The following is a 57,671-nucleotide window of genomic DNA, read 5'->3' on the forward strand; positions in this document are numbered from 1 at the left end:
TGTAAATTAGAGACTAGCAAAAGTTTAAAAATAATTTTATTAAATTAGTTAGCGTGTTACACGTTGAAATATAATTATAATGTTTTTTTGTGGGAAAGTAATTTGTTGGTAATGAATAAGGATTTATAATCGATTCCTATATTCCATGTTTTATGAAAAAAATGAGCTTGTCTCTACAAATTCAATGTGATTGTAAAAACAAGCTCTTCATATATAGCCACACTACAATGTATAATTTCAGAATTAACTTACGGATACCTCATTAAGGTGAACTAAATTCAATATCATCGGGAATTTCAAACACCGCATCGGGAATGATTTCTCCTACATTATGAATGGAGACTTGTAATTCTCCACTAGAAAATGGAATTTTGTGTTCTCCTGCTCCGTACTGTTCTGCCCATCCCCCTGTTTCTATGGCAACTTCTAAAATTCCAATATCTTCTGGTCTCACATTCTCTATTTTAGACCAAACAAGCTCCATGTCAGCATCTAGTTCTTCCATATATAAAGTCTGATCGTCGTAACGGTATATCTGGTTCAGAATCTTCTCCCCTGATATTTCGGTCATTTGGCGAAAGTATGGTGCACTGTCAAGATTTTTTGCCCAAATGTAAATATTCTGGTTTTCTTCATGGATAACCATTTCAAAATTTTGTGCATAATTTTCTACGTCCTGTGTTAACTCTGGTGGTTCTTTTATCGTTCGATTGTCAAAATACGCAATCGTTCCCGTCATTAGCACCAAAGGCATTGCAAACATTATGGCTATACCAATTACTGCAGCTATCTGGATAATACCATTCTTTTGTTTGCGTCCTCTCCGATGGAGTACAGTCTTAGTAAAGGCGCACGCCTGAAGTAAAACGACAAAAATAGCCATCCCAAGAAAAACATATAAGAACCAAATTGGAGGATACGCCCGCCAGTTAGGAGGCGAATATTGAAAGAAATAAAAAAGATACAATACACCGCGAATCATAACAATATAGAAAATAACATGTACTAATGTGGTGTGAAGCCACTTCCACGCAGATGCTCCGAGTAACTTTACTGCTCCGTCAAAAGAAGTAACGACAAGTAAGATGATCATAGGAGCTATTATAAGTCCCATCATGTTCATTATGCCAACTTCTGGTCTAAAGAGAATATATCCACCTACGTCTTCCATATATTCAAATCCAAATAATCTTGCCACATCCCAGCGCGCCCAACGGTCCCATATAGCGTAACCATGTCCGAAAGATAACACAGCAAACCATATACCCAATTCACGCCTCCAAGAATACAATCGTTTAATAGGGGGCCATAGTGTGGCAGCTGGTGAAATGATCAGGGTAAGGAAAAGAAGAACAAATGCCGCATGTGCCCATGCCCTCCAAAATGGATGATCAGCTCCCCAATCTGGGAATAAAGCAGGAACAACCCCCCATGCTGAATAAGATAGATAAAACAAATAAACCAATATAGCGGAAAATACCGCTACGCCTAGATGTCGAATAAAAATTAACCTTCTGCTTTCTATTCCATATATCATAATACATCTCCTATACTTTTTGAGGCTATAAAAGTCTGACAAATCAGCTATACACATATTTTGAAAACGCAATTTTTGTAAGGATCTTAAATATCAAGATGCGGATATTAGCTAGTATTCGTTCTTGTTTGCTTTATATCTTTTTAGCTATTCCTCTCCCTAAGGTAGTCATCACAAAAATCTAAGTTTCCTTGATTTCGCCTCTAGATTTTATATTCTAACCACATATTATAAATAAATTTTGTAGAAAGTTTGTAGAACGACACGTTTGTGTCTCCTTGATGAAAAATTATTAAGTGTTTTGTTAGTGGAATTGGAAAAAGGATATAACATATGAAAGAGAAGAATTCGATAAACCATCTGTTCTTTGATAGCTAAAAAGAGAAAATCTATTCATCGAATGTTCATAAAAAATTGTTATACTTAACTGTAGATTATAATTTGGAGGTTACCTAAATGAAAAAGTTTTCATCAGACACTAAAATTGATAAGGATATGGAAAATTCCGGCTCTGATTCTAACCATAGAACACCAACCTGGGTTAAGGTAATAGGAATCATTGTGATCCTCATAGCTGTACTAGTTATCATAATGATCTTCACAGGCGATCATGGACCAGGTCGCCATTTAGCGTCCGGAGGTAGTTATTAATGATTATGGTACCATGGTTTCGCAAATTAACACTCACGATACATATTACATCTACAGTTGGCTGGTTGGGAGCGGTATTTGGATACATAGCTCTCGTAATAGCTGCATTGACAACGCAAGATGTTCAAACGGGGCGAGTTGCGTGGAGTGCTATGGAGATTATTGGATGGTATGTCATTGTCCCATTAGCACTCGTTTCTTTTCTAACTGGGCTTGTCATGTCACTCGGGACCGCCTGGGGCTTATTTAGGCATTATTGGATTCTCTTTAAACTTCTTCTTACCATAGTTGCAACTGTTGTTTTGCTTTTAAATATGCCGACAGTTAGTTATCTAGCGAATATCACCCATCAGACTGGTGCTTTTAACTTTGATGGTCTGTGGGGCCAACTTCTTCATGCTGGGGGTGGATTAGTGGTGTTGTTTTTAACTATTATCTTGTCAGTATATAAGCCACAAGGAATGACGCGATATGGGAAAAGTAGGCAAAGTAAATTACGTAAAAACTATTAACAGTAAATGTCAGCTTATTTAGAGTACCTTATTTAGACATAAACTAACCGAAGAAAGTTTCCGGATTAGTAGGGATAACACAGATACAATTGAAGGTGTTTGATTAAGTTTTGTTTTTTCATAAAGAGTTTATTATTTTTTATATCTTTCATAGTTTCAACACATTTTAATCCTATGATAAATATGAACAATTAAAATATTAATTCTAAGGAGGAGTTTCATAGTGGATTTAAATCGTCCGAAGATAGCTAAAAACATCACAGAGTTAATCGGTAGAACACCCTTAGTTAGACTCAACGAAATTAGTGACAGCACATGTACTGAAGTTTTAGCAAAGCTGGAGTACTTTAATCCATTGTCTAGTGTCAAGGACCGGATCGGATTTGCGATGATAAGTGTTGCCGAAGAACAAGGTTTCATTAATAAAGAGACAGTCATAATTGAGCCAACCAGTGGGAATACGGGAATTGCACTAGCATATGTATGTGCAGCCAAAGGTTATCAGTGTACCCTCGTTATGCCTGAAACGATGAGTATTGAACGTCGTAATATTCTTAAAGCCCTAGGGGCAGAGTTAGTTTTAACAGAGGGAGCAAAAGGAATGAAAGGTGCAATTGAAAAAGCTAACGAACTAGTTGAAAGTACACCAAATGCGTATATGCCACAACAGTTTGATAATCCGGCTAATCCAGAAATCCATAGAAAAACCACGGCCGAAGAAATTTGGGCTGATACTGAAGGAGAGGTTGATATCCTAATTAGCGGGATTGGTACCGGTGGGACGATCACTGGTGTCTCAGAAGTACTAAAAAAACGAAAATCATCTTTCCTTTCTGTAGCCGTTGAACCACTTGCATCTCCTGTCTTATCTGGAGGAAATCCGGGGCCTCATAAAATACAAGGAATAGGTGCTGGTTTTGTTCCAAAGGTGTTAAATGTTGATAGCTATGATGAAGTTATTCAGATTAGTAATGAGGAGGCTTTTGAAGCTGCGCGTAAGCTTGCGAGGGAAGAAGGTATCTTAGTTGGAATTTCCTCCGGTGCAGCTCTTCATGCAGCTTCTGTACTAGGTAAACGCCCTGAAAACAAGGGCAAAACTATGGTTGTTATTTTACCTGATACGGGAGAAAGATATTTATCTACTGCATTATTTCAGGAAAAAGAGTAAAATTCATTACGAATATATACGTTCAAGTCGACTCTGGTTCCAAAAAGGACTAGGGTTGTCTTTTTTATAATTCATATCGTGTTATTTATCATAATGGTTTTTATAAGAAACAATGAGTATTATTGCTAAAAATGAAGAACACGATTTAACCACAAGAAAATAATAAAAAGGATTTTAAAAGATGAGTTAATGAAATCAGCAATTTAACAGAAACACTATATTAAAAAGAAAATAAGTATTCCCTAATAAATTTAAATTCACGTTTTCTTCAAATTTATTGTCTACAATTAAGATAAAGACCAATTCGTACAAAGCAGTAATAATAATCTGAAATGCAAAATACCGACCTTTTTATTTGTTTAATCTCTGAACTAGTGATAGGAATGATAGGATTTTCCTAAATTTCCTGAAGTCCAATAAAAATGGTAAATTAATATATAAAAGTTTGCCGGAAATGTTAGAACTCCTTTATTTCTCTATTTAGCAAATCAACTCGACAAATTATTGTGTGCCCTAATTGTCATTATAAGTAGTTCAATAGATAGTGGAGTCCAGAAATCAGCTAACAGTTGAAAGTTGAAAGTTGAAAACTCCTCAAAAAGAAAAAGCAGGAGGTAAATAGTGTTAAACCGTCTTGTGCATTTATTATTTATATTTATTGGAGGAACGTTAGGTTATTTATTCATTCCAGAAATTAGTAATGTTTTAAGAGAAATACCTTTATGGTTGATAAATCCTTATGTAGGTACAGCTTTTGGAGTAATTATTTTCTATTATACGACATTTGGGCTGACTCATTATATTGTCAATTTATTGAAGCTAATGGAGGAATCCATAATTAAAGCACCAGTAACGGATGTGATATTTGGTACGATGGGATTGATTCTCGGACTTATCGTTGCGTATTTAATTGGAATTCCTATTAGTGCCATTCAAATTCCTGTTGTAAGTACAATTTCACCAATTTTTGTAACGATTTTTATTGGCTACTTAGGTTATCAGATTGGATTTAAGAAACGTCATGAGTTAAATAATTTATTTTCTATAACAAGACACTTCAGTAAAGACAAGAAGAAAGCGGAAGAAGGAGCACATAAGAAAAACAGAATAGAAATGAAAATTCTCGATACGAGCGTGATTATTGACGGTAGAATTGCAGATATTTGTGAGGCGGGTTTTATAGAAGGGACATTAGTTATTCCAGATTTTGTGTTAGGAGAACTACAACATATTGCAGACTCGTCTGATAAATTAAAACGAATTCGTGGTCAGCGCGGTTTAGATATTCTTAATAAAATACGAAACAATTTACATGCTAATGTTGAAATTGAAATCTATGAAGGCAAATTTCCAGATATACAAGAGGTGGATAGTAAGCTAGTAAAGTTAGCAAAAGTTTTACCAGGTGTCGTCATTACAAATGATTTTAATTTAAATAAAGTATGCGAACTCCAAGGTATTAAGGTTCTGAACATTAATGATTTGGCAAATGCAATGAAACCTATTGTCCTACCCGGTGAAAAACTTAAGGTACAAATTATAAAGCACGGAAAAGAATATCATCAAGGTATTGCCTATCTTAATGATGGGACAATGATCGTAGTTGATGATGGCCAAGAACATATAGGCAGAATGTAATTGTTGTTGTTTCGAAGGCATTACAAACAAGTACAGGGCGATTGATTTTTGCAAAGCCTATTTGCAGTTAAATTAAACAGGTCCAAACAGGTGCAAACACCTATTTTCAACTCAGTCATTTTGTAGATATGAAATAAAGACGTAATGTTTTAAAAAAAGTTCTAGCGCTTATAAAATACTTCTAGTGGTTTACTAGTGCAATGGTAGAATAATGACCATCCTTTGAGGATATCTCATAGGCTTTTAGATTGTGAAATGTTACACTTAAATTAAATGAGCAGGACAGTGGTGCGTGTTTCTACCATAAATGGAGAATGATCGCATTACTCTGAGATACAAAAGCTTATATACAAACATAAAAATAAACATTGAAAAAGCTTAAAGTCTGAATGAATATAAATGTAAAAGGATATAAAAATCTGTACAAGATATCAAGTATCAAATGCTAACGAAAAATGTACATACGTTTTTTGTCTCTAAATTAAAACAAATAACGTATGTACATTGTAATTCTAAGACATAAAATTTTGTACTAGTAGAACAGTTTATGGAGGGAGAAGGAACCGTTTTGATTGGTAATTACAATTAAAGATTTTGGTACATAAATTCATGTCTTTACTGTACGTACTTTTTGGCTTTGAACATATAACAACAAATCTAAATTCTATATGTAGCTATCACCTTCAATTTATTACGTAAAATGTTGTTTTTACGTAATGAAATTTAAAGGATTTAAAACTTATTTATAGAATTACTTAAAATGAGGTGATTATATGGCAATAAATTCACAGCAACAAAATCATTATATAAAAATGCAGCAGTTACTTAAGGATTTGCCATGGTACGTAGGAGAGTTTATTGATCACAGGAGAAGAAAACTTTCTTCGAGTTCTCTGATGAATTACTGTCATGATTTTAAGATCTTCTTTAATTGGATTATATCTGAATCTATTTATCAAGGTAATATCAAAGAGGTCCCATTAGAAGTAATGGAGAAATTAACTGTACAACAAATGGAAAGTTTTCTAGGCTTCTTAGAATATGTATTGGAAAACAAAGAAATTACAGTCAACCGTAAACTTTCAGCCTTAAAATCATTATTCAATTATCTACAAAATATAGCTGAAACGCCTGATTTAAAGCCATATATTAGCAGGAATGTTATGGCCAAAATAGATTTTAATGTAATGAAAGACAGCATAGAAACTACTGCAAATAAAATGGAAGGGAAAATACTCATGGGAGATGAATATGAAGCCTTTAGGCAGTTCATCTCCCACGATTACGGTCAAATAAATAAAAACAACAAAAAAATATTTAACTTTCATATTTTAAATAAGGAACGAGATACAGCCATCATATCATTAATTCTAGGTTCAGGCCTTAGACTATCCGAAGTTGTAAACCTAGATTTGGCTGACATCGATTTTAACAAATTTACAGCACGCGCAATTCGTAAAGGGAACAAAGAGCAATTCGTTTATTTTAGTAAATTAGCGATGGACGATTTACAGGAATACCTAACAGTAAGAACCGAACGGTATAAAGTCGAGAAAGGTGTAAAAGCGCTTTTTGTATCTGCTCCAATGGGACCAAAGGGAACATCTCGAAGGTTAAGTGCCAGAGCCATTGAAAAAATGGTTGAAAAGTATGCACTTGCATATGGTAAACCTTCTCTTTCAGTTCATAAACTGCGACATTCTTTTGCAACAAGATACCATAGGGAAATAAATGATGTACCTAAACTAAGAAGGCAACTTGGTCATTCTTCTATTCAAACAACTATGATATATACACACATTAAGAATGATGATTTGAAAAATGCTGTTGATAATATGGATATACCTAAGACTGAAATTTAATTATGTTATAAATTGTCCTCGAAACTATTATAGAACCATTTCAAATTTGTAGATTTTTGAGCTAGTTGATCATTAACATATCTTAAATCATTTGTTCTTTTATACAAATTAATCGCGAAAGAATACCTTAGTCTTTGTGCAGTAAGTCCAACCATTCCAAAAGCTTCAGCATACTTGTCGATTATATTTTGAACTGCTCTAACACTAAGTGACTTCGCACTTTGAGAATACCTGGTTATGAATACATCAACTACATTTTCATTGGGATTATAACGCACCTTTCGAACCTTAAGATAGTTTTCTAAATCTACCTTTGCTTGTTCAGGTAAGACGGCAGTGCTTCGAGTGCAGTCATTAGTAATTATTTTATTTTTTTCTAAATCTAAATTCTCTAATTGCAGATTAGTGAGCTCCTTTACACGTAATCCACTTTCCAATAGTAAAGATATAATGGCAATATCGCGTTCTTTATTACGCTGATATAAAAGCAACTGTCTATTGTTCTTAATCATTAATTCATAATCTTTCACTATAAAAGTCCTGAATTTGTTATATTCTTCTTCAGTAAGAAATAGTGAGTCATCGAGCTTTTTAATACTATTGATATTTTCATTTTTAACTTTGGTTATTCTAATGTGAGAGACAGCATTGTAATTCAGATAAGGTTCACCATCATCAAACTCTGCTTTATAAGCTAGATAATTAAAAAGTGAACTCAATGCAGATAGCTTGCGTGAAACTGCAGAATCGCTCAGACCAGATTTATTATTTCTAGGATTGAAGATATTTGTCTCTAAGTATTTTTTAAATTGCACTATATCACGAGCCTTAAGATTTTGGAGATCTTTAAGAGAAACTTCCGAAATTAAACAGTTATTTAGCTTTGAATTCGATAGCCAATTAAAAAATGTTAGAAGATCAATAATATAACCTTCTTTGGTTTGTGTTACTAGATTACTGTTATCAAAATATTCTTTTACAAACCAAGGAAAACTATTTAATGTTTTATCTTTATTTTCTGAGCTAAGGGCCATGGTAATCAACCAACCTTTTTATTTAGTAAGACCTTTACACTAATATTAAATAAAATAGCTGATTGAATAAATAAAAAAGATTTACCAATTACTATTCTTAAAAAGGACACACGAGAATGCATATGAGTTTGCGTCATCGCTTTCGGTATGTATATAACTTTGATTCCCAACAGATAGAGAATAATGATGCTATTTAAGTGAAATTTCTCTTATGTATATAACTTCGGTTCCCATATGTATATGACTTTGCTTCAACGTACAGCCGGGCTTGACAACACTGTCGTGGAGACTGTGTGGGGGATTGGTTATAAAGTTCCTCAAATAGAGGGATTAAGTATATGAAATTGTCGACTAAAGTGAGCTTACTTGTTCTTTTGTCTATTGTATTAATCATAGTCATTATGAGTTTTTCTTTTTACACTGTTTCGAAATCATTTTACAAAACCCAACTCCAGGAGGAAGTTGAGCATAGACTTGCTGCACACCGCGAAGTAGTAGAATTGCATACGATGCCAGAAACGCTTGAACATGTGATGATTATGGAAAAAAGAAACCAAGATAATATATTTATTATTTTTGATGCAAATTTTAATGTTCAAAATAGTACCCAACAAGTTTCAAAGGAAATGATTGATCGATATAAAAGTTGGATTGTTAGTCTTTCTAAACGCTCGCATGAAAAAACAGAATTTGTTAACACCATGACCGAACATATTCCCCATATTTGGTCATACGAACCGTTCAAGATCAACGAAGAGTCGGCAGGGTATCTATTTATTGACCAAGATACTGGTAGCTTTGAAGAAGCTAGGTTAACTCTTTTAGGTATTACAATGTCAATGGGGTTGATTACACTTTTATTTTCGGGTATGTTAACAATTTTTTTATCAAAAAAGATTACGCTGCCAGTTACGAACGCACGGGATTTGACAAAGCAAATAGCAAAAGGGAACTTTGATGTCCAACTTTCTAGTAAGGGAAATGACGAAATAGCCGATTTATTAAGACATATTTCTACTATGGCAAGACAACTTAAAGAGTATAGAGATACAAGACAACAATTTCTAACCAACATCTCTCATGACATCCGAACACCATTAACATATATTAAAGGCTATGCTGCATTGTTAAGAGATCAGAAGGTTGAAGAAGGCCTTGTTCATGAGCAGGCGACAATTATTCATCAAGAAGCTGCACGAATGGAAAATTTAGTAAATGATATGTTTCAATTAATGAAGTTAGAGGAAGGGAAAATTTTGTTGAATATTCAGGAAATCGATATTGTTGATTTCATACAAGAAGTTAAAAAGAAAGTAACATTAGCTACTGAGGATAAGAAAATAGACATACTCTTTTCATACGCCTACCCCACTCTTCTTGCTAACATTGATCCAGATCAGTTTGAAAGAGCCTTACTTAACCTTTTGAATAATAGTATTAGACACACAACCTAAATGGGAAAATACAAGTTAGATTAGAGAAGAGAAACAAAGAAATAGTAATTGAAATTGAAGACGATGGCGAAGGAATTCCAGCTAAGGATCTTCTATATATGGGACCGTTTTTATCGAGTTGACAAATCGCGTTCCACGAAATACGGTGGTAGCGGATTAGGGTTAGCCATTACTAAGCAAATTATTGAACGACATGGTGGAACAATACAAATCAAAAGTATGGTTAGTGTAGGAACGGTATTCACTATTAAGTTAAACAATTCTTGATATATTGTTATCAAAAATGGATGGTATAATATGAAATCGTTTAGTATCAATGTTTGGAAGCTTTATGTTTTAGGTTAGGTAGTTCTTGATGTTTTCATTAAAATGTGAGCCAGTCTACTTAAAGTAAAGAGCTAACCATAAAAGGCTTAAAGATCGAGTTACTCTAAGCCTTTTAATGGCGTTTTTAACCTAAGCATAAACGCTAATCAATTGTTTCGTTATTCTTGTCCGCTTTCACTAAGAAATAAGCAGTAATCCAAGAGGTAATCGGAATAACGAGTGTTACGCCAATGCCAGCACAAAGAATGGTAATCATCTCAGCACTAAATATTTTAGAATTGACAATCTCGCCTAGTGAATAGGATAAATCTTTAAACCAAATAAGCAATGCTAAGTACCCTCCAAAGAAGGCAAAAAATAACGTATTCGTACTTGTTCCGAGAATATCTCTCCCAATATTTAATCCGGATGAGAATAAGTCTTTTCGACTAATAGATGGATTATGGTAATGGATCTCACGCATTGGAGAGGAAATAGAGATCGCTGTATCAATGATTGCCCCAATTGTGCTCATAATAATGACAGCAGCTCCAACTTTAACAAAATCGATTCCAATATGAAGGGAAAACATACTAAGCTCTTCAATTTCTTCTCCTCCAAACCCTTGAATCATCGCTTTATTTGTTACAATGAAAATGAAAAACAGTAATAGAACGGTAGTAAAAACACTCGAAATGAAAGCTGTTTTTGTTTTAATGTTCCAGCCATTAATATAAAATAAATTAATACAACTTATCACTGTACATGCCATTAATGTTAAGATAATGAGATTGACATTTGGGTCGTTCATAATAAAGATAAACACGATAAGGACGCCAAAATTGAAGAAGATAGCTAAAAAAGATCTTACCCCTTTTCCACCACCAATGAAGGCCATTAATAGAAAGAGAATCGCTGATAGTACGAACAAAGTATTCATGCTCCTGCCCTCTTTCTCTGAATGAAAAATATCGTCGTATAAATAGCAATCGGGATGGTTAACACGATTCCAATACCACCAGCTAAAGCCCGGGCCAATTCCAAGGAAAGGTTCATGGAAAGGGTAAACCCTAGTGGAGAATGATTTTTTAAATACAAAATAAGCATTGGGATGGAACCACTAATATAGACAAAAAATAAAATATTTGTCATCGTTCCCATAATGTCTTTTCCAATTTCCATTCCTGAAGTTTTTAGTACTTTTACTGAAATGTTATTATTCTTTTCGTATAATCCAAATATAGAAGAGGACATCGTTATCGCTACGTCCATAACAGCTCCAAGAGAACCGAGGAACAATCCTGCCATAAATACCATTTGATAAGGTCGAGTTATAAATTGCATCCCCTCATACCTAAGTCCATTTTCTGCCGTTACTTGAATAATAACATACGTAATAAGCAGCGAGATGAAAGTAGCAAAAAGGGTAGCTACAATCGCTGAAAATGTTTTTTCATTAAACCCGTTAACGAGTAAGAGAGAAATAACAGTAAATACAATAATACTGAATGCGCATATAAGTACAAGACTTATGTCTGAATGATTGATATATATATCTAAGGCAAAAGATAACAAGAGCGCATTTATGGCTAAACTTAAAATAGAAAATAGTCCTTGTTTCTTTCCAATAATGATTAAAGTGAAGATGAAAATCCAGGCAACTACTACTAAATATGTATCACGTTTAACATCTTTTATCATCCCTGTTAATGCTGTGTTTTCTTCTTCCATTGTAGTCATCGATACAAAAACGTGTTGCCCTACTTTATATTCGTGATCATAAGCTTTAGATAAGGAATATTCATTAGTTAGAGAGATGAGCTTTCCTTTGTCTTCACCATTTTTTAATATTGCGTTTATTTCCTGTGTGTATATACGATCTTCATTTCCGTACATATCAATAATTTCAGTTGTCTCTTGTAACTCTGTTTCGATAACTTCGGCAATGGGTTGGTCATATAAAGAATAATTGTTGTTAACAAAGACGATGGAAGCCAGAAAAGATAAGGATAATATGATAACTAGTAAGAAATGTTTGGTCGTTATTTTTTTTATGACATTCAAATCAAAACCTCCAATTATTCGATGGAATGATTTCTTAAGAACAAGCCTTTTTATAATACCATCAAATGTATTTTAGTTAAAAGAGAACAAAAATTCTTAAATTAGATATCTGTTCCAATTTCTTTGTGGTCATTTTTTAGAATAAGGTTTCAATGAAGGTAGATATCTTTTTTTTAGGGGGAGAATGAATCATGTATAATGCGATTACTGACACATTACATAAATTAGGGCTTTCAAATAAACCTGTATGTCTTCATTCATCATTACGATCATTTGGTTGGGTAGAAGGAGGAGCAAAAGCGATCATTAAAGGTTTTCTAGATCTGGGCTGTACAATACTAGTTCCCACATTTTCATATGACTTTTCCGTTGTTCCACCTGAAAATCTAAGGCCAGCTCGTAATGGATGTGGTGATTATAGTTGGTGTATGAATGAAGAGTCAAATGATAAAATATATACATGTGAAACGAATCAAGTCGATACAGATATGGGTGCCATCCCAAAATCGATCCTTACTATGAAGGGTCGTAAACGTGGAAATCATCCACTTAACTCTTTTGCAAGTATCGGACCTCTTGCGAAAGAGTTAATATCTGAGCAATCTCCAACAAATGTTTATGGACCATTAAAGAAACTGGTTGAGTTAAATGGTAGTGTTATACTCATGGGAGTAGGCTTAGAAAGACTAACTTTACTTCATCTCGCAGAAGAAATGGCTGGAAGACAGTTGTTTCGTCGATGGGCAAAAGATACGAATGGTTCAACAATATTGGTTGAAGTCGGGGGATGTTCAGAGGGATTCCATAAATTAGACCAATTGGTTTCTGGCATGACAAAAAATGTAACAGTTGATAAAAGTTTTTGGCGTATTTTCAATACAAAGTCAATTCTCGACGTGACACAATTAGCAATTAAAGAGAATCCGCTTATAACTCATTGCGGTAATTTTGATTGTGAACGGTGTAATGATGCGGTACAAGGCGGACCAATATTACTATAATGGTACTTCTATAATAGTCATCGATTGTAAGGAATACTTTCTTAACTGAGAAATGATACACGGAATTTTCCGCTTATAGACAAGTCGCACTTTCCTAACTAAAAAACCTATCGACTATCGCACTTTTGCGCGGCTTTGTCGATAGGCTGAAGACATTCCTATGAGCTGACTTTTTAACAGCTATTCTCTTGAGTAACAACATCCTGCATAACATCTTCTAACGTAAGACTTTTCAAAACCTTTTCCATTGCCAGTTGGGCTGTTATGAATAATTGTTCAACTGTATTCTGGATATTCCTGCCTACAGGGCAATTTGGATTAGAATTTTCATGTATGCTGAATAACTCATTCTCCTGTACAACATTCACAGCTTTATAAACGTCAAACAGTGTAATATCTGATCGTTCTTTGGCTAGTTTAGCCCCTGGAATCCCTGGCTGTACCTCTATTAAACCAGCTTTTTTTAACATTCCCATTAGTTTTCTTATTACAGCAGGGTTCGTGTTAACACTGGAAGCTATAAATTCAGAAGTTGTTACTCCTTTTTTATTAAATTCAATTAGAGTCAATATATGAATTCCGACAGAGAATCGGCTACTGATGGACATGAGTAGTCACCACCCTTTTTATAACTATTTCATTATTTAATCATTTCTCATCTGTAATTAAAATGGTTACAAGTTTATTATAACAAATTACGAACAAAATACTAATTAGCATGTAGCTGTTGACAAATGGACTACAAGTAACTAAAATGATTACATGTAATTAAAGTGGTTACAATAAGATCCAAAAGGGAGGAAATAGGCAATGAAAATATTAGTTACAGGAGCAACGGGGAAATTAGGTTCAAAGGTGGTAGATTCATTATTGAAGTCTATACCGGCAAGTGATTTAGCAGTGAGTGTGCGAAAACCAGAGAAAGCAGAAGGGCTTCGTAGCCGTGGTGTGGAAGTTCGTCAAGGTGATTTTGATCATCCTGAATCATTAGATCATGCTTTTTCAGGGGTAGATCGGTTATTAATTATTTCTGCTGATGGTGACAATGACACTAGGGTTCTTCAACATACTCATGCAGTTGAAGCGGCTGAACGTGCAGGGGTGAAATTTATTGCTTACACAAGTTTAGCAAATGCACAGGAAAGTAAAAATGTAATGGCTCCTCCTCATGTTGCTGCAGAAGACGCCATTATTAAGACTGGTATCCCATATTCGTTCTTGCGTAACAATTGGTATTTAGAAAACGAAATCGGAAGCATTCAAGGGGCTATCGCGGGATCTCCATGGGTAACTTCTGCTGGGTTAGGGAAAGTAGGTTGGGCATTGCAACAAGATTACGCAGATGCAGCAGCAGCTGTCCTTATTGGAAACGGTCATGAAAATACAGTGTATGAACTTTCTGGTCCTCTATTAACACAAGAAGAATTGGCATTAGCTCTTGGTCATGTATTAGGTAAAGAAATACCTGTACAACAAGTAGGAGATGAAGAATATGCACAGATCATGAAAGGATTAGGTTTACCTGATTTTGTGATTCCGATTGTAGTAGGAATTCAAGGAAGCATTCGGAACGGTTCATTAGAAGTTGAAAGCACTGATTTTGAGAAAGTACTCGGTCGTCCAGTTACGCCGATTAACGAAGCACTAGCCCGACTTCTTCATGCAATTTCATAACCTTGATAAATGAAATGAACACTACCTTTAGTAGTACAGCCCCCGTTCATGGCTTGTACTACTATTTTTTATAGTAGAAATGAAGTAATCAAAGGCTTGTTCTTTTACGAAAAGAATTTGGTGTGGTGCCAGTATATTTATTAAAGGTACGAAAAAAGTACGGCATACTTTGAAACCCTGCTTTTTTAGCAATAGTTTCTACAGTATCATGGCTCTCTCTTAATTCCTTCTTAACATAAGAAATTCGTTTAGTGATAATAAACTCCTTTACATTTACCCCCATTTGCCTTTTGAATTCCCTGCTATAATGAGGTGGCGAAACAGATGCTTGCTTTGCCAAGAATGTTAGTGACAGCGAAGATTGAAAATGAGACGAAATATGGTTGATACTTTCGTTTAGCCAAGGGACTGGAGAAGTGTCAACGTGACCTTTAGTAGGTATCGTGTGACGATAGATAGATAGTAACAACATATGAAGTAAAAGTGTAATCGCCATTTTGTAGTCAATCTTCTTTAGCGTCATTTCTTCTTTTATTTGATGAAGAATATGCTCAAACGTTAGCGCCTGTTCAGGTGAAATCGTGTATATGAAATCGACTTGATTATTCAACATATTTAAACATGTAGGTTTGTCTATACATTGAGGATACTCAAGTAAGTGAGGGTCGAAATAAATAATCGTTGACGTAATAAGCTCAGTAGCATCTGGATTACTAAAATGTACGGTGTTTTGTGGAATGATGACAAAATCTCCGGACATGACTTTAAAAGAACGATTATGAATGTAGAATTCGCCCTTTCCCTTATGTATATATATTAATTCATGCCAATCATGGAGGTGTGATGGAAGTTCTTGTTCAGGCTTCTTCGTATCTTGATCGATTAAAATGAATGGAAAGTTCACGTCCGATGGTATCTTTTTTCTTACGATCATCAATCTCACCTTTGTAGTAGGAATAAATGAATTATAGCATAGAGGTTAAATAAAGGTATAGATATATCATATTACGCAATTAATAAAACTTATTTTAACTGTTATGATAAAAAAAATGAGTGATTGGGGGCCCTTCATAGATGAGGATCGATGCACATCAGCATTATTGGAAAATGAGTCGAAATGACTATGGGTGGATAAAGCCAGATAATAAACGGATGTATCGCGATTATAGTCCAGCCGATTTACTTCCACATTTAAAGAATCACAAAATAAATAAAACCATTTTGGTACAGGCTGCACCAACTGTTGATGAAACGATGTTTCTATTAGAGCTAAGTCAAACAGAAGATACGATAGCTGCCGTTGTTGGTTGGCTAGATTTGGCTGAAGCTAATTATACAAAACAATTAGAAATTTACAAGAGTTATCAAAAATTTGCGGGTATCCGAGTGATGATTCAAGACATGGATGATGAAACGATTATTTTGAGTCCGCCTTATGTAAAGGCTTTTAAATATTTCGAAGCCATTCAATTACCTGTAGATTTATTAGTGACGCATGATCAGTTAGATACTTTGAATCAATTAATGGAAATAGTACCTACCCTAAGGGGCGTGATAGATCATCTAGGGAAGCTAATATTTCTAATAGATCGTTTGAAAATTGGTTCACTAACGTGAAAGCGTTATCAAATTACTCTAATCTTTATTGTAAAACCTCTGGCTTAATAACGGAAGCTTCAACAGATTGGCGTTGGAACGATTTTCACCCTTATTTAACTGCTGCTCTAAAGCTTTTTAGTATTAATCGGTTAATGTATGGAAGTGATTGGCCTGTTTGTCTTATGGCAGGTACATATAAAGATACAATTGATATTATAATAAAAAATTTGGCGAATCAATTAAATAGTCAAGAATTGCAAAAGCTCTTTGGTGAGAATGCTAGTGAATTTTATCAATTAGTAAAGTAGGTGTAGAAGACGATGGAATATAGGAGTTTAGGAAATACAGGTTTGTCCGTATCTTCACTTAGTTTTGGGGCATCATCGTTAGGTTCTGTGTTTCGAGAAGTGAGTGAAAAAGAAGGTATAAAAACGGTGAAAACAGCTGTAGACCATGGAATTAATTATATTGATGTTTCCCCTTATTATGGCCTAACTAAAGCAGAAGCGACATTAGGTAAAGCAATGTTGGAGCTAAACAGATACGAGATTGTTTTGTCCTCTAAAGCGGGTAGGTATGGCAAAGAAGATTTTGATTTTTCCTATAAAAGGATTATTCGCAGCGCAGAAGAAAGTTTAGAACGACTTCATACCGATTACTTAGATCTATTATTTTTGCATGATATTGAATTTGGTGATTATGCACAGGTGATTGAGGAAGGTATTCCAGCGATGCAACAGCTTAAAAAGGAAGGAAAGATTAGATTTTACGGAGTGTCTGCCTTACCTTTACCTGTTTTCACAAAAATAATAGAAGATGTTTCTTTAGATTTGATTCTCTCTTACTGTCACTATTCGTTAAATGATACTTCACTCTTAGAATTAGTACCGTTATTGGAGAAGAAAGGTATTGGATTAGTAAATGCATCCCCTTTATCTATGGGTTTATTGCATAATGGACCGATAGCTGATTGGCATCCTGCTGATCGAGAAATCATTGAGTTATGTAAAGAAACAGCTGCTTATTGTAAAGAACAAGGAGAAGATATAGCAAAGCTCGCTATTCAATTTTCAACTTCTAATCGTCATATTCCTACGACATTAATAAGTACGGCAAGTGAAACGAATATAGTAAAAAATATTAATTGGCTCAAGGAACCTATGAATAAGGAGTTAATAGAAGAAGTACACAAAAGACTCGCCCCAATACAAAACCGTACTTGGCCAAGCGGCAAAAAAGAATACCATCAAGCTATTTCTAGCATAGGAGGTGTATAAATTTGAAGCAAATTAGGTGTGAGAAGCCAGGACAATTGATAATGGTAGACACTGAAAAACCAGCTATAAAACCTGGTCACGCATTAATAAGAATTAAGCGCATTGGGATTTGTGGAACAGATATTCATGCGTATAGTGGAGTACAACCATTTTTTCGTTATCCAAGAGTTTTAGGACATGAGCTTTCAGGTGTGATCGAAGAAATCGGAATAAATGAAAATGATTGGAATGTTCATGATAAAGTGGCGATTATTCCTTATCACTATTGCGGGGATTGTAAGGCATGTAAACGAGGAAAAACAAATTGCTGTCAAGCTCTTAAGGTGACAGGTGTTCATATTGATGGTGGGATGCAAGAGTATATGACTGTTCCTATTTCTCACCTTGTAAAGGTGAATGACTTGTCATACGATGAAGCAGCTTTAATGGAACCATTAGCTATTGGTGCTCATGCTGTTAGAAGAAGCGGAATGAATAAAAGCGATACAATAGCTGTTGTAGGTGCAGGGCCGATTGGATTAGGTATTATGCTTTTTGCAAAAGAATTAGGTGCAACCGTTATTAGTGTAGATATGAATACAAATCGTCTTCAATTTTGCAAAGAATGGCTTAGGATTGAAGATACGGTAGATGCTCATTTAGATCCTATTCTTCAGGTTGAAAAAATAACAGCTGGTCATATGGCAGACATCGTTTTTGATGCTACTGGTAATAAACATTCAATGGAACAATCATTTGAATATAGTTCTTTTGGAGGGAAAGTTGTTTATGTTGGTTTAATTGAGGATAACATTCAATTTTACGATCCAGATTTTCACAAAAGAGAAACGACTTTAATGGGGAGCCGAAATGCAACGAGGGAAGACTTTGAACATGTCTATAAAGTGTTAAGAACAAGAAAGTATAATATGCAAAAGTATATTACTCATAGGTTTTTATTTGAAAATATGATTCAAGATTTTCCAGAAAGTTTAAAGGCAGATTCTACTATGATAAAAGCTTTGGTTGAAGTTTAGGGTATGAATGAGATAAATGGACAGAATGGGCACACAAGCTGAAAAAGTGAATGTGGATTTTTAGTAGGGAAGTGGATTTAATCGGATAATGAAAGCGTTTTCTCTTGTTTAGGAGGGGATTTCTTGTCTTTAAACAATCGATTATCTAAGACATTTAGAAGATACTTTATATCATATATGGTCATTTTATTATTTCCACTGATTACGGGTGTAATATCCTATCAAGTTTCGGTAAATGTTGCTAAAGAAAGTTCGATTGAGTCGAGTGAGTTGATTTTAAACAAAAGCAAGGAAATTTTGGAAAGTAGGATAATGGAGATAGACAGATTTACAAGGCAGCTTGCTCTTAATAATTTTAATCGACATCTATTGGCAAAGAAGGATTCGTATCAGCTTGATGTGTATAGTTTACTAGAAACTTCGCGTTATATTTCCACTTATGCACATTCTAATGATTTTTTGGATGATTTTTATTTATATTTCAAAAATTATGATGCTGTACTTAAGGGTGGTTCCGTTTACTTTAGAGCGGACCATTTTTATGAGCTGTATCATTATGATCACCTTTCTTATGATGAATGGAAAAAGACGATTTTGGAAGCGAACCATCAAGGAGAAATCATTCCACTTCGTTCATATTCAAGTAATAAAAGAAATCTATCGGTTATTACCTATGTTCAATCACTTCCTTTTAATACATTTTCCGAATCATTAGGTACAGCAGTTGTCACCATTGATCATCAGCAAATTGGTGTACTACTCGAAGGCTTAACGAAGCAGTATGGAGGGTGGGCTTTTATTGCTGATAAAGAAGGCAACCCTCTCACTATGATGGGGATTGGTGAAGACGGAATAGGGGATATTATTAGCAAGCTAGAAAGCGATATCAATTCAACCTTTGAGCTAGAAGATAATGAGGAGATGCTCATATCAATTGAGTCAGGCTTTAATGGTTGGAATTACGTTGCGGGAATTCCTAAAGAGGGATTAATGAAAAAAGCGAAAATGATTAAGCAAATAACGTGGGCTGTAACAGGTAGCACGTTATTTATAGGGGTTTTTATTTGCTTGCTACTTGCACACAAAGAAAGTACACCTATTAATAATCTCTTACATGTAGTAAAAGAGCAATTTGGTTCAGACCCTTCTAACCATAAAAGCGAATTTGATTTTTTACATGGAAATATTTCTAAGCTGATAGTAAATAATAAAACGCTAGAGAAGGAATTGTCTAGTCAAAATGAATTATTAAAAGACACCTTTATAAAGAGTTTATTGAATGGAGAAGTATATTCTCCAAAGGGAATAGCCAATCGAGCAGAACAATTACAGATTTTTTTTAGAGGAGAGGTAGGCATTGTAGGAATACTACAAATAAATGGTTATGGTGATATGGAAAATAGAGAAATTCACAATGAATTAAGTACATCGCGGTTTATACTAAAGCGTACACTTAGAAAACTAGAACCATCTATTCTTATGACTGACTTAAATTCAGACAAAGTTGCTTTTATTCTTACGGTTGATACTGAAAAAGAAGAGGTTATTAATAATGAAGCTACTCGTCTTATTGAGTCCCTCTCTTCATCGGTTGTAGAGTCATACCGTATAGCTGTTTCGGCTTTTATTGGGAACTCATTTAAGGGTTACCAGCAAATCAATCGATCTTATTATGAAGCAAGAGAAGCGTTCGATTTGGTCTCCACTAAAATTAATGAAAGAAAAATGATCTGGTATAAAGATATTGCTAGGGAGACAAACATCTTTTATTATCCAATTGATCTTGAGCTTCGCTTAATTAATTTGCTAAATGCGGGAGAAGCAAGTGATGCGAAAGACATATTAAAGCAAACCTTTCATGAAAATTTATGTGAAAAAGAGCTTTCCCCACAAATCGTAGGCAGTTACTCGAAGAAATAAAATCGACATTTATAAAAGCATTTCATTCAACTGTCTATAAGGGGACAGAAGAGTTGAAAATATTGATAAATAAAGTGTTACAAATTCAATTGAAGTTGGGCGTTACACAAGTTTGGGAAGAATTTGAATTTGTGATCAACGAATATTGCGGCTTAATAAACAATAGAAAGAAAGAAATGGATGATCAGGCTGTAAAAATGATTATTGAGTTTTTGGAAGAAAACTATGGTGATCCTGACCTATGTTTGTATCGGATCTCTGAAGAAGTAGGTTTACCCGAGAAATTTGTTTCTCAGCTTTTTAAGCAAAAGTTAGGTCAATATCTTTCAGATTATATTGAAACGTTACGTATGAACAAAGCTTCTGAGTTGCTTAGTACAACGAACAAAACCATTGAAGAGATATCGTTAGAGGTTGGTTATAATTCGTCCCATTCTTTTAGAAGAGCATTTAAAAGGGTTATACATGTAACACCGAAAGCTTATAGACAAGCTTATCAGGTAGATTCTTGGGAGAATAACATATTAGAACTAGAGAAACGTTCATAAAACAGCTAAATGAAAAGCATGGAAAGAAAACATTTGAGCTCTAATGGTGGAGGGGTGTGTCCTCACCGTTAGAGCTTTGATGTATGGACTTTTTTTATTATTTAAATGAAGAGATTGAAGCTTACTGTACCTTTACATATCAATTGTACCTTATGATTTTTCCCTTGTGGTATCAGGCTGTGCAAAGAAATTTCCTTAACTGTCCCTTTTGATTTTAATTGTACCTATTTAAAATGTTGAAGGTCGTGGTACATTCAACTCAACATTTTATTGTTAGCGTTTACAAAATTGATTGGGGTGGTTCATTTGAAAGTGGAGGTAGACAATCCTTCTACAATTTCGGTAAAGGAACTTGGAGCCAAGCAAACGATGTGGAGAAAAGCTAAAAAATCCTTTAATAGGCATTGGCAATTTTATTTATTAATTATTCCTCCGGTTTTATATTTTATCATCTTTAAATATATACCGATGGTTAATTCAATTATTGCTTTTAAAGACTATAATGTTGTCCAAGGGATATGGGGAAGTGACTGGGTAGGGTTGAAACACTTCCAATTGTTTTTTCATAACCCTCAATTTTGGGATCTGATAAGGAATACGTTTGTGCTAAGTGTGTACTCACTTGCAGTCGGTTTTCCTATTCCGATTATTTTAGCATTAGCATTAAATGAAATCAAAAATGGCTTCTTTAAAAAGACGATTCAAATGGTCACGTATGCACCTTATTTTATTTCAACCGTTATTATTGTTTCAATGCTAACATTAATGTTTTCTCCTAGACTTGGAATAGTCAATAAAATTTTAGGATACTTTGGGCTCGAATCAATTAATTTTCTAGGTAGGCCAGATCTTTTTAGAGATATTTATGTATGGTCTGATGTATGGCAGCTAGCTGGGTACTCAGCCATCATTTATTTAGCTGCACTCTCAAGTGTTGATCCGTCTCATTATGAAGCCGCTAAAGTTGATGGAGCGACACGGCTTCAAAAAATCATCTATATTGATTTGCCTAGTATTGTACCTGTTGCGACGATTATTCTTATTTTAAGTGTTGGTAATATAATGGCAATCGGATTTGAAAAAGTATTTTTACTACAAAATCCTCTTAATCTGCAAACATCTGAGGTTATTGCAACCTATGTTTATAAAGTAGGTTTATTAAATGCAAACTTTAGCTTTGCAACAGCCGTTGGTTTGTTTAATTCAGTTATTAATCTCATTTTACTCGTAAGTGTTAACGCTTTCGCACGGAAATTTTCTAATAGTAGTTTATGGTAATAGGGGGATTGAACAATGGTTGAAGCAAAAAGCAAAATCAAAGAATCATTTGTGGATCGGGTATTTCTTACGTTTGTGTACGTTTTTCTCATATTGGTGTTGATCACTGTATTATATCCACTCATTTATATTGTTAGTGCATCTTTAAGTAGTCCAGACGCTGTTTCATCTGGAAGAGTATGGTTATACCCAGTTGAATTATCATTTAAGGGTTATGAAGTTATTTTTAACAATCCTCAAGTTGTAACAGGGTATTTGAATTCACTGTTTTATACCGTTTTTGGGACGGTTATTAGTGTGACATTGACTGTTTTGATTGCGTATCCGTTATCTCGAAAAACATTTTTTGGAAGAAGCTTTCTGATGATTTTTATCGTATTCACGATGCTTTTTTATGGAGGGTTAATTCCTACATACCTTGTTGTGCAGTCATTAGGAATGATTGATACGAGGTGGGCTCTGTTAATTCCAAATGCTATTGCTGTTTGGCAAGTGATTATTGCGCGAACATTTTTCCAAACGTCTATACCAGATGAATTGGTGGAGGCTAGTGAAATAGATGGATGTAGTGATATCCGTTTCTTATGGTCAGTCGTCTTGCCGTTAGCTAAGCCTATTATTGCTGTTCTCGTTCTGATGTATGCAGTAGGGCAGTGGAATGCTTACTTCGATGCTTTAATTTACTTGAAAAGTCCAGATCTTCATCCACTTCAATTAGTGCTTCGAAATATTATTATTTTGAATACAGGATCTGCTGGAATGGATGCTTCTGAGATGTTAGAAAGACAGCAGTTAGCTGATTTGATGAAATATTCTTTAATCGTTGCTGCAAGTTTGCCTGTTATGCTCATTTATCCATTTGTTCAGCGTCATTTTGTCAAAGGGATGATGATTGGTTCAGTAAAAGGCTAATAGCAGCTTGGCTAAATGAGATAGTGGAAGGAGTGATGCTAAAACGTATATGAGATTTCTTATAAATACATGTAGTAGATTTTTAATGGTTCACGATTTAAATGAAAAGGGGATGAATTCAATGAAAAGGACAATGGCGCTTATTTTATCGCTCGTAATGGTTATGAGTATCGTTCTAGTTGGCTGTAGTTCAAATGAGACAGATGGGACACAAGAGGAAAATGGAGATGAACCGGTTCATATTAAAGTTTTTGCCCCACAAAATGCGGAAACAGATTTAGCAACTAATTCTTTTACGAAATTAGTAGAAGAGAAATTTAACATTGAGTTTGATTGGCAAGTAACGACATATGATGGGACTTCAGCAAGTGAGGTAAGGAATATAGCACTTTCTAGTGGTGATTATCCTGATCTTTTTCTTCTTATTCCTTGGGTAGATCAATTTTCGCAGACCGACTTACTTCGTTACGGTAGGCAAGGGGTCGTTCTTCCCTTAAATGAATTAATTGAACAACATGCTCCAAATATTAAACAAGTCATCGACGATCATCCATATTATGAGTCGATGATAACGGCACCAGACGGGAATATTTATGGATTGCCTCATTTGAACGAGTGTTTCCATTGCTCATATGGCAATAAATTTTGGATTAATACAGAGTGGCTTGAAACGTTAGATCTTGAAGTGCCGACAACACCAGAAGAGCTTAGAGATGTATTAACAGCGTTTAAGACACAAGATCCTAATGGAAATGGTATTGCAGATGAGGTCCCGTTAAGTGGGTCACCTAGCCTAATTGAATCCTCGATCATTCCGTATTTAATGAATGGCTTTATTTATGATGACTCAAGAACGCGGTTGCTGTTGAATGGAGACAGCGTGGAATTTGCAGCCAATAAAGAAGAGTGGAGGGAAGGGTTGGCTTATATCCATTCTTTATATGAAGAAGGGTTAATAGACCAAGGGGCATTCTCTCAAAATATTGAAGCGCATCAACAGTTAGGTAATAATTCGGAAGCTCAAATATTAGGAGCGTCTACAGCGATGCATCCAGGTATGTTTGTGACAAATGAGGAATATTCTAAGCACTATGATGCCATTGCTCCACTAAAAGGACCAAATTCTGAATATGCTACGTATAATTTCCCAAGTACGCCGGGTGGAGCATTTGTGTTAACAAATAATGCAAGTGATGAAGTTCAGGTTGCTGCTATTAAGTTAGTTGACTATATGTTTTCAGAGGAAGGGAGAATTCGTAGTTTTTATGGTGAAAAAGAGTTAAGTTGGAGAGAACCTGTTGAAGGGGAAGTAGCGATTGAGGAAAATGTAGAACCTATTGTAGCGCAAATTCCACTCGAAGATGATGAAAATCCACGAAATGATCGCTGGGAGTCGTTATCACAGTATTATCATTCAAGGGAATTTAGGGATGGACTTGTCCAAGCAACAGATATTTATACAGGAGAAGGATATGAGCGAAGATTACAGGAGGCCACACATTTATATGAAGGAAAAGAACCTTCTGAAGTATTTCCACATTGGGCCGTATGGATTGACCCTGATGTTGCTGATGAACTTGCGATGATTCAAACGAATATTCAGGATTATGTAGAACAGAATTCCATACAATTTATTACTGGATCAAAGGATCTAGAGACAGAATGGGAATCCTATGTTCAAGGCTTTGAACAGCTTAATCTAAACCGGTATCTTGAAGTCATGCAGGAAGCCTATGATAACTCTCAATTATAAAAAGTTTAACGCCGGTTCTACCGGCGATTTTTGTCATTGACATGTAATTAATTGGAGGGGAGGAAGATATGATGAACACGTATTACGCTATAAACAATATGAGGATGATCTATTAATTGAGTGTGCGAAAGGTCTAATCACTTTTTCTCCTTATACAGATTCAATCATTCGTATCCGTTATTAACGATAATCATAACCCTGTATCTGTGCAGAAAAAAATAATATATAACGGAAATGAAATATCTGTTAAGCTTTACATGGAAACTAGTAATCTGAAAAATGAGGTGTTTAAATGAGAAAGCAAGGATTTAATCCTTATCTTCCATCATGGGAATACATTCCTGATGGTGAACCTTATGTATTTAATGACAGAGTCTATGTATATGGGTCGCATGATCGGTTTAATGGACATGCCTATTGTTTAAATGATTACGTATGCTGGTCTGCACCAATTGAGGATTTAGCTGATTGGCGCTATGAAGGGGTCATATATAAAAAAACAGATGATCCCCTAAATCCTGACGGGAGAATGTGTCTTTATGCCCCTGATGTTACTGTAGGAACAGACGGAAGGTATTATTTATACTATGTGCTTGATAAGGTGCCAGTTGTATCTGTAGCAGTTTGTGACACACCCGCAGGGAAGTACGAATTTTATGGATATGTGCATGATTCAGATGGAGTGCGTCTAGGGGAAAGAGAGGGAGATGAGCCGCAATTTGATCCCGGTGTATTGACTGAAGGAGATAAAACATACCTATATACTGGATTTTGTGCAGTAGGTGATAAATCAAGAAGTGGGGCTATGGCAACGGTTCTTGGTCCGGATATGCTAACGATTTTGGAGGAACCAGTATTTGTTATGCCAAGTGAGCCATATAGTTCTGGAAGTAGCTTTGAGCAGCATGAATTTTTTGAAGCACCTTCTATACGGAAGAAGGGAGATACTTATTATCTCATCTATTCCTCTATCGTTATGCATGAATTGTGTTACGCCACTAGTAAGCATCCGACGAAAGGCTTTGTCTATCAAGGTGTGATCGTGAGTAATAATGATCTGCATATTGATACGTATAAGCCAGCAGATCAACCGATGTTTTATGGAGGTAATAATCACGGAAGTATAATTCCTATTAATGACAAATGGTATATTTTCTATCATAGACATACAAATGGGTCCAACTTTAGTCGTCAAGGCTGTATCGAGCCAATTGAAATTTTAAGTGATGGTACAATTCCTCAAGTAGAAATGACATCATGTGGTTCTAATTCTGGCCCACTGATCGGTAGAGGAGAATATCCAGCATACATTGCATGTAATCTCTTCTGTCGTGATGAGGAAAAGTATACAGGTGATCTATGGATGAATAGCCAATTTCCGAAAATAACCCAGGATGGAAAAGATGGCGATGAAGAAATCGGGTATATCGCTAATATGACTGATTCTGCAACAGCAGGATTTAAATATTTTGATTGCCAAGGAGTCAACAAAGTCAAGCTCAAGGTTAGAGGTTATTGTAATGGTACATTTGAAGTGAAAACATCATGGAATGGTGAAGCGCTTGGAAGTATACCTGTTCAATTTACAAATGTATGGACTGAATACTCTTCTGATATAGCTGTTCCAGACGGTATACAAGCAATATATATTACTTACAGAGGAAGTGGAAGAGCTAGTCTTGCTTCTTTTACACTTGAATGTGAGTGAGAAGTTGAGAGCGTTTTCCCCCTTCATTATGAATTTTCGCAGCGAAGAGTTAAAATGTGTCATTAACACTCTTAAGAGCAAGATATATAACAGGAAAGTCCTAGTAGAGAAGGGCTTTCTTATTTTTTATATAATCGGAATTTATAAGTCGTTTCCAAGAGGAATCTCTCCGGTGGACAGCGAAGGGATAGATGGAGACGTGACGTGGTCATAGATAGGTCATGTGCTTGTATATTTATGCTACGTTGTTTTCTTTCATTAGGGGCAGGAGGATTCCTTATTGTTGTGCTCTTTCACGCTCTGAGAAGGGAAAGAACAGAGTACGATGACGAGGCAGGTGACCTCGTGCGATATGTGTGATCCTCGTTCCTCTATTCACTCTGTATGTCCCTTTTTACTGTTGTTACGGTCTCCTCATGCCTCTATTACGGGTTTTATTCCTTCTTTTGTCCTTGTTTAGCTCAAATAGTGGAATAAGGATTCCTTTTTCTTCTCAGGAAGCTGGATTTCCTAATTTAAAGGCAGGAGGATTCCTTTTTTTGTTCGCTTTTGATGTTCTCTCCAGTGGACAGAGAAAGGAAGGGGAGGTCGAATCGCTGCCCTCACTTTCATGAAAAAAGTAAAGCGTTATCACGTCTCAGCGCAACGCGACGCTATCGCGTTTTTTCTGTGAAAATAAAAATCGGTGTATGCTTTAACCCTGGGGGATGAGTAGAGAATCATAAATGTTTCTTATTTTTTTATGTTTCTTTTATTTTAATAGTTTCGTTTTATTGTATAGAGGGTAATAGAAAGTATTGACTATTATTTAAAATACAAGGAAAAGTCGATATAAATGGTTGTCAGTGAAATTAATAAAGAAAGGGAAGGAGCAAAAATGAAAAAATATTTCGTTATACCTTTGTTCAGTATCCTTTTCCTATTAGGATGTTTTGCAAATGATCAACCGAACATGAAGTCGGAAGAGAGCAAACCAGTCAATGGAGGAGAAATCGCTGTAGAAGATGAAGAAGAGAGTCAAACAGTTAATGGATATGAAATCATTGCAGAGGATTTAGATATACCTTGGGCAATTGAAAAGTCTGAAAATACGATTTACTTGTCTGAGAGGCCTGGGAATATTGTCAAAGTAGAGGATGGAGAAACAGAAGCACAATCTGTTCATCTGGAAAAGGAATTAGCTACAGCGGCTGAAGCAGGGTTGCTAGGAGTAGTGTTGGATCCACAATTCCTGGAAACGCAATTGGCTTATGCTTATTATACGTATGAAGATGAGGATGGTCAGTTTAATCGTGTTGTTACCCTTCGTTTAGAAGATAACGTATGGCAAGAAGAAAGTGTCCTTCTTGACCATATTCCGAGCGGAAATGTTCATCATGGTGGGAGAATCAAAATCGGACCTGATGAAAAGCTCTATGTAGCAACAGGTGATGCGGCCGAGCCTCAAATCGCTCAAGATCGTGATTCACTAGGTGGGAAAATATTAAGAATGAACTTAGATGGCTCCATTCCCGACGATAATCCCTTTCCGAATTCATATGTCTATAGCTACGGACATCGTAATCCCCAAGGGTTAACATGGTCATCAAATGGGACAATGTATTCAAGTGAGCACGGACAAACAGCAAATGATGAAATCAATGAAATTAAGTCAGGGCAAAATTATGGCTGGCCAATAATTGAAGGACGTGAAGAAAAGGAGGAGATGCTGTCTCCTCTTTTCACATCAGGAAGTGAAGAAACATGGGCACCTTCAGGTATGGACTATTATGACGGGAAGCTATATGTTGCGACATTACGAGGGGAAGCTGTATTGGAATTTGATCTTGAAACAGGTGAACAGAGAGAAGTGATTAGTGATATTGGCAGAGTGCGTGATGTGTATGTTAATGGTAATTCTCTCTATTTTATAAGCAACAATACAGACGGAAGAGGAGAACCTGATGAGAATGATGACCGTTTATATCGGATTTGGCTAAAATACTATTAGTAAAAATAATCATGTTACATGCTAAAGGGATTACGTTTTGTTTTAAAAAACCATTGATAATACACTCTAGATAAATAAAAAGTGAAGGTTAATGAAATGAAAGTATAGTACCATTTCCAATTTGTATACTTAATAAGTAATGTGAACCTTTCAAATAATAGTTCGATTCCTGTCATTGAAGCTGAGTATAGAATGTGGTAAAGCAACTTAATAGATAAACTTTTTGTTATTGGATAGTACAAATTGAAAATGATACAAATGCTAGGAAAGACAAAATACTCAAATGTAAAGCTAGTAGCGTTAGCTCTTTTAAATAATCGTTTCGGATATTGTATAAGCTTGAATTCGACAACGATTAACCCGAATAACCACGTTAAAAGCTGCTTGAACAGATATATCATGCTTGCTTGTCTTATTTTATTGCGAGGTACAAATTTAAATAAACTTATAATGGTTATGACCCAAACAATGACTAAAAGGGTGTAGTTTATGGAATTGGATTGAATTTTTTTCATAGGAACTCCTTTGTTAAACCATTATCATCTCACTTTACTATAAGGTGTCCAAAATGAAAAAGGAGTATTCTCGTTTGCGAGCTAAATTGAATGTGTTCGTTTTAACTTAGGAACTGTTGCAGAGAATAGTTGGATGTTACTTTAACTCATCAGGATTTGGGATAGCATGATTTCGGTTTTTAATCTCATAGAAAAGGCTACCATCTACATCGGGCGATTGGTTTTGTAGTTGGACTGTTCCTCCCATCAACTTTTTAAATTCTCCGACAGTTAAAGGTTTTGAATCAGGAAAGAGCTCATACCCCAGTTGTCCATTTGGTTCAATCGTGGCATTTTTTATATCAGAAATATTAGAAATTCTTTGCTGACGTATTTGCATTTCTAATTTATCTATTGTGAGTCGGATCTTCATTAAATTTTGTAAATGAATTTGGCCGTCCTCAATAATGGAGATAGCTTTGCCAGTAAATAATTTCTCAAGAGAATTAAACTTCATTTGTAGATATTCAATGAAAACTAATATGCTTATAAATATGGCGATCGTGATCATTGTTTTGATAACACTATCTTCTATAATCGGTTGAACAATAATGGCGCCAATTGAAATCATGACAATCGTTGTTGTTATCGTCATTTGTGCAATTGATTTACGACCTGAAACTCTTAGTAGCAGAAATCCGGTGAAAATCATGACAATGGATTCCCAAATAAAATTCATGAAATATCACTATCCTTTAAGCTTTTTTTTATGTAGTATTTACTTATTTTCATTAAATGATGTGTATGTTGCATGAGTTAAAGAAAAGATGAAGCTACATTTTAAAAAACCTTTAACAATACAATCCAGTATTAAAACCCTAATCTTGTTTAACCATCTAAATAATGATAACGTTTTAATAGAGTTAACCAACCAAATGTATTGGAGGGGTTTTGTATGACACATGGATGGAAGTCTGAGTCATTTGATGCTTATTTATTTGTCCATTTTATTCATCAAGATATTGGTAGTTCTAATTCAGAGCAGGTTTATTTTTCTGTGAGTAAGGATGGTATTAAGTGGAGAACGCTGAATAATAAAAAGCCAGTTCTAACGTCTATGTTAGGGGATAAGGGTGTGAGAGATCCATTTATTATTCGTTCTCCTAAGGAAGGGAAGTTCTATATAATTGGTACTGATTTATCAATGCATTACCGTAAAGACTGGGATGAGGTACAAAGGTCAGGCAGTCAGCATATCGTCGTTTGGGAATCAAGTGATTTAATAGAGTGGTCGAAGCAACGATTGGTGAACGTTGGACCAGAAACGGCAGGGTGTGTTTGGGCGCCTGAAGCGATCTATGATAAGGAATATGATGATTTTCTCGTATTTTGGGCATCAAGAGAAAGGTTTGGAGCAGAAAAGCAACGAATCTATTATGCGAAAACGAACGATTTTAAAGAGTTTACAAAGCCCGAAATATATATTGAACGACAGAACGACGTGATTGATACGACGATTATTGAAGAAGATGGCGTGTATTATCGTTTTTCCAAAGATGAAACGGTTAAAAGTATTACAATGGAAAGATCAGATTCATTACTTGGAGAATTTCAAGAAATTGAAACGAATTTAAATCAAGTCGTTGGTGTCGAGGGACCGGCATGCTTTAAATTAAAGAACGAGGATAAATGGTGTCTCTTATTGGATCATTACGCAGTTGAGAAAAAGTATTTCCCTTACTACACAAATGATTTGAATACGGGGCAATTCACAAAAAAGGAAGAGGGGCTTGATATTCCTGTTCATTCGAAGCATGGTGGGGTTATGACGATTACTCGCGATGAATATGATGCATTAGTTAAAAAATATGGTTTGTAAATTGTTGTTTTTCAAAAGTTTTTAGAGCTTTCTTCATTAGACACGATGTATACCGTATGATACCATTTTATTGAATATTTCTTATATGAACAGTGAGATGAAACGTTGTTATACTAGCTATCTATGATTCGGAACGGTGAAATACGTACAACTTAATAGAAAAAAGTAAGCGTATTCAAAGTGATTGATAGGATAGGTCGAGAATGTGTACTCATTTGTTAAGTAAAAAAGACAAGAACGGAGTGGTGAATATGGCAAATAAGCTCTATCATGGTGCAGCTTATTATCCTGAGCTTTGGGACGAACAAGTCATAGAAGAAGATATTAAGCTTATGAAGGAAGCAGGAATTAACGTAGCGCGAATGGGGGAGTTCGCTTGGCATACGATGGAGCCAGAGGAAGGGAACATAGATATTAGCTTCTTCGTCGATATGATAAATAAGTTATATGAAAATGGAATTGAGACGGTGATGTGCACGCCAACACCTACTCCTCCGATTTGGTATACACATAATCATCCAGAACGAATGTATGTAAACGATGAGGGGAAAGTGATGGGGCATGGTTCACGTCAGCATTCATGTACGAACCATCCGTACTTTCGGAAAAAAGCGAATGAAATCACTGAGCATATTGCTAAAGCGATTGGTTCGTTACCAGGGGTTATCGGTTGGCAAATTGATAATGAATTTAAATGCCATGTGAGTGAGTGTATGTGCGAAACGTGCCGGACGTTGTGGCACCAATGGTTAGAGGAACGTTATGAGACAATTGAACAATTAAATGAAGCATGGGGGACGAAAATTTGGAGTGAGTATTATTATTCCTTCGATCAAGTGCCACAGCCAGGACCAGCTCCTTTTCTTCATAATTCTTCACTAAGTACGATGTATCGCCAGTTTTCCATGGAAAAGATTGCGGAATTCTCTGATAGTCAGGCTAATATCATTCGCCAATATTCAGATGCACCGATTACGCATAACAGTAATATTCCTTTTTCGGTTGATAATGAACGTCTATTTGAAAATCTTGACTTTGCCTCCTTTGATACATACGCGACTCAAGAGAACCGAGCTTCGTATTTAATGAATTGTGATTTATGGAGAAACTTTAAAAAAGGTCGGAATTTTTGGATTATGGAAACGAGCACGTCTTATGCTGCGTCGCTTGAAAGCTATGCGAGTCCTCATGCTAACGGTTATTTACGTGCAGAGGCTGTGGCGGCTACGCACTAGGTGGTGAGGCATTTTGTTATTGGTTATGGAGGCAGCAGCGTGCGGGTTGTGAGCAGCCTCACGGTTCGGTCATTAGTGCATGGGGGAAACCAACGATCGGCTTTCAAGCTGTTCAAGAAGTGGAAGAGATGAAAAAGCAAATAGAACCTTTCATTACTACAACCAAGCCACAGCAGGCGGAGGTCGCTATCACGTATTCAGATCAGGCGAAAGCTTTTTTCCAAACGGAGCCGTTGCAACAAATGGATTTCAGGGCATTGGTGACGAATTTTTATAATCATTTTGTGTCTTTGGGCGTTCATCGTGATGTTATTCCAGAAAAGGTTAGTTTAGAAGGGTATAAGCTATTGTTTACCCCATTTCTGCCATATATTTCAGATGACTATCGAAAGCAGGCAGTTGATTTTGTGAAAAATGGTGGAACGTGGATCATAGGACCGTTAAGTGGAGGGCGAACGAAAGAGCATACGATTCATACAATCGCCGCACTTGGTGTGCTTGAAGAAATCGCTGAAGTGGAAGCGTTGTACACATATCCTATCGATGGAACGGGTTCAATTGGGCATGCTTTTGGAGAGAGCGCGCCATTAGGATTGTGGAGTACGGTGTTTGAGTATGATGAAGAAACAGCTGTCGGTACAATTGAAGGTGGAAACTCAAATGGGAAAGCATTTATAACGGAATCAAAGGTTGGCAAAGGGAAAATCGTTCATCTTGGGTCTTTACCTGTAGGAGAAGAAGGAGACTCATTATTAAAGACGGTCATTGATCATTATGCAACAGATGTAAGGATCACTGTGCGAACAGATGTGACAAGTGGAACAGTTGTCGCTCCACGAATCGCTGACGATGGTAAGCAGTCGTGGGTGATTATTAATATGGATGGTCAAGGCGGACGTGTCACGATTCCGACAGTGGCGATTGATGCGCTGACGAAAGAGAAGGTACCAGAAGGCCGATTAGAAATTGGTGCTTATGAATACCGTGTTCTATCATTTTAAACTGTAAGAGAAAGGGTGAAAAAAGATGAATCGAGATCAAGTTGTTCAACAAATTGATTTACTCATGACGAATTTAACGACCATTCAAGATGATACAGGAGAATTTCTGCTAAACTTTGATGGGTTAGTCGTTGATGATAAGAGTTGGAAGGTGTGGAATTGGCCACAGGGCGTTGGACTTTACGGTATTTATAAATATTGGCGATTAACGAAGGATGATAAGGCACTACGCATTGTAACGGATTGGTTTCAGGATCGTTTTGAAGAAGGTGTACCTCCGAAAAATGTGAATACGATGGCGCCCCTACTTACATTAGCCCTTATATATGAAGATACGAATGATAAGGAACTAGTTCCTCATCTAGAAGAATGGGCTGAATGGGTGATGAACGATATGCCACGAACAAAGGAAGACGGGTTGCAGCATATGACGTACGGGCCAGAGAACAAAAATCAGCTTTGGGACGATACGTTAATGATGACTGTACTACCGTTGGCGAAAATCGGCATGCTTTTAAACCGTCTAGATTATATTGAAGAGGCGAAGAAGCAATTCCTCATTCATATTAAATATTTGAGCGATCGTAAAACTGGCCTTTGGTTTCACGGATGGACCTTTGAAGAGAATCATCACTATGCCGAAGCGTTATGGGCAAGAGGAAACTGCTGGATAACGATTGCGATCCCTGAAATCATTGAAATCTTAGAGCTAGAAGAAGGTGACGGCTTCAGAGCCTTTCTAATTGATACGTTAAACAGACAAGTCGAAGCATTAGCGGAACATCAGCATGAAAGTGGCTTATGGCATACACTTATTAACGATGATACGTCTTATTTAGAAGCATCCGCAACAGCGGGCTTTGCTTATGGTATTTTAAAATCAGTTCATAAAGGCTACATTGATGAGAAGTATAAAGAACTCGGCTTACAATCGGTTGAAGGACTTGTCAACGAAATCAATGAAGAAGGAGCTGTCCAAAAGGTATCAGTTGGAACGGGCATGGGCGATACCCTTGATTTTTACAAAGAAATTAAGATTACTCCAATGCCTTATGGACAATCGTTATCGGTGCTTGCACTTGCAGAGTATTTGCAGGAGTTTGAATAGAGTGATTTAAAGGCTCATAGAGGGAGTTTTTCTTAGGGCTTGTCATGACTCTATTTTTCCTTTATTTTAATTTTCTTGTCGTTACGACTCCCTTATGCCTCTATTCCGGCTTTTATGGCTCTGTTTGGACTTATTTAGCTTTAATAGCGGAACGAGGATTCCTTTTTCTGCTCGATAAGCGACGTTTTCCTAATTTAGAGGAAACAGGATTCCCTTGTTCTTTTTGATTTCTGTGACTTTACTCCTAATTCACCTTGACAATAGTCAACTAATTATGTTAAAAATAAAATGAGATCAATAAAGAAAACGATTACATTTGTGCAAATGACATAAGGATTGTTACTGTTCGGCAGGCAAAACCTAAGTTTGTATAGAGATCCTAGGGATTTCTGTATACAAATTTAGGTTTTTTTTATACCTTATCGTCCTCTTGAGCGAATAAACCTCGAAGGTGCGTTTATAATGAAATGGAAAGGGTGCGATGATGGAAAGGTCATGAGGATGTTGAGGTGTATATAGATCATTAAAGGCAAGGGGGGAACATCGTTGAAAATTAAAAAGGTACTTAATAATAATGTTGTTGTCGCGAATAATGAACACAATCAAGAGCTTGTTATTATGGGGAAGGGCCTTGCGTTTCAGAAGAAAGTGGGACAACTAGTTGAGACAGATAAAATAGAAAAGACCTTTATTTTGGAAAGTCAAGGAGTATCAGAGAAGCTAGCAACCTTGCTTCGTGATACGTCTGAAGTATATTTAAATATTTCCTCCAAAATTTTAGACTATGCGAAATCACAGCTCCCATACAAATTGGATGATTATTTGTATGTTGCCTTAACTGATCATATTAGCTTCGCCATTAGTCGTCATGAACAAGGAATTGAATTGAAAAACGCACTCTTTTGGGAAATTCGTAAATATTATAAGCTTGAATATGAAGTAGCGCAGCATGCTCTTCATATTATTGAAGAAGAAGTTGGTGTCAAGCTGACGGCTGATGAGGCCGCATCTATTGCTTTGCACTTAGTAAACAGTCAAATTTCTGGTGAAAACATGGACATGGTTGTTCAAGTGACAGAAATGGTCAACAATGTCTTAAATATTGTTAAATATCATTTCAAAATGGAACTAGATGAATCAACGATTAACTTTGAACGTTTTCTTACTCACCTTCGTTTCTTCGCGATGAGGTTTATTCGTAAAGAACGAGTAGAGGATACAGGAGACCATTTCTTATATGATCAATTAAACCGAAAATATCCGGAAGCTTTTCAGTGTAGTAAAAAGATTAAGACGTATTTAGAGAAAAGTTATAGTTGGTCGATTTCTAAAGATGAACAAACCTATTTGACGGTGCATATTCACCGCGTGACGAAGCGTCATGAATACCAACAGTCGGAATAAATTGAAAAAAATAAAATTTTGTCGAAGAAAGCGTTGACAATATACTAGCATTAATTTATAATAAAATTACAAAGTTAACAAAATATACCTAAGGAATGTTACCTTAAGTGGGCATAACCTGGTCTAGTTTAAACGCATCGTATAAATGTGTTTAAATTGGCCAGGTTTTTTCTTTGCCCTCATTTACAAAAAATAGGAGGCATGAGATATGAAATATGAACAATTAGCTAAAGACATTATTGAAAGAGTCGGCGGAAAAGCAAATGTGAAGAGTGTGGTCCATTGTATTACACGTCTTCGCTTTAAGCTCAAAGACGAAAGCAAAGCTGAAACCGAAGCTTTAAAAAATATGGATGGCGTTGTCACGGTTATGAAGAGTGGCGGACAGTACCAAGTTGTTATCGGCAACCACGTGCCTGATGTTTACAAAGCGGTTACCGAAGTCGGTGGATTCGCAAGTCAAGCACAACAGGAAGATGATGCTGAGGACGATAAAGGTGGAAGTTTATTTAATCGCTTTATTGATATTATCGCTAGTATTTTTACCCCTGTGCTCGGTGTTTTAGCAGCGACGGGTATGATAAAAGGTTTTAATGCGCTTTTCTTAGCGACAGGACTATTAACGGAAGAACAAGGAACGTATATGATTTTAGATATTATTGGTGATTCATTATTCTATTTCTTCCCGGTGTTCTTAGGTTACACAGCTATTAAGAAATTTGGAGGATCCCCATTTATTGGGATTGCGATTGGAGCATCACTCGTGTATCCAGCGATTGAAGGGATTTTAGCTAGTGAACCACAGTATGTGTTGTTTGCTGGTACAGTGTTCGAATCACCTGTACACATTACATTCTTAGGTATTCCTGTTATTCTAATGAGTTATGCAACTTCAGTTGTACCAATTATTTTAGCAGCTTACTTTGCTTCTAAAGTCGAGAAGCTTTTGAGAAAGGTTATTCCTGATGTAGTCAAAATGTTCTTAGTCCCGTTCTTTACATTGCTTATTGTTGTTCCGCTGACATTTATCATCATTGGCCCAATTGCAACGTGGGCAAGTCAGCTTTTAGGACAAGCAACGATTTTCGTATATGATTTAAGTCCGGTCATTGCTGGGATATTCATCGGTGGGTTATGGCAAGTCGTTGTTATTTTTGGTTTGCATTGGGGACTTGTACCGATTGCGATCAACAACTTAACGACAACAGGTTCGGATCCAGTATTGGCGATGATGTTTGCAACGACCTTCGCTCAAATTGGAGCAGTGTTAGGGGTTTATTTAAAGACAACGAATCAGAATTTAAAAACATTAAGCATTCCAGCCTTTATTTCAGGGATCTTTGGGGTAACAGAGCCAGCTATTTACGGGGTAACGTTACCGAAGAAAAAGCCATTTATCTTTAGCTGTATAGCTGCTGGTATTGGTGGTGCGATGATTGGTTTCTTTGGAGGTAGGGGGTATATGGTTGGTGGATTAGGTATTTTCCAAATTCCTACTTTCATCGGTCCAAATGGCTTAGATATGACCGTTTGGGGACCTGTTCTTGCGGCCATTCTAGCGTTTGTATTATCGCTTATCGCAACCTATTTATTCGGTGGTGTGAACAAAGGTGAAACACCTGTAGAAGAAAGTGATTCAGCTGATCAACAGGCTCGAGAAGTCACGGTTGAAGCAGGTACAGTTCTTAGTCCGTTTACTGGGAAAGTGATTTCTTTATCAGAAGTGGAGGATGAGGCGTTTGCTACAGAGGCACTTGGGAAAGGTGTGGCAGTCGTACCGACGGAAGGGAAGCTTGTCTCTCCAGTTTCAGGTACGGTATCTGTCTTATTCCCAACGAAACATGCAATAGGGATTACATCTGATAATGGTGCTGATATTCTTATTCATGTTGGGATGGATACGGTTCAGTTACAAGGTAAGCATTTTACAGCTCATGTGAAGCAAGGTGAGCGTGTGGAAGTAGGACAGCTGTTAACGGAATTTAATATTGAAAGAATTAAGGAAGCGGGCTTCTCCATTGCTACACCTGTTGTCATTACAAATCCTGATCAATTTGAATTGCTTACGACTGAAGAACAAGACGTGAAGCAAGGAGATCGGTTAATAGAATTGAAGAAGTAAATAAGGCGAGCTGTTTAAAAAGAGAACACATCTATTATAGAAGGGCATTGAAAAAGGTTGATTTTATCTTTTTCAATGCTCTCATAGAAAAAAGGAGTGGAGTATGTTGTCAACGTATCAATTTCCAGAAAATTTCTTATGGGGCGGTGCCATCGCTGCCAATCAAACTGAAGGTGCTCATTTAGAAGACGGAAAAGGATTAACGTCCGTCGACTTGTTACCGACAGGTAAGAAGCGTTGGGACGTGATGTTAGGGAAACTTGATCAACTAACACCGATAGAAGGTGAGTTTTATCCTTCGCATGAAGCGATTGATTTTTACCATCGCTATAAAGAGGATGTCACTCTTTTTGCCGAAATGGGATTTAAGTCATTACGTGTATCGATTGCGTGGTCTCGTATTTTTCCAAATGGAGATGATGAAACACCAAATGAGGCAGGTTTAGCTTTTTATGATGCGCTTTTCGGTGAGCTGTTGAAGCATGGTATCGAACCAGTTGTGACGATTGCTCATTTTGATGTACCTGTCCACTTAATTGAAAAATACGGAAGCTGGAGAAGCCGTCAGCTCGTTTCCTTCTTTGAAACGTATGCGAAAACCATATTTGAGCGTTATAAGGATAAAGTAACGTACTGGATGACCTTCAATGAAATTAATATGTTGCTTCATTTACCTTATGTTGGTGCTGGTCTCGTATTTGAAGAGGGTGAGGATCAAGAGCAGGTCAAATATCAAGCTGCACATCATCAATTAATAGCGAGTGCATTAGCGGTGAAGGCGGCATGGGAGATTAATCCGAAGTTTAAAGTCGGATGTATGCTAGCGGCAGGAATGACTTACCCGTATACATGTAATCCAGATGATATCGCTGAAGCGATGAATGTCGATCGAGAATCGTTCTTCTTTATTGATGTACAAGCAAGAGGAGAATATCCTGGCTATGCGAAGCGCTTCTTTAAAGAGAAGGATTTATCGATTGTGATGGAGCCAGGAGATGAAGAACTGTTAAGGGAATATACGGTTGATTATATCGGCTTTAGCTATTATGCAAGTCGGGCAACGAGTACGGATCCGAAAGTATTGGAAAATCAAACGAGTGGAAATGTCTTTGGTTCCGTATCTAACCCTTATTTAGAGAAATCTGAATGGGGCTGGACAATTGATCCGAAAGGGTTCCGGATTACGGCCAATCAATTGTATGATCGCTATCAGAAGCCCCTATTTGTCGTTGAAAATGGCCTAGGCGCGATTGATGAAGTAACGGAAATAGGTGAGATTCACGACGATTATCGAATCGACTATTTACGTCAGCATATTGAGCAAATGGGTGAAGCGATTGAAGATGGGGTCGATATCATCGGTTACACAAGCTGGGGACCAATCGATATTGTGAGTGCATCAACGGGTGAGATGAAAAAACGTTATGGCTATATTTATGTTGATAAAGATAACGATGGGCAAGGAACGTTAAATCGTACCCGAAAGAAAAGTTTCTATTGGTACAAGAAAGTCATTGAATCTAATGGACAAGATTTAGAATCGCTATAAAAAAAGGAGTGCTATCAATGAGTCAATTAGCTAAGTTTCCAGAAGGGTTTTTATGGGGAGGAGCCGTTGCAGCTAATCAGTTAGAAGGAGCGTATCAAGAGGGTGGAAAAGGCCTCTCGACTGCAGATGTATCACCAAATGGGATTATGAGTCCTCCTGATTTTTCGATGAAGGATTTCAATTTGTATCATGAAGGTATTGACTTTTACCATACGTATAAGGAGGATATTGCTCTTTTTGCTGAGTTAGGCTTTAAAGCATTCCGCTTTTCCATTGCGTGGACGCGTATTTTCCCAAATGGGGATGAGCAAACACCTAATGAACAAGGATTACAATTTTATGATAGTGTCATCGAGGAATTATTAAAGTATGGTATTGAACCGGTCATTACGATTTCACATTATGAAATGCCTGTCCACCTTGTGAAGGAATATGGTGGTTGGAAAAATAGAAAAGTCGTTACGTTTTTTGAACGTTTTGCAAAGGTGTTATTGGAACGTTATCATACGAAGGTTAAGTATTGGATGACCTTTAATGAAATCAATGTGTTGCTACATGCGCCTTTTACAGGTGGAGGGTTATTATTTGAAGACGGAAACAAGGATGAACAAGCAATCTACCAAGCGGCACATCATCAATTTGTTGCAAGTGCGCTTGCGGTGAAGGCGGGTCATGAATTAAATTCTGAGTTACAAATTGGCTGTATGATTGCTTCAATGGTGACATATCCGTATTCCTCAAAGCCTGAAGATATGTTTACTGCGTTGTCACAGGATCGAAAGACGTTGTTCTTCTCAGATGTTCAAGCACGTGGCCACTATCCAGCTTACATGAAGAGCTACTTCAAGGAAAATGGGATCGCCATTCAAATGGAGGATGGCGACCTAGATATGTTGCAGCAGCATACCGTTGATTATATTGGCTTTAGCTATTATATGTCGTTTGTTGCGAGCACGGATCCTGAGCATGTAAAGCAACAAACATCTGGCAACTTGCTTACAGGAATAAAGAATCCTTATTTGGAAGCATCTGAATGGGGCTGGCAAATTGACCCGGTTGGTTTACGTACTGTCTGTAATATGCTCTATGATCGTTATGAAAAGCCACTCTTTATTGTTGAAAATGGCTTAGGAGCAGTTGATACGGTTGAAGCGGACGGCTCGATTCAGGATGACTACCGAATCGATTATTTACAAGCTCATATTCGTGAAATGAAAAAGGCGATTGGTGATGGTGTCGATCTCATTGGTTATACGTCATGGGGGCCGATAGATTTAGTAAGTGCGTCAACAGCTGAGCTGAAGAAGCGTTACGGCTATATTTACGTCGATCGTGACAGTGAAGGTAAAGGATCGAATAAACGTATTAAAAAGAAGAGCTTCGATTGGTACAAGCATGTCATTGCGACAAATGGTGAAGACCTGTAATGAATGAATAGCTAGCTTAAGGTAGTTTTCCTTGAGTTAGCTTTTTTACTGTTTAAACGTTATAGGTCATATTCTCTACCTTTCCTCATAATCATACAGTTATTTAGTTCTGTTTTTTACTGAATGGCACAGTAGACATCTTATAAAATGTTAATATTAGTAAGTTGTGTTAATAGAGATAAGGAGTGAGGAGAAATGGAAAAAGTAAAATGGCTTTTATTTAGCGCTTCCGTTTTACTACTGGCAGCTTGTTCAAATAATACGAGTGTTGAAGAAGTATTTGCATGGGGAATAGAGGCTCATGAGACAGTTGAGTCTATGCAGCTTGAAACGGAAGGGACAACGGAGTCGATTGATATCCAGTGGCTCGCTCAAATGAATGTAGATGAAGGTGTATATTCTTTGCTATATGACGAGTATTTAGAAGTGTATAAAGATGATGAATTAGTTGTAGGGGTGATTGATGATGAGGAGCTTGACGAATATAGCATTGGCTTTCTCATTGAGAAGGTCATTAACGAGTACGAGTATGTACTAAAGCGGTTTGATCATTATGTGGAAGATGTGAATGAAGCTTTTGAACTTGAAGTGGAAGAAGAGCACTATATCCTAACCTATAATGGTGACGATGAACAGCAACAGCAATTAGCTGAGCAGTTGGTAAATGATAGTATGAAGATCCTTGTAGGGGAGGATGTTGAGATTATATCAGTTGATGTTGAACAGTTGGAGTTTACTTTCACGATAGATAAAGAAACCAATCTTATAGCAACATTTGAGCAAAAAGTGAGTCTTGATGTTCAATTTAATGACGAATGGTTTTTAGAGGATCGATTTTTATATGACGAGCATTTGACGACAACGTATACACAATATAATGAAATGAATGAAATTGAAAGACCTGTACAAGCAGAAGCGACCGTAGCTGAAGTTGAGGATGATGCTATATCCATTGATCTTTCTGCAAAAGAGATTGAAGTCATTGAAGAAGAAGCAGCTACTTATGTTGATGCTCTAATTCAGGCGACGGTCTTTCAAAATGCTGATGGCTTTGGAGAAATAGTTGCCGGCTCAAGGTCAGATGACGACAAGCAGGCAGATGGTGAATTTCAAAGGGATTCCTTTGTTGAATTCTACCGTCAAAACACAAAAAGAAATATGGGCGATCATGTGAGTGATGAATTAATTGATGAATTAGCAGATTCTTATATGAATGCATTGTCCCAGACAGATTACGAGGTGATTGATGCGCAGTTGATTGATGACGAGCAAATCATCGTTACGTTATCTATTACAGGCTTATTCGACTCCCTTATTATGTATGAAATTGAACATGAACTAACAGAGGCCATTGAATTAGGAGACGAAAATGTTGATAATTGGTTGGAGTATCAAGTGGAATTAATGATTGATGCGTACAATGGACCGTTTGTCGAAGGCCAAACAACAGAAGCGACTGTGCACGTACTTCGTGACTCGGATGGGGCTTATCATGTGTTAATGCAAGATGAGTATTTGCTTGGTGGATTTGTGCAGTGAGTCTACTAATCGTTTAAAACGATTGACTGATTGATCAAATGAGACAATCGTACATATATATGCCTTAGTTTCAACTGATCAAGGCTATATATATAGGGGAAATGAAAATCACCAGCCATCTAAATGAACTTTATGGTGGCTGGTGATTTGAACTTTTTACACTCAGACGTAGAAAGGGTTGTATCTTTGCATAAAAGAATTTTAAGTATGACCCCGTCCCGATAGCGATGGTTTTTCTCTTTCTTATGAAAGTATGTCGGGCGTAATTGAGCAATATAGAAGAAGTGACTTAGTGAAAAGGCTGTTATAATGATAGGAAGAAGGGAAAGGAGATGTGAACAGAATGAAGACTCAACTTCAAGCATTTATTGAAACATTTAATCAAGCTTTTGCAAATGTAGATTTAGATGTTATTGCGAATAGTGTAACAGATGATGTTGTTTGGAAGATGGTTGGAGATCGAACCGTTACCGGGAAAGAAGAGATGATTCGTTTGCTGAAGGAAATGGATGATGGACAGTCTTATAAGCTAACGATTGAGCATGTCATTACACATGGGACAACAGCGGCGGCTAATGGGAAAATGAAAACCGTTCGTTCATCTGGTGAAGTGAGAACATTTGAATTTTGTGATGTCTATCAGCTAAATAAACATAAAGGTGGCAAGATTAAGACATTGACATCCTACGTTATGGAGGCAGTAGAGGAGTAATATGATTGAGCGTAAAGTCATTTATTCACAAATGGTCTCACTTGACGGATATATCGAAGGACCCCAGCATGAAATCGATTGGGGAAAACCAGGTGAACAATTGTTTCGACATTTCAATGAACAAGAAAAGGTCTTTGATACACATCTATACGGACGAAAAACATATGAGAATATGAGAGATTATTGGTCAGAACGAGGACAGGCCCGTGATGCATCGAAAGACGAAGTGGCATTTGCACGTATATGGAATGAGATCAAAAAAGTTGTGTTTTCAAATACGCTTAAGAAGGTAGAAGGCAATAGCATACTCGTTCACAATGATATCGAAGCTGTCATCAATCAATTAAAGGAACAACGAGGGAAGCATATGTCACTTGGTGGAGCAACGCTTGCTGAAACGTTTATGAATTTAGGGTTGATCGATGAATATCATTTATACATTCATCCTATTCTTCTCGGTGGAGGACGCCGTTTGTTTCCTAGTTTGCGAGCGAAAACAAACCTAAAGCTGATTGATTCAAAGGTGTTCGATCAGACTGTGGTGATGCTACGTTATACTCCGATAAAAAAGCATACAAAAGAGGAAGGTTGAGTTTCAGCTTTCCTCTTTTGCTGCGAGTTTAAATCATAAGTGTCGCTTAAATGTGTATATCGTTTCGGTAAGAACGTTCATCACATCTTTTAACTTCCTTGTGTAATCAGGCTGCTGAGCTAGCCAAAGCGCGGATTCATTCATCGCCCCAGATAGAATATGAGTAAGAGCTTCGATGGAGGTCGGTTTAAGATGTCCGTTTTTTTGCATGGTGTGAAGCTGCTCATTTAGTAGCTTCATTGAATACAATGCATCCATTTGTCGCCATAACTCCCAGCCAAGAACGGCTGGGCCATCAATAAGGATGATTTGTCTATTTTCTTCATTTATAGCAGATAGGATAAAAGCGTGACATCCGTTTAATAATTGCTCCCATACATCTGTGCTTGTTGCGGCCTCACTCTCAACCTTTTTAGCCATTTCGCTTTGTATTCTTTCAAATACAGTGAGAAATAAATTCTTTTTATTTGTAAAATGGTGATAGAGTGCGCCTCTTGTAACGCCAGCTTCTTTAACGAGCTCCTCAAGAGACGTTTTGTAATATCCTTGTGCCGTAAATTGTTTACGAGCTGTGTTAATTAGTGATTCAATCGTTGCTTCGGCTTCAGCTTTTGTTTTCTTCATTGTATGGATACCCCTTTTACATCATGTATGCTCTCCTATGGTTTACTTGAGATCATTTAATATGTTAAGTGCTCTCCCGTCTCCTTGCTTCTTTAATGTCCGTAAACCTTGCTGGATAACCCAATTGTTATAGTCAATGGAGCCTGTCATCACATGTTGAATCCAGCTTAACGTTTGTTCGGGATGGCTTTTCGTTAAATCATTGATATGGTTGGCAACTGATTTTCTGACATAAGGCGAAGGATCGTTTAATAACGGTTTGAGAAGCTGGAAGTGGTATGGAATTTCCCCTTTTAGTACATCAATCTTCTTCGCCCATGGTAGGCGAGGGCGCGTCCCTTCACTGACTAGACGGCGGACGTGAGAGTTTGAATCGTTTAACCATTTTGTTAAAATTTTTAATGTTTGATCTGGGTCATGAGCTAAGTATGGACGTATGGCATATTCTGCGGTATGTCGTTTTGTAATCTCATAAAGAGCTTGCATCGATAAATGATAATGGCTAAGACCATATGTTTCAACAAAGTGTGCAAGTGGCATGAGAAAGTATCCGTTTGTAAACATCCCTTCTTCTGTCTTGTTTTCCGGACCAAGGATGTTCATCAAAATGGCTAAAGCATCTGGATATCTATTTGGTAACTGTTTCTTCAAAGCTTGACTAATGACGGCTACCCTCGCTTTTAACTGTAGTGGTGAGACTTGTTGTTCGACAGAATGAATAAAGGCTTCGGACTGAAACGAAGGATAATGTGGAACGATTAGTTCTGAAAGATGATGAGCAAGCTCCTCGTTGAAATAGTTCTTTAAAGCTACTGACTTTGTCATGATTTTTCGTCCCAAATGTTTTCATTGTAATGCTGATTATACGTGTCGTCTGGAGGGATGATTTTAATGATATCAAGTAATATTCCATTTGGATCACTCGTAATAAAGTGACGTTGACCAAACGCTTCATCACGAATATCTAAGTGTAGTGGTAATTTTTTCTTGTGGATTAATTCCTCGTAAAGCGTGTCAACATCATCGACTTCAATATTGAGAATAAGACCTTCAGTTTTTGCTCGGAATCCTTCCGGAATAGTCGCGTGAGAATCGTTTAGAAGGGCGAGTTCAAAAGAATTTCTTTGCAAGCTGACGTACCAATCGGCTTCAAATACCGCTTTAAAGTCAAAATGCGTTTGATAAAATTGGCTACTTTCGGTCATTTTGTTTGTTAATAGAACAGGGTAAAAGCTTTTCATCATTTAGACCTCCTAGGAATATAAATATAATGGGAGTTTAACATACGTACAGTATGTATGTAAATAGAGCAATAAAAAAGAAATATAGGAATCTACTTCTTGTTATGATGGTGACAACAGTAAAACGTCATTCTCTGGAAAGGATGAATATGATTGAGAAAGGTTATTTTATCAATGGTCATGTCTTTAGATGGGTTTATTGAAACGAGGAATAGAGATATTTCGTGGCATGTTTGGGATGATGAGATGCAAGCGTATATGGATGAATTATTAGACGATATTGATACGTTGCTGTATGGTCGTGTGTCCTATGAAATGATGATTGATTATTGGCCTGCTGCGGAAATGAATGAACGAAACAGCGAAGAACATCGTGCTTTTGCTCGAAAAATGAATTCGCTCGATAAAGTTGTTTTTTCTCATAGCCTAAACGAAGCAACGTGGAATGCACGCATTGTTAAGGAAAACATTGAAGATGAAATTCTTACTATGAAGCAGCAAGAAGGAAAGGATATTGTGTTGCTAGCGGGGCCTAATCTTGCAGCGACGTTGATCAAGCATGACGTTATAGATGAGTATCGCATCATTGTGAATCCAGTTGTATTAGGTGAAGGTCAGCCGTTGTTTAAAGAAAGGCCACGAGCGATTGAGCTAGTGGATTCGAAGTCTTTTCAATGTGGAAATGTGTTACTCATTTATAAAGCAAAAAAAGATTAGTTTTATATTTGGTAGAAGGAGGATTTTATATATGAATTTACAAAAAACATACGTTGAAGAATTCAAAAGGGAAATAGCGATGACACGAGATTCGTTGAAAAGAATACCGGAGGATAAGCTATCTTGGAAACCTCATGAGAAATCAATGTCATTAGGTCAATTAGCGTTACACATAGCATTAATCCCTGGCCAGTTAACACAACTGTTCAGTGAGCTTGAACGAGAGGTTCCGAATGTTCCGCTCCATGAGGCTAGATCAATTGATCAACTTTTACATGCATTAGATGAAAATGAAGAAATAGCGAGGAATCACTTAATGAACTGGAATGCAGAAGAGCTTGAAGCCGACTGGTCAATGGTTGATGGTGGACAAATACTTCTTACAGAACCACGATGGGTGATGATTCGCTCGTTAATGTTTAATCATTTGTATCATCATCGTGGGCAACTGACTGTTTACCTCCGCTTATTAAATATCTCTGTACCAGCTATTTATGGAGCAAGCGCCGATGAATTTGAATAATATTTACAATGAAGAGTACTAAAAAAGATAAAACTACAATTTTTACGATTCGGCTACAAAGTGCTACTTCATTGAAAAATACTGTAAGAAGCATTTTGCTTTTCAAATGGACAGACATACATTTCAACATTGTGCGATATGTTTAGTGTGAGAAGCTAAAGGAGGAATCGTATAATGAGTTCATTTGAACAAATAGCAGCATTTGAAAATGGGTTTTGGTTACAGGTGCTTGGTGATCATGCACGATTCATTCATGATGCGTTAGCACCAAGCGAAGGAGAGAAGATAGCAGAAGCTATGTATTTTATTGATGCATTTGATCAATTGCTTGCTAATGTGCAAGATGAAGACCCACTTATTTTAAGTAAAATTGCATCAGAGGAAGTTGTAAAATTAAGGGAGTATAAACTTAGTATTATTAAAGCGCATTTAATTGGTGAAATCAAAATTGGTTTAGGTCCTACGTTTCTTAACCATATGGTCAATGAGCTAGATGAATATATGATTATTTTAGAATATTTGACTAAAGGTGAGTCACCTCCAATGTTTCATGAGCTCCATCATCATTTAGTTTGGCTGTTGGATGCAGCTGGGCATGCTGGGGCCATTACAGATAACATGGATCGGATTGAAAAGAATATTCGCGATAAAAGTGGGGCATTTACGAAGGACTTTGAAGAGTTTTATTTAAAGGCAGTTGAATTAAAAGGATTTCTTCGAACGAATCTGTCGACTTTTCCTGCGTTAGATCGCTTTAACCATGATGTAGCATTAGAAATGCACCTTTTTCAAAGCTTTGTTGACGAAATCGAGGAGCTTGAACTAAGTAAACAAGCGTTAGGGACATTTGCACCATTAATGGCTGACCATATGATGAGAGAGCAATGCTATTATTTAATCAAACTAGCAGAGTCAACGGACATAGAAGATCCCAATTGTGATCCGACAAAACCTCGGTTAGAATCGTAATTTATGATTTTTCATCTAGTATGTAAGCTTAATACGAGTTCATTCTTGTATTAGGCTTTTTAAATGTTGTCATTAGGTAGAGCTTGTTTCATTCATAAATTAGTCACATTTATTTGGTTTAAGATCGTCTGATTATGTGAATAGAAGGGAGGAATTGAAATTTCAGATGCGGATGGAGGAAAAGGCTAATGAACGGGCTATTAGAGCGCTCTAAGCTGTTTTTAATTTTGTTTTTATTGTTGGTTATTGTTGGTGTTTATACATTTATTACTGTATCACAGCGTGAAATTCCGGAAACGACATTAAATATTGGTACGATTACAACGATCTATCCGGGAGCGACGGTTGATGCAGTGGAGCGACATGTAACAAATCCCATTGAGGCAGATCTACTAGCAATTGATGGAATTGAAGAAGTAAGCTCTGTCTCAGCTGCTGGTGTATCTTCGATCGTTATAACAGTAGAAGAAAGAGTAGATAAGTCAGAAGTAATGGGAGAAGTGCGACAATCGGTTGCAAATGTTTCAGTCACATTTCCAGATGAGGTTCAGTCTCCTACTATTTCAGATGTGCAATCGAATATGCCAATTTCCTCTTATTTTGTAACAGCAGATGATCCTGAACAGTTACAAACATTGTATTCGGAAATAAAGAGATGGGAAGAAGCAGTGAGTCGAGTTGCTGGAGTTGCGGATGTGATCGTCAAAGGAATTGAAGAAGAACAAATTATTCTTACGTTAGACTCTGAAGAACTTGGGGCTAATGGTTTTGCCTTTCCAGATGTTATCAATGCATTAGAGAATGAATTTGATTTGCCACCGCTTGGGAAGCAAGAAGTGGAAGGCTCTTTATACCAATTGAAAATCGATGAAGCAAGAGAAATTGCTGCTCTAGAGCGTATATGGATTGGGGAAAATTTTGCTGGGGATGCTGTCTTCATAGAAGATGTTGGCTCAGTAACGGTAGAGGCAAAACAGCCGAATGATCGGATATCGATTGACGGAACCTCGGCTATTTCATTCACAGTGGTTGTCCAACCAGGTGAGGATATTCCAACTGTACATAATCGAGTGGACGGTAAGGTACAGCAGCTATCAACTTCATTATCAGATGAGTTTGAGTTAGTCTCTTATTATTCACAAGCGGATCTAGTGAACGAGATATTTAGAGGGCTCTTTATGTCGCTAGCGATTGCGGTAGTCGCTGTAGTTGTCACAAGTTCCTTAGGTTTAACGTTATCTGGTGCGGTTGTTGTTGCACTAGCTGTACCATTATCAGTATTGATGGGGATCATTCCACTTCCGTTTGTTGGAGTGGATCTTAATCAGATTTCAGTTATTGGACTCATTATTGCGTTAGGGATATTAGTGGATGATTCTATTGTCGTTAATGATAACATTCAACGTCGATATGCGTTAGGTGACTCTGCGAAATTAGGAATTATTAACGGAGTGAAGGAAATATGGGTATCGATCGTGACATCGACATTAGCTATTGTCTTTACTTTTTCACCACTCGTTTTTCTAAGTGGAGCAAACGGTGATTTTATTCGTGCAATGCCAACGATCTTAATTACGACGATCCTTGCTTCGACTGTTGTGGCTTTAATATTTGTTCCAATCCTACGCTTTTTGCTTTTTCGAGTAGAGAAAAGAAATAGGAGGAAGAGGTCAGCTGGCTTACTTGGAACGTTATTTGAACGGTTGCAAGATTTCTATGCGGATACATTACTGAAGAATGTCGGAGAAAAGCCTGTGGCTGTTTCAGTGGTAGGCTTACTTGCGACAACGGCTATTTTTGGTCTCGTATTGTTAACGCCATTTGAGTTTTTTCCTGCAGCAGATCGTGAAGAAGTGACAGTTACCGTGACGTTACCTGCGGGAACTACACTTGATGAGACGTACGAAAGGTTAGAAGAAATGGCTCTTTATTTTGAGGAAGATGAAGGGGTTTATGAAACGAGTATTTTCGCAGGAAGTGGCCTACCGAATTTATTTAATAGTTCACTTGATCAAAGCGGTGAATATACTGGTCAGCTCGTTGTAAGAGTAGACCGTGAGAATCAAAACGCACAAGGATTGATCGAACAATGGACAGAGCCTGTTCGCGAGCAATTTCCAGAGGCAACGATCTTTTTAGAGACGATCGAACAAGGGCCACCAAGTGGAGCTCCTGTAACCGTTACTTTAACAGGATCGAGCATGGAGAAGCTAATTGATATTCGTAATGATCTTACAGAAGAAATTCAAGCGCTAGGAGCGGAATTAGTCGTGGATGATGTCGGGGAATCGGAGCCGACCATTGTTTACAGTGTCGATCGTGAACAAATGGAGGAAAGGAATATTCGCCTTCGTGATATTACTCAACGGATTGGACTTGTGACGGATGGTGTTCCTGTTCGAGCTTTTGATGATGGAAATGAAACAATGGATATCGTCATGTTTGTAGACCGTATTGAAAGAGGAAATGAACTTCAGCTTGATGAGCTTGAGTTAGCTGGAACATCACAGGGAGAGCAAGGCCCACCAGAATTAATGGCATTGTCTGATTTAGTGACAGCTGATTACACGGAAGAGCTACGAGCGATTCCACATTTGAATGGTGAGAGAGCCATTACGATTAGGGCGTTTCCAGGTACAGCTACTGATTTCGAGGCGAAAGTAGCAAATATCGTTGAGACGTATCAAATGCAGTTAGGTGATAGCCAATATGACATCGTTTTAGGTGGAGAAAATGAAAATCAAGATAATTTCTTTGCGGAAATTACTGTCCTATTTATCATTGTTCTTGTGCTCGTCTATTTGCTAGTTGCATTTCAATTTAACTCTTTAACGCGACCGTTCTTAATCTTAGTGGCTGTCTATTTAGCGATTGCTGGAGCCATTCTTGGGTTATTTGTGACGCAAACGCCGATTAGTTTTTTAGCTGTGATGGGAATGGTTTCATTGACGGGAATCGTTGTACGTAATGCGATTGTCTTAATTGAATTTATTGAGCAGCGCCTATGTACAGAAATGAATCTATTAGATGCCGTAAGAGAAGCGGGGCGAGCGCGAATTAGACCGATTCTCTTAACGGCGATTACGTCTATTGTTGCGTTGATGCCGATTGCGTTAAGTGGAGATGCGCTTTTTACACCATTAGCGATTACGATTATTTCAGGAATCTTATTTTCAACATTGCTAACACTGCTCATTGTACCAGCTTTATATGTGGCGATGGTTAGGAGGAAATATAGTTAGTTTATGAGAGCCTCCTCAAAGTCTTTTGACTTTGAGGATGCTTTTTTATGTTCTTTCTTAATTTTAGGAAATTTTGAAAACTTAAACAAAACTTAAACTACGATTAGTAGGATAAATGATATGAGTGTACACATACATGAATAGTGATGAAAGAACTATGTTTTTAGATGAATCGAAAAGATAACAGTTGGTTATTCGAACTCGTTTTAGCTATAAAGCCACAGTATTAAGATGAAGTCGTCAAATGGAGAGGAGACAAGGAAAAAATGAGTAAGCTACGTTATTTCATGAAAAAAATTGGAGTAGTTAGTTTAGTGTTACTGTTAATCTATTCAAGTGTTTTACCGATCGAAACGGTCATTGCAGAAGAAGTGAGTAATTTAATGATCAATGAGGAAGAGGATGGCTTGTTAGATGTTGAAGAAAATGTTAATGAAGAAGAGGATACTTCTGACCTCGATAAAGAGGAAGCTAGTGAAGAGGCTGAGGAAAAGGATCAGGAAAAGGATCAGGAAAAGGATCAGGGTGAGGACATTAAGGATAAGCAAGATGATCCGTCATCGCAAACATCTAAAATAGAAGAAGCTGAGGAAGAGTCTGTCATGGAATTAGCAAGTATAAGTTCAACGACGATGTATTCTGGTGGTGATGGATCTGCAGGAAATCCGTATATTATTGAGACGGCTGAGCAGTTGAATGAAGTTAGAAATAATTTAACCGCTCATTATCTGTTAGCAAATGATATTGACTTAGTAGCATACAGCTCTGGACAAGGCTGGGTGCCGATTGGGGTCAGCTCTAATCAATTTAATGGAACATTTGATGGAAATGGTCATGTTATTAAAAATTTAACAATCGATCGAAGTAACACCAGACAAGACGAGCAAGGACTATTTGGGGTGCTTGGTAGAGGCGGTGTGATAAAGAATGTTTCTTTAGAAGACATAGAAATTAATAGTAATCAAGGTTTCTCTATTGGTGGATTAGTTGGCCTTAATTATGGTGAAATTAGTGGAGTGAGCATCAATGGTACGGTTGAGGGAAGATATTATGTTGGTGGAGTAGTAGGTAGAAACCATGGAGATGTTAACCAAACATATGTTGAGGGTCTTATTTTTGGTTTTAGTAGAGTTGGTGGATTGATTGGAGAAAACTATGGTGATGTTTTTCAATCGTCCGCTGAAGCTTATGTAAACGGGGATGACTATATTGGTGGGTTAGTTGGATTAAATTTAAGTAATGGAAATGGAATAAGTCAATCATTCGCCAAATCTACCGTAAAAGGAAATCAAGATGTCGGTGGCTTAGTGGGACAAAATCAAAATACTATAGTTCAATCATATGCTGAGAGTACTGTAGAAGGATATCGAAATATTGGTGGCTTGATAGGAAATCAATCATGGAGCAACAAAAAAGTAAGTGAGTCCTATTCCAATAGTATAGTAACAGGAAACGAGAGCATTGGTGGTTTAGTAGGTTTAAAGCATGATGTAGCAACTATTGAAGCTTCTTATTGGAATAGGAGTGTTGAGAATGGAGGTTCTTTAGATAATGGATTTGGAACATCTTTAACTGAAGAAGAATTAAAACAATTTAGCACATATGATGATTGGGACACTACGAAGACGTGGTATGTCTATCATGATCAAACGTTTCCCTTTTTACAGTGGGAAAATCCATTGGAAGAAGTAGACATTGATTTATCTGAGTTGAAGGTTGGGGATATGCTCAGTTAACAGTTACCGCAAACCATCAAGAAGGTTCATTTGACGGAACGATTCATGCTAATTTTGAAGTAACAGAAGGGGATCACGTTGTTGAGATAGATAAAGATGGTGTTGTAACAGCAAATGAAAGTGGTGAGGCTGTTATAACCGTTACACTTTACGATGAAGTGGCTACAATGAAAGTAACAGTTGAAGAGGACATGTTTGTAGATGGAGATGGCTCTGCAGAAAATCCTTATATTATTATGACAGCACAGCAGCTAGATGCTGTTAGACAAGATGTAGTGGCTCATTACAGGTTAGGTAATGATATTGATTTAGAAGCATACCTTTCAGGAGAGAGCTGGGAGCCAATCGATCACTTTAATGGTACATTTGATGGTGATGGTTATCAAATAAAAGGGTTAAAAATTGATGGAAATAATAATAATCAAGGGATGTTTGCAAGAGTATATGATTTTGGAGTGATTAAGAATGTCACTTTGGTTGATTTGGATATAACTGGCCGTCGGGATATCGGTGGATTAGTTGGGAGGACTTTTACGCTTGCTCGAATTGAAAACTCGTCGGTAACAGGATCTGTGTCGGGAAGTAATGAAGTCGGCGGGTTGGTTGGATCAAATTCTGGAAGGATTAGTGGATCAGTTGCTTCGACTACCATTTCAGTGAGCGGGTCCAGTGGTGGTGGTCTTGTTGGTCTAAATGGAGGAGAAATTAAAAATTCGTATGCTAGTGGGGAAATATCAGGTGATAGCGGTATTGGTGGCTTGGTAGGAGTACATCCAAGGGATTTTAACAATAGGAAAATAATTAATTCCTATTCAAACAGTATCGTAACGGGGAATAAGGATATTGGTGGATTAGTTGGTTATGTTCATGATCCAACCTTTATAGTAAATTCTTATTGGAATACGAGTGTATATGATGGCGATTATCCAGACAATGGGATCGGTACACCTATGACGGAAGAGCAGTTAAAACAATTTAGCACATTGGGTGATTGGGATTTTACAAATTCTTGGTACGTTTATAATGGTCAAACGTTTCCGTTTCTACAGTGGGAAAATCCGATTAACAATATCGAAAGTGAAGTAGACTCTTCAGAAATTAAGGTTGGTAAAAATACCCATATTTCAGTTACCGCGATTCATCAACAAGGTACTTATGATGGAACACAACATGCAGAGTATAACGTGACAAAAGGTGACGAGATCGTTGACGTAGATCATAATGGGATTGTAACAGCAAATGAAAGTGGTGAGGCTGTTATAACTGTTACACTTTATGGTGAAGAAGACACAATTGATGTAACTGTTAAAGGACCAATCTTTACAGAGGGTGATGGGACAGCTGAAAATCCTTATATTATCACTACAGCAGAACAACTAAATGCTGTAAGAGAAGATTTAGGGGCTCATTATAAGTTAGGACATGATATCGATTTAGCAGCGTACCTTTCTGGAGAGAGCTGGGAGCCAATAGGTCGTGCAGGTACGCCATTTATTGGTACATTTGATGGTGACGGTTATGAAATTACAGGATTACAATTCGACAACGAATTTAGGGAAAATTCAGGGTTTTTTAGTGCACTCAAAGACCCTGGAGTGATTAAAAACGTTACATTAGTAGATGTAGATATTAAGGCTACTAGGCACACTGTTGGTGGTTTAGTTGGTATTAATTTAGGAACAGGTAGAATTGAAAACTCATCTGTAACAGGAACTGTGTCAGGGGGTATGAATGTTGGCGGAATAGTCGGAATAAATTATGGGATGATTAGCGAATCAGTCGCAACTACTACAACTTCAGCACGAGGCTTCAGAAGTGGTGGCCTTGTAGGCTTGAACTCTGGAGAAATTATAAATTCATATGCTAATGGACGAGTTTCTGGTGATGAACGTGTCGGAGGTTTGGTGGGAGAACATGTAAAGCACATTAATAGTAGCAAAATAAGTGAGTCCTATTCAAGCAGTATCGTAACAGGTAATAATAATGTTGGAGGTTTAGTCGGAACCAAGGATGATTCAGCACGTATTGAACATTCTTATTGGAATCAAAGTGTATACAATGGAGATTATCCAGACAATGAGATAGGTACTCCATTGACAGAAGCGGAGTTAAAGAAGCTGACCACGTTTAGTAATTGGGATTTTACGAATACGTGGTACGTCTATAATGATCAGGTGTTCCCATTTTTACAATGGGAAAATTCATTGGAGTCAGTAGAAGTGAAACTCGATTCTTCAACGTTACAGATTGGTAACAGCACGCAAATAACCGTCACTGCCCATCACGAAGAAGGGTCATTTGATGGAACAAGTAATGCTGAATATGGAGTTACTAAAGGAGACGATCTCATCTCCATAGATGAAGATGGGCAGGTAACAGCCACCGCGCCAGGAAATGCAGAAATAACTGTCGAATTATTCGGTGAAGTGAGCACGCATGAAATTGAGGTTCTTTCATATCAGATTTCAAGTATAGAAGAGTTTCAACCTATTACTGTGGACAGTGGAACTGAAATTGGCCAAATTGGCTTGCCAACAACGATACAAGTGACGGTAAGTCCAGGAGATGAGTTGCGGGATATTAAGGTGCAATGGACTGATGCAGATGAAGACAATCCGTATGATGCAACTAAAGCTGGAACGTACACATTTATCGGTACTTTAGTTGATTTTTCAAATGATGTTGAAAATCCAAATCATTTAACTGCAAGGATAGATGTGATTGTCGATGTGCCATTTATAACTGATGTTGAAGCAATAGATAGTATATCAGTTGAAAACGGAACGAAACGTGTTGATCTGACATTACCTGACGAAGTTCAAGTTACATTAAATAATGGTGAGACGGCACAAATTGGTGTGAACTGGGATAACGGGGAACCTCTATATGACGAGTTGAAGGCTGGGACCTATATGTTTACAGGGACCTTTGAATTGTCAGAGGGAGTGATAGAACAAGTAACAGCCTTTGTTGCTTCACTTATAAACAGTGAATTTGACCAGTCTTTAAAGGTGAAAAATCCTAGTAACATTACAGCAACTGTAGAAGTTGAAGTTAAACAACCACTTATAACAGAGGTTGAACAATTAGCAGCGATTCATGTCGCAAACGGGACGGAGCTTAGCAAAGTTGGATTACCAGATCAGGTTAATATAACGTTAAATAATGGTCAAGATCTTGATGTTTATGTAGATTGGAATGAAGGTGTTCCAGAATATGCGAAGATGACAGCTGGAGTCTATCAATTCACAGGAACGTTGAAACAGCCTGAAGAGATTGAAAATCCTGATCAAAAAGTAGCAGTCGTTGATGTAGTTGTCGGCGAGCCAATCATTACAGAAGTAGGTACAATAAAGGCTATTCATGTGGCAAATGGGACAAAGCATTCAGAAATAAATTTACCAGAGCAAGTAGAAGTTACAGTTAATAATGGAAACACGATTAACGTAGGCGTGATATGGGATAAAGGAGATCCAACATATAATGGAATGCGGGCTGGCACTTATTTGTTTACGGGAAAGCTGGAATTACCAACCGGTGTACTGAATCCGGATAGCAAGCAGGCCAAAGTCGAAGTGAAAGTTGATAAACCATTTATAACAGAGGTAGAACCATTAAGAGTGATTCAGGTTGAAAATGGAACGAAGCTATCTGAAATCGACTTTGCAGAACAGGTTATGGTGACGTTAAATAATGGCGAGAAAGAGACTATTAATGTGACATGGGATGAAGGAGGCATGGACTATAACAGATTAAAGGCTGGCACTTATCGTTTCACGGGAAGCTTGGAGCCTGTAAGCGAGATCGAAAATCTGAATAATGTAAGGGCAGTGGCAGAGGTAAAAGTAGGGCGACCGTTCATTATGGAAGTGGAGGTGTTAGAAGTAATTTCAGTAGCAAATGGTACAAAGTTTGCTCATATTGGTTTACCAAAACAGGTCGAGGTGACGTTAAATAATGGCGGTCAAGCAACCGTTGATGTGGAATGGAACGAGAGTGTTCCTAAATATGATGAAAAGAAAGCAGGAGTCTATCATTTTACGGGAATGTTTAAGCAGTTAGACGATGTTGAAAATCCAAATTTTAAACACGTATCTGTTGAGGTGATGGTCGATCAACCTGCTATTGTAGAAGTAGGCGATTTAGGGGATATCGCCATCATTAGTGTTGCGAACGGAACGAAACGATCTGATCTTACGTTACCGAAAAAAGTGGAAGTTATTTTGGATAATGGTGAAGCAGTAGAAATGGATGTAACGTGGAATGATGGTCATCCTCCATATGATGAGAAGAAGGCCGGAACGTACACGTTTACAGGGACCTTTGTACTGTCACAAGGGATGTTAAGTAGTTTAAGAACGTCAATTGCTACGATTTTTACGAGTGAATGGAATCAGTTTAGCGAAATACAAAATCCAGAACAATTAACGGTAACGGTTGATGTAGAAGTTCAGGAGCCATTTATTACTGAAATAGAACAATTGGAGCGGATTTATGTCGAAAATGGTACTGAACGGGCAGATCTTGAATTACCACAGTCTGTTGAGGTGATGTTAAACAATGGTGATAAAATAAATGTTCATGTAATTTGGGATGAATCTGTTCCAATGTATAATGAAAAACAGTCTGGAGCCTATCTATTTCATGGAACACTT

43 protein-coding genes and 3 pseudogenes (1 of these 46 running past the window's edge) are annotated in these 57,671 nt (G+C 37.1%); 35 read left to right on the forward strand and 11 right to left on the reverse strand.

Going from position 1 to position 57,671, the window contains the following annotated elements:
* Window positions 1-262: 262 nt before the first annotated feature.
* The gene (locus JCM9152_RS07290) at window positions 263-1,537 is read right to left on the reverse strand and encodes a hypothetical protein (RefSeq protein ID WP_003321462.1); all 1,275 of its coding nucleotides are present in this window, start codon (window positions 1,535-1,537) and stop codon (window positions 263-265) included.
* 650 nt (window positions 1,538-2,187) lie between these two features.
* Between JCM9152_RS07290 and JCM9152_RS07300 the strand changes: the two genes are divergently transcribed.
* From JCM9152_RS07300 to xerS, 4 genes and pseudogenes are all read left to right on the forward strand, one after another.
* The gene (locus tag JCM9152_RS07300; RefSeq protein ID WP_012960957.1) at window positions 2,188-2,700 is read left to right on the forward strand and encodes a hypothetical protein; all 513 of its coding nucleotides are present in this window, start codon (window positions 2,188-2,190) and stop codon (window positions 2,698-2,700) included.
* A 223-nt stretch (window positions 2,701-2,923) separates the two neighbouring features.
* The gene (gene cysK, locus JCM9152_RS07305) at window positions 2,924-3,868 is read left to right on the forward strand and encodes a cysteine synthase A (protein ID WP_003321459.1); all 945 of its coding nucleotides are present in this window, start codon (window positions 2,924-2,926) and stop codon (window positions 3,866-3,868) included.
* A gap of 621 nt (window positions 3,869-4,489) precedes the next feature.
* Window positions 4,490-5,577 (forward strand): annotated as a pseudogene (locus JCM9152_RS07310) (PIN/TRAM domain-containing protein).
* A 702-nt stretch (window positions 5,578-6,279) separates the two neighbouring features.
* On the forward strand, window positions 6,280-7,368 hold the full coding sequence (xerS, locus tag JCM9152_RS07315) for a tyrosine recombinase XerS (RefSeq protein ID WP_003321457.1): 1,089 nt from the start codon (window positions 6,280-6,282) through the stop codon (window positions 7,366-7,368).
* A gap of 5 nt (window positions 7,369-7,373) precedes the next feature.
* Here the strand turns inward: xerS and JCM9152_RS07320 are convergent, their stop codons facing one another.
* Window positions 7,374-8,402 (reverse strand): tyrosine-type recombinase/integrase, encoded by a 1,029-nt coding sequence (locus JCM9152_RS07320; RefSeq protein WP_034633958.1) that lies wholly within the window; start codon window positions 8,400-8,402, stop codon window positions 7,374-7,376.
* A 338-nt stretch (window positions 8,403-8,740) separates the two neighbouring features.
* Between JCM9152_RS07320 and JCM9152_RS07325 the strand changes: the two genes are divergently transcribed.
* Together JCM9152_RS07325 and JCM9152_RS23205 are read left to right on the forward strand one after the other, a co-directional pair.
* Window positions 8,741-9,856, forward strand: coding sequence for a HAMP domain-containing sensor histidine kinase (locus tag JCM9152_RS07325; RefSeq protein ID WP_235715652.1), 1,116 nt, complete (start codon window positions 8,741-8,743; stop codon window positions 9,854-9,856).
* A gap of 53 nt (window positions 9,857-9,909) precedes the next feature.
* A pseudogene (locus JCM9152_RS23205) lies at window positions 9,910-10,123 on the forward strand (ATP-binding protein).
* A gap of 202 nt (window positions 10,124-10,325) precedes the next feature.
* On the opposite strand, the gene JCM9152_RS07330 reads toward JCM9152_RS23205, so the two are convergent.
* Both JCM9152_RS07330 and JCM9152_RS07335 read right to left on the reverse strand, forming a co-directional pair.
* Window positions 10,326-11,102: a YibE/F family protein gene (locus JCM9152_RS07330; protein WP_035342709.1), complete on the reverse strand. Its 777-nt coding sequence runs from the start codon at window positions 11,100-11,102 to the stop codon at window positions 10,326-10,328.
* Window positions 11,099-12,226, reverse strand: a complete 1,128-nt coding sequence (locus JCM9152_RS07335; protein ID WP_035342711.1) for a YibE/F family protein — start codon at window positions 12,224-12,226, stop codon at window positions 11,099-11,101. Before JCM9152_RS07335 ends, JCM9152_RS07330 begins: the two co-directional genes overlap by 4 nt.
* A gap of 191 nt (window positions 12,227-12,417) precedes the next feature.
* Between JCM9152_RS07335 and JCM9152_RS07340 the strand changes: the two genes are divergently transcribed.
* Window positions 12,418-13,227, forward strand: a complete 810-nt coding sequence (locus tag JCM9152_RS07340) for an AAC(3) family N-acetyltransferase (protein ID WP_052015706.1) — start codon at window positions 12,418-12,420, stop codon at window positions 13,225-13,227.
* Between the two features lie 173 nt (window positions 13,228-13,400).
* Here JCM9152_RS07340 and JCM9152_RS07345 read toward each other — a convergent pair whose 3' ends face one another.
* A complete protein-coding gene (locus tag JCM9152_RS07345; RefSeq protein WP_035342713.1) occupies window positions 13,401-13,835 on the reverse strand; it encodes an Rrf2 family transcriptional regulator in 435 nt (144 codons plus the stop codon).
* Between the two features lie 202 nt (window positions 13,836-14,037).
* On the opposite strand from JCM9152_RS07345, the gene JCM9152_RS07350 reads away from it, so the two are divergent.
* Window positions 14,038-14,901, forward strand: a complete 864-nt coding sequence (locus tag JCM9152_RS07350; RefSeq protein WP_035342715.1) for an SDR family oxidoreductase — start codon at window positions 14,038-14,040, stop codon at window positions 14,899-14,901.
* An 88-nt stretch (window positions 14,902-14,989) separates the two neighbouring features.
* Here the strand turns inward: JCM9152_RS07350 and JCM9152_RS07355 are convergent, their stop codons facing one another.
* A complete protein-coding gene (locus JCM9152_RS07355; RefSeq protein ID WP_035342717.1) occupies window positions 14,990-15,835 on the reverse strand; it encodes a helix-turn-helix domain-containing protein in 846 nt (281 codons plus the stop codon).
* 140 nt (window positions 15,836-15,975) lie between these two features.
* On the opposite strand from JCM9152_RS07355, the gene JCM9152_RS23655 reads away from it, so the two are divergent.
* The 11 genes from JCM9152_RS23655 (at window position 15,976) to JCM9152_RS07405 (ending at window position 28,902) form a co-directional block, all read left to right on the forward strand.
* On the forward strand, window positions 15,976-16,518 hold the full coding sequence (locus JCM9152_RS23655; protein WP_052015708.1) for an amidohydrolase family protein: 543 nt from the start codon (window positions 15,976-15,978) through the stop codon (window positions 16,516-16,518).
* A complete protein-coding gene (locus tag JCM9152_RS23660; RefSeq protein ID WP_052015711.1) occupies window positions 16,515-16,808 on the forward strand; it encodes an amidohydrolase family protein in 294 nt (97 codons plus the stop codon). The genes JCM9152_RS23655 and JCM9152_RS23660 overlap by 4 nt, the downstream gene beginning before the upstream one ends.
* Before the next feature lie 12 nt (window positions 16,809-16,820).
* Window positions 16,821-17,777, forward strand: a complete 957-nt coding sequence (locus JCM9152_RS07365) for an aldo/keto reductase (RefSeq protein WP_035342719.1) — start codon at window positions 16,821-16,823, stop codon at window positions 17,775-17,777.
* A 2-nt stretch (window positions 17,778-17,779) separates the two neighbouring features.
* The gene (locus JCM9152_RS07370; RefSeq protein ID WP_035342720.1) at window positions 17,780-18,793 is read left to right on the forward strand and encodes a zinc-binding alcohol dehydrogenase family protein; all 1,014 of its coding nucleotides are present in this window, start codon (window positions 17,780-17,782) and stop codon (window positions 18,791-18,793) included.
* A gap of 123 nt (window positions 18,794-18,916) precedes the next feature.
* Entirely contained in the window at window positions 18,917-20,713 is a 1,797-nt protein-coding gene (locus JCM9152_RS07375; protein ID WP_035342722.1) for a PDC sensor domain-containing protein, read from the forward strand.
* A 53-nt stretch (window positions 20,714-20,766) separates the two neighbouring features.
* On the forward strand, window positions 20,767-21,261 hold the full coding sequence (locus JCM9152_RS07380) for a helix-turn-helix domain-containing protein (protein ID WP_035342724.1): 495 nt from the start codon (window positions 20,767-20,769) through the stop codon (window positions 21,259-21,261).
* A gap of 369 nt (window positions 21,262-21,630) precedes the next feature.
* Window positions 21,631-22,539 (forward strand): ABC transporter permease, encoded by a 909-nt coding sequence (locus JCM9152_RS07385; protein ID WP_052015730.1) that lies wholly within the window; start codon window positions 21,631-21,633, stop codon window positions 22,537-22,539.
* A 15-nt stretch (window positions 22,540-22,554) separates the two neighbouring features.
* Entirely contained in the window at window positions 22,555-23,451 is an 897-nt protein-coding gene (locus JCM9152_RS07390) for a carbohydrate ABC transporter permease (RefSeq protein ID WP_035342726.1), read from the forward strand.
* A 121-nt stretch (window positions 23,452-23,572) separates the two neighbouring features.
* Window positions 23,573-25,204 (forward strand): extracellular solute-binding protein, encoded by a 1,632-nt coding sequence (locus JCM9152_RS07395; protein ID WP_035342728.1) that lies wholly within the window; start codon window positions 23,573-23,575, stop codon window positions 25,202-25,204.
* Window positions 25,205-25,496: 292 nt separating this feature from the next.
* Entirely contained in the window at window positions 25,497-26,912 is a 1,416-nt protein-coding gene (locus tag JCM9152_RS07400) for a family 43 glycosylhydrolase (RefSeq protein ID WP_035342730.1), read from the forward strand.
* An 877-nt stretch (window positions 26,913-27,789) separates the two neighbouring features.
* Complete coding sequence (locus JCM9152_RS07405) at window positions 27,790-28,902, forward strand: PQQ-dependent sugar dehydrogenase (RefSeq protein ID WP_035342933.1); 1,113 nt, start codon at window positions 27,790-27,792, stop codon at window positions 28,900-28,902.
* A gap of 14 nt (window positions 28,903-28,916) precedes the next feature.
* Here the strand turns inward: JCM9152_RS07405 and JCM9152_RS23855 are convergent, their stop codons facing one another.
* Both JCM9152_RS23855 and JCM9152_RS07415 read right to left on the reverse strand, forming a co-directional pair.
* Window positions 28,917-29,417 (reverse strand): CBO0543 family protein, encoded by a 501-nt coding sequence (locus JCM9152_RS23855; protein ID WP_052015713.1) that lies wholly within the window; start codon window positions 29,415-29,417, stop codon window positions 28,917-28,919.
* 136 nt (window positions 29,418-29,553) lie between these two features.
* On the reverse strand, window positions 29,554-30,135 hold the full coding sequence (locus JCM9152_RS07415; RefSeq protein WP_035342732.1) for a DUF421 domain-containing protein: 582 nt from the start codon (window positions 30,133-30,135) through the stop codon (window positions 29,554-29,556).
* 216 nt (window positions 30,136-30,351) lie between these two features.
* Here JCM9152_RS07415 and JCM9152_RS07420 point away from each other — a divergent pair, with 216 nt between their 5' ends.
* The 10 genes and pseudogenes from JCM9152_RS07420 to JCM9152_RS07465 all read left to right on the forward strand — a co-directional run bounded on the left by JCM9152_RS07420 (window position 30,352) and on the right by JCM9152_RS07465 (window position 43,964).
* A complete protein-coding gene (locus tag JCM9152_RS07420) occupies window positions 30,352-31,275 on the forward strand; it encodes a glycoside hydrolase family 43 protein (protein WP_035342734.1) in 924 nt (307 codons plus the stop codon).
* 251 nt (window positions 31,276-31,526) lie between these two features.
* Window positions 31,527-33,511, forward strand: a pseudogene (locus JCM9152_RS07425) (beta-galactosidase).
* Between the two features lie 25 nt (window positions 33,512-33,536).
* Entirely contained in the window at window positions 33,537-34,619 is a 1,083-nt protein-coding gene (gene bglB / locus JCM9152_RS07430) for a beta-galactosidase BglB (RefSeq protein ID WP_035342736.1), read from the forward strand.
* Between the two features lie 546 nt (window positions 34,620-35,165).
* On the forward strand, window positions 35,166-36,023 hold the full coding sequence (gene licT / locus JCM9152_RS07435) for a BglG family transcription antiterminator LicT (protein WP_035342738.1): 858 nt from the start codon (window positions 35,166-35,168) through the stop codon (window positions 36,021-36,023).
* Between the two features lie 208 nt (window positions 36,024-36,231).
* Window positions 36,232-38,145 carry a beta-glucoside-specific PTS transporter subunit IIABC gene (locus tag JCM9152_RS07440; protein WP_035342740.1) on the forward strand — a complete coding sequence of 638 codons (1,914 nt, stop codon included), beginning with the start codon at window positions 36,232-36,234 and terminating at the stop codon, window positions 38,143-38,145.
* 103 nt (window positions 38,146-38,248) lie between these two features.
* Window positions 38,249-39,694: a 6-phospho-beta-glucosidase gene (ascB, locus tag JCM9152_RS07445; RefSeq protein ID WP_173402064.1), complete on the forward strand. Its 1,446-nt coding sequence runs from the start codon at window positions 38,249-38,251 to the stop codon at window positions 39,692-39,694.
* Between the two features lie 17 nt (window positions 39,695-39,711).
* Window positions 39,712-41,121, forward strand: a complete 1,410-nt coding sequence (bglH, locus tag JCM9152_RS07450) for an aryl-phospho-beta-d-glucosidase (protein WP_035342742.1) — start codon at window positions 39,712-39,714, stop codon at window positions 41,119-41,121.
* Between the two features lie 195 nt (window positions 41,122-41,316).
* Window positions 41,317-42,660 carry a DUF6612 family protein gene (locus tag JCM9152_RS07455; protein ID WP_035342744.1) on the forward strand — a complete coding sequence of 448 codons (1,344 nt, stop codon included), beginning with the start codon at window positions 41,317-41,319 and terminating at the stop codon, window positions 42,658-42,660.
* A 343-nt stretch (window positions 42,661-43,003) separates the two neighbouring features.
* Window positions 43,004-43,372 carry a nuclear transport factor 2 family protein gene (locus JCM9152_RS07460; RefSeq protein ID WP_035342746.1) on the forward strand — a complete coding sequence of 123 codons (369 nt, stop codon included), beginning with the start codon at window positions 43,004-43,006 and terminating at the stop codon, window positions 43,370-43,372.
* Between the two features lies 1 nt (window position 43,373).
* Window positions 43,374-43,964: a dihydrofolate reductase family protein gene (locus JCM9152_RS07465; protein WP_035342748.1), complete on the forward strand. Its 591-nt coding sequence runs from the start codon at window positions 43,374-43,376 to the stop codon at window positions 43,962-43,964.
* Between the two features lie 33 nt (window positions 43,965-43,997).
* Here JCM9152_RS07465 and JCM9152_RS07470 read toward each other — a convergent pair whose 3' ends face one another.
* From JCM9152_RS07470 to JCM9152_RS07480, 3 genes are read right to left on the reverse strand one after another with little or no spacing between them, the layout of a single operon-like run.
* A complete protein-coding gene (locus JCM9152_RS07470; RefSeq protein WP_035342750.1) occupies window positions 43,998-44,588 on the reverse strand; it encodes a TetR/AcrR family transcriptional regulator in 591 nt (196 codons plus the stop codon).
* A 42-nt stretch (window positions 44,589-44,630) separates the two neighbouring features.
* Window positions 44,631-45,413, reverse strand: coding sequence for a DNA alkylation repair protein (locus tag JCM9152_RS07475; protein ID WP_035342752.1), 783 nt, complete (start codon window positions 45,411-45,413; stop codon window positions 44,631-44,633).
* Complete coding sequence (locus JCM9152_RS07480) at window positions 45,410-45,829, reverse strand: VOC family protein (protein WP_035342754.1); 420 nt, start codon at window positions 45,827-45,829, stop codon at window positions 45,410-45,412. Before JCM9152_RS07480 ends, JCM9152_RS07475 begins: the two co-directional genes overlap by 4 nt.
* A 153-nt stretch (window positions 45,830-45,982) precedes the next feature.
* On the opposite strand from JCM9152_RS07480, the gene JCM9152_RS07485 reads away from it, so the two are divergent.
* From JCM9152_RS07485 to JCM9152_RS07510, 6 genes are all read left to right on the forward strand, one after another.
* Window positions 45,983-46,546 (forward strand): dihydrofolate reductase family protein, encoded by a 564-nt coding sequence (locus JCM9152_RS07485; RefSeq protein WP_035342755.1) that lies wholly within the window; start codon window positions 45,983-45,985, stop codon window positions 46,544-46,546.
* A gap of 31 nt (window positions 46,547-46,577) precedes the next feature.
* Window positions 46,578-47,069, forward strand: a complete 492-nt coding sequence (locus JCM9152_RS07490; protein ID WP_035342757.1) for a DinB family protein — start codon at window positions 46,578-46,580, stop codon at window positions 47,067-47,069.
* Window positions 47,070-47,243: 174 nt separating this feature from the next.
* On the forward strand, window positions 47,244-48,038 hold the full coding sequence (locus tag JCM9152_RS07495) for a DUF2935 domain-containing protein (protein ID WP_035342759.1): 795 nt from the start codon (window positions 47,244-47,246) through the stop codon (window positions 48,036-48,038).
* Window positions 48,039-48,226: 188 nt separating this feature from the next.
* Complete coding sequence (locus JCM9152_RS07500) at window positions 48,227-51,280, forward strand: efflux RND transporter permease subunit (RefSeq protein WP_035342761.1); 3,054 nt, start codon at window positions 48,227-48,229, stop codon at window positions 51,278-51,280.
* A 266-nt stretch (window positions 51,281-51,546) separates the two neighbouring features.
* Window positions 51,547-53,016 carry a hypothetical protein gene (locus tag JCM9152_RS07505; protein WP_035342763.1) on the forward strand — a complete coding sequence of 490 codons (1,470 nt, stop codon included), beginning with the start codon at window positions 51,547-51,549 and terminating at the stop codon, window positions 53,014-53,016.
* Window positions 53,017-53,183: 167 nt separating this feature from the next.
* Window positions 53,184-57,671, forward strand: the 5' portion of a protein-coding gene (locus JCM9152_RS07510; RefSeq protein WP_035342765.1) for an Ig-like domain-containing protein. It continues 594 nt past the right edge of the window; only the first 4,488 of its 5,082 coding nucleotides appear in the window; the start codon lies at window positions 53,184-53,186; the stop codon falls past the right edge of the window.

Origin of the sequence: Halalkalibacter hemicellulosilyticusJCM 9152 (assembly GCF_000513115.1) — a bacterium.
Taxonomy (GTDB): Bacteria; Bacillota; Bacilli; order Bacillales; family Bacillaceae_D; genus Halalkalibacter; species Halalkalibacter hemicellulosilyticus.

Excerpts from the sequence above, each read along its gene's own strand:
- xerS (WP_003321457.1), top strand. The coding sequence starts at position 6,280 with ATGGCAATAAATTCACAGCAACAAAATCATTATATAAAAATGCAGCAG.
- JCM9152_RS07320 (WP_034633958.1), bottom strand. The coding sequence starts at position 8,402 with ATGGCCCTTAGCTCAGAAAATAAAGATAAAACATTAAATAGTTTTCCT.
- JCM9152_RS07440 (WP_035342740.1), top strand. The coding sequence starts at position 36,232 with ATGAAATATGAACAATTAGCTAAAGACATTATTGAAAGAGTCGGCGGA.
- JCM9152_RS07500 (WP_035342761.1), top strand. The coding sequence starts at position 48,227 with ATGAACGGGCTATTAGAGCGCTCTAAGCTGTTTTTAATTTTGTTTTTA.
- JCM9152_RS07330 (WP_035342709.1), bottom strand. The coding sequence starts at position 11,102 with ATGAATACTTTGTTCGTACTATCAGCGATTCTCTTTCTATTAATGGCC.
- JCM9152_RS23855 (WP_052015713.1), bottom strand. The coding sequence starts at position 29,417 with ATGAAAAAAATTCAATCCAATTCCATAAACTACACCCTTTTAGTCATT.
- JCM9152_RS07345 (WP_035342713.1), bottom strand. The coding sequence starts at position 13,835 with ATGTCCATCAGTAGCCGATTCTCTGTCGGAATTCATATATTGACTCTA.
- JCM9152_RS07465 (WP_035342748.1), top strand. The coding sequence starts at position 43,374 with ATGATTGAGCGTAAAGTCATTTATTCACAAATGGTCTCACTTGACGGA.
- ascB (WP_173402064.1), top strand. The coding sequence starts at position 38,249 with ATGTTGTCAACGTATCAATTTCCAGAAAATTTCTTATGGGGCGGTGCC.
- JCM9152_RS07415 (WP_035342732.1), bottom strand. The coding sequence starts at position 30,135 with ATGAATTTTATTTGGGAATCCATTGTCATGATTTTCACCGGATTTCTG.
- JCM9152_RS07350 (WP_035342715.1), top strand. The coding sequence starts at position 14,038 with ATGAAAATATTAGTTACAGGAGCAACGGGGAAATTAGGTTCAAAGGTG.
- JCM9152_RS07385 (WP_052015730.1), top strand. The coding sequence starts at position 21,631 with ATGTGGAGAAAAGCTAAAAAATCCTTTAATAGGCATTGGCAATTTTAT.
- JCM9152_RS07475 (WP_035342752.1), bottom strand. The coding sequence starts at position 45,413 with ATGACAAAGTCAGTAGCTTTAAAGAACTATTTCAACGAGGAGCTTGCT.
- JCM9152_RS07420 (WP_035342734.1), top strand. The coding sequence starts at position 30,352 with ATGACACATGGATGGAAGTCTGAGTCATTTGATGCTTATTTATTTGTC.
- JCM9152_RS07400 (WP_035342730.1), top strand. The coding sequence starts at position 25,497 with ATGAGAAAGCAAGGATTTAATCCTTATCTTCCATCATGGGAATACATT.
- JCM9152_RS07405 (WP_035342933.1), top strand. The coding sequence starts at position 27,790 with ATGAAAAAATATTTCGTTATACCTTTGTTCAGTATCCTTTTCCTATTA.
- bglB (WP_035342736.1), top strand. The coding sequence starts at position 33,537 with ATGAATCGAGATCAAGTTGTTCAACAAATTGATTTACTCATGACGAAT.
- JCM9152_RS07505 (WP_035342763.1), top strand. The coding sequence starts at position 51,547 with ATGAGTAAGCTACGTTATTTCATGAAAAAAATTGGAGTAGTTAGTTTA.
- JCM9152_RS07495 (WP_035342759.1), top strand. The coding sequence starts at position 47,244 with ATGAGTTCATTTGAACAAATAGCAGCATTTGAAAATGGGTTTTGGTTA.
- JCM9152_RS23655 (WP_052015708.1), top strand. The coding sequence starts at position 15,976 with ATGAGGATCGATGCACATCAGCATTATTGGAAAATGAGTCGAAATGAC.
- JCM9152_RS07480 (WP_035342754.1), bottom strand. The coding sequence starts at position 45,829 with ATGAAAAGCTTTTACCCTGTTCTATTAACAAACAAAATGACCGAAAGT.
- JCM9152_RS07365 (WP_035342719.1), top strand. The coding sequence starts at position 16,821 with ATGGAATATAGGAGTTTAGGAAATACAGGTTTGTCCGTATCTTCACTT.
- JCM9152_RS07300 (WP_012960957.1), top strand. The coding sequence starts at position 2,188 with ATGATTATGGTACCATGGTTTCGCAAATTAACACTCACGATACATATT.
- JCM9152_RS07340 (WP_052015706.1), top strand. The coding sequence starts at position 12,418 with ATGTATAATGCGATTACTGACACATTACATAAATTAGGGCTTTCAAAT.
- JCM9152_RS07325 (WP_235715652.1), top strand. The coding sequence starts at position 8,741 with ATGAAATTGTCGACTAAAGTGAGCTTACTTGTTCTTTTGTCTATTGTA.
- JCM9152_RS07395 (WP_035342728.1), top strand. The coding sequence starts at position 23,573 with ATGAAAAGGACAATGGCGCTTATTTTATCGCTCGTAATGGTTATGAGT.
- JCM9152_RS07470 (WP_035342750.1), bottom strand. The coding sequence starts at position 44,588 with ATGAAGAAAACAAAAGCTGAAGCCGAAGCAACGATTGAATCACTAATT.
- JCM9152_RS07460 (WP_035342746.1), top strand. The coding sequence starts at position 43,004 with ATGAAGACTCAACTTCAAGCATTTATTGAAACATTTAATCAAGCTTTT.
- JCM9152_RS07390 (WP_035342726.1), top strand. The coding sequence starts at position 22,555 with ATGGTTGAAGCAAAAAGCAAAATCAAAGAATCATTTGTGGATCGGGTA.
- JCM9152_RS07290 (WP_003321462.1), bottom strand. The coding sequence starts at position 1,537 with ATGATATATGGAATAGAAAGCAGAAGGTTAATTTTTATTCGACATCTA.
- bglH (WP_035342742.1), top strand. The coding sequence starts at position 39,712 with ATGAGTCAATTAGCTAAGTTTCCAGAAGGGTTTTTATGGGGAGGAGCC.
- JCM9152_RS07490 (WP_035342757.1), top strand. The coding sequence starts at position 46,578 with ATGAATTTACAAAAAACATACGTTGAAGAATTCAAAAGGGAAATAGCG.
- JCM9152_RS07355 (WP_035342717.1), bottom strand. The coding sequence starts at position 15,835 with ATGATCGTAAGAAAAAAGATACCATCGGACGTGAACTTTCCATTCATT.
- JCM9152_RS07455 (WP_035342744.1), top strand. The coding sequence starts at position 41,317 with ATGGAAAAAGTAAAATGGCTTTTATTTAGCGCTTCCGTTTTACTACTG.